We start from the raw sequence: 43,505 nt of genomic DNA, 5'->3' as shown, positions 1-43,505 counted from the left end.
GCTGCGGCGGCGCCGGAGCAGCGTCGCCCGCCAGGTACTTCCGCACCGTCTTGCGATCCAGACCGGTCTCCCGAGCGATCTGTGACAGGCTCAGCCCCGCCTCATGCAGCGCACGGAACCGGCGCAGCTCCAGCCACCGCTCCGACCGCAGAACCATCGCCGCCCTCCGCCCAGCTCATACCGGGCGAAGTCTTACTCATCGGACACCCCGCCGGCCCGTCGCCACGCCGCGACCTGGCCACGTTCATCCGTACCTACCTGGGGACACCAACCCGTACACCGACAGGTGCGGGCCGGTCGAGTCGCCGGTGGAGCCCTCGTAGCCGATGACCTGGCCCGCCTTGACCTTGTCGCCGACGCCGACGGCGGTGCGGCTCTGGTGGGCGTAGTGGGTCAGGTAGCCGTTGCCGTGGTCGACGAAGACGGAGATGCCGTAGCCGTCGCCGACGTCGCCGGCCTTCACGACCGTGCCTGCGGCGGCGGCGTGGATCGGGGTGCCGGCGGGCATGGCGAAGTCGATGCCGGCGTGCAGGGCACCCCCGCGCGGGCCGTAGCAGGAGGTGATCGTCGCCCCCGCCATCGGGATGACCCAGGCGGGTGCGGGCTTGCTGGTCTTCTTCGGCGCGGGCTTCGGGGTCGGCTTGGGCTTCGGCTTGGCGGTGGCCTTCGTCGCCGTCGGGCTGGGGCTGGCGCTCGACGGGCTCGGCGAGACGGTGCTGGGGCTGGCGGCGGGGCTGGCCGACTCACGGGCGGCGCGGTCGGCGCGGGCGGCTGCCTCGGCGCGGGCCGGGGCGTCGACCGCCACGGTGGCGGGGGCCGGGTCGTCGTCGCCGGCGGTGGTGGCGACGGCGGCACCGGCGAGACCGAGCCCGAGCAGGGCGACCGCGCCGACGACCAGGGCCCGGGTGCCGGGCCGGGGGCGCATCCGGTGGCGGGCGGGCGCGTCGGGGGTGCTGCTGTTGCGGATGTTCTCTTCGTGCACGGCGGACCTACACCTTCGAGGGGACGTGGACCTCGAAATACTGGTGTTCGTGCTGGTGAGGAGGCGGGTGGGGGGACTGGGGAACCGGCGTGGGCGCGGGAGGACGGTGTCCGTAGCGTCCCGTGGTCGACCCGCCCGTCCGGATAATTGATCATCAACGATGTGTTGCTGGTCACATCAGGGCCTGTGACGCAGCAGACATTCCGGCGCGGGCGCAACACGAAGAACCGCCCGGATCGGCTGATCCGGGCGGTCAACGGTCGATGCGTAGCGTCAGGAAGCGGCTACGTCGCTGTAGTACAGCTCGATTTGCATCTTGATGTCCACTCCGCGCTCCAGCAGCCACGGCACCGGGTCCAGCGGGTCCCCGTTGACATGGATCTCCAGGTGCAGGTGGGAGCCGTAGGAGTGGCCCGTGTTGCCGACCAGGCCGAGCTGGTCGCCGGCCTTGACCTGCTGCCCCTCCTTGACGCTCACCGCGGAGGAGTGGCCGTAGATGGCCTCGGTGCCGTCGGCGTGCTTGACGATCACCGCGTAGCCGTAGCCGCCGAACCAGCCGGCCTTGGTGACGGTGCCCTCGTGGATGGCCACGTACGGGGTGCCCTCGGGGGCTACCAGGTCGATCCCGGTGTGCAGCTTGCCCCAGCGCATGCCGTAGGGGGAGTTGAAGTCGTAGCCCTGCAGCGGCAGGAGCCAGGTCTCCTGCTCGCCGGCCGCCTTCGTCTCGACCCGGCTGTCGCGGGAGGCCCGGTCGGCGGAGTCCGCGCGGGCCGCCGCGTCCTGGCTGGTGATGGAGGCCTGCTTCAGCTCGTCGAGGACCGACGGGCTGACGCTCTTGGCGTCCGGCAGGGCTCCCGCGCCGATCGCGACGATGCCGGCACCGACGAACGCGGTGGTGACGACGGCGGCGTAGCGGCTCCGCGGCGGGGTGGGTACGCGGCGGCGGCCGCGATATCGATCGGGCTCAGACGACAGGCGCTGGCGCACGCACACCCTCCGTTGTCGGGGTTCCGATGCGGTCGGCCGGCGCTCGTGAAGCGGTGGTGAACGTCGGCTGGCCGCGTCGTCACCCGTCCGTGGACCTGATGACAACCGTGGACACGGTAGCCAACCACCACGCCCGTCACAAGCCAGACGGGGTAATTGGCGTGTCGATCTGTCCGTTTACGTCCTTTATTGTCACGCCTCGTCACTTGGTCATACGTGCCCTCACCTGCCCGTTCGTCGCCCACCGTGACCGCTGTCGCCCGAATGTCCGACCCCCCGCCCCGGACCCCTAGGCTCCTCCTTCGAAGGGCCGGTCGGATTCCCTGCCGACGACCCGCCGGGTTACCGTTCGTTCAGGTGACAGTCGTAGCGCCCTCGAAAGGTGTCCGCTGATGAGCTCTCGTATCCGGGTCGTCGTCGCGAAGCCGGGCCTCGACGGCCACGACCGGGGGGCCAAGGTCGTCGCCCGCGCCCTCCGCGACGCCGGCATGGAGGTCATCTACACCGGCCTGCACCAGACCCCGGAGCAGATCGTCGAGACGGCCATCCAGGAGGACGCCGACGCGGTCGGGCTCTCGGTGCTCTCCGGCGCGCACATGACCCTGTTCCGGCGGGTCGTCGAGCTGCTGGGCGAGCGGGACGCGCAGGACATCGTCGTCTTCGGCGGCGGCATCGTCCCCGACGCCGACATCCCCGAGCTGGAGCAGCTCGGCGTCAAGAAGATCTTCACCCCGGGCGCGACCACGCAGTCGATCGTCGAGTGGGTGCGGGCCAACGTGGCCCAGCCGGTCGCCTGACCCGCGCCCCGGCACCTTTCCCCGGGCAGGGGGGAGGGGCCGGACGCACCCCTCACACGTCCGGCCCCTCTATGCACGATGCCCCGCCGCCACCCCTCGACCGACAGGGCATCGGCCGTCTCCCGTCTTCGCGCTCAGCAGCGCTCCGACACCTGACTCAACGACGCCCTGACCGTGGGGTTACGCCGACCTGGGAACATCGTCTGCGGAATTCCCACGCGCGCTGTTGCGCACCCCGCCGACGGCCGCGATCCCGCTGGTTGTGGAGTAGGGCACACCGCGCACCCGCTCGGTTGCCGCCGGTGCCGACCTCGCTAGGCTGCGCCCAATGGCCTGTTTCAACTGATGACAGGCGTCAAACTGATTCCACAACGCTGGTGGCGGCGCGACGGCGCGCCGCGGAGACGGGACGGGACGCGCAATCGTGGACCTGTACGAGTACCAGGGGCGGGACCTGTTCGAGCGGCACGGCTTGCCCGTGCTGGCCGGCGGCGTCGCCAACACCCCGGAGGAGGCCCGCGCGATCGCCGAACGCCTCGGCGGCCGGGTGGTCGTCAAGGCACAGGTGAAGGTCGGTGGCCGTGGCAAGGCCGGCGGCGTCAAGCTGGCCGAGGGCACGGATGAGACGGTGGCCCGCGCCACCGACATCCTCGGCATGGACATCAAGGGTCACACGGTCCACAAGGTCATGATCACCGTGACGGCGGACGTGGCCGAGGAGTACTACTTCTCCTACCTGCTCGACCGGGCGAACCGCACCTTCCTCTGCATCGCCAGCGTCGCCGGCGGCATGGACATCGAGCAGGTCGCCGCCGACACCCCGGACAAGGTCGTCAAGGCCCCGATCGACGCCGTCAAGGGCGTCGACGAGGCGAAGGCCCGCGAGATCGTCACCGCCGCCGGCTTCCCGGCCGACGTCGCCGACCAGGTCGTCGAGGTCGCCGTGGGCCTGTGGCAGGCGTTCGTCGCCGAGGACGCCACGCTGGTCGAGGTGAACCCGCTGGCCAAGACCGGCGACGGCAAGCTGCTGCTGCTCGACGCGAAGGTCACCCTGGACGAGAACGCCGCGTTCCGGCACCCGGACCACGAGGCGCTCGTCGACCAGGCCGCCGTGGACCCGCTGGAGCAGGCCGCCAAGGAGAAGGACCTCAACTACGTCAAGCTCGACGGCGAGGTCGGCATCATCGGCAACGGCGCGGGCCTGGTCATGTCCACCCTCGACGTCGTGGCCTACGCGGGCGAGCGGCACGGCAACGTCAAGCCGGCCAACTTCCTCGACATCGGCGGCGGCGCGAGCGCCGCGGTGATGGCCAACGGGCTGGAGATCGTCCTGTCCGACCCGTCGGTGCGCAGCGTCTTCGTCAACGTCTTCGGCGGCATCACCGCCTGCGACGAGGTCGCCAACGGCATCGTGCAGGCGCTGGCCCTGCTGGAGCAGCGCGGCGAGAAGGTCACCAAGCCGCTCGTCGTCCGGCTGGACGGCAACAACGCCGAGGCCGGCCGGGCGATCCTCGACGGCGCGAACAACCCGCTGGTGCAGCGGGTCGACACCATGGACGGCGCGGCCGAGCGGGCCGCCGAGCTGGCGGCTGCGGGGGTCTGACAATGGCTATCTGGCTGACCAAGGACTCGAAGGTCATCGTGCAGGGGATGACCGGCTCCGAGGGTTCCAAGCACACCCGGCGGATGCTCGCCGCCGGCACGAACGTCGTCGGCGGCACCAACCCGCGCAAGGCGGGCCAGAGCGTCGACTTCGACGGCACCGCGCTGCCGGTCTTCGCGACCGTCGCCGACGCGATGGCCGAGACCGGCGCCGACGTGACGGTCATCTTCGTCCCGCCGCAGTTCACCAAGGCCGCCGTGATCGAGGCGATCGACGCCGGGATCCCGCTGGCCGTGGTCATCACCGAGGGCGTGCCGGTGCACGACACCGCCGCCTTCTGGGCGTACAACGTGGCCAAGGGCGAGCGCACCCGGATCATCGGGCCGAACTGCCCCGGCATCGCCTCGCCGGGCGCGTCCAACGCCGGCATCATCCCGGCCGACATCACCGGCTCCGGCCGCATCGGCCTGGTCAGCAAGAGCGGCACCCTGACCTACCAGATGATGTACGAGCTGCGCGACATCGGCTTCTCGACCTGCGTCGGCATCGGCGGTGACCCGATCATCGGGACCACCCACATCGACGCCCTGGCCGCGTTCGAGGCCGACCCGGACACCGACGCCATCGTGATGATCGGCGAGATCGGCGGCGACGCCGAGGAGCGGGCCGCCGAGTTCATCAAGTCCCACGTCACCAAGCCGGTGGTCGGCTACATCGCCGGCTTCACCGCGCCCCCCGGCAAGACCATGGGCCACGCCGGCGCGATCATCTCCGGCTCGGCGGGCACCGCCGAGGCGAAGAAGGAGGCGCTGGAGGCCGTCGGCGTGAAGGTCGGCAAGACCCCGACCGAGACCGCCAAGCTCATGCGGGAGATCATGTCCGCCGGCTGACCGCCGCGAGACGCGCCGAGGGGGTCGACCGAGCCGGTCGGCCCCCTCGCGTCGTCACGGTGCCCCATCGTGGCGCAGTGACGGGTCAGTTGTTGTTCCAGAACGGGTAGTTGCCGCTCGCCCGCAGGATCGCGCTGCCGATGATGTTGATCACGCCGAACGCGATGGCGAGGTAACCCAGCACCGGGGACTGGCCGTACCGCTTGGCGTCCCGGATCGACAGGTACCCGAAGATGATCCCCAGGATGCCGCAGCAGAGCAGGCCCAGGATGATGCCGAGCACGCCCCACAGCGTGGTGCGGTCCCGGCCCCCGGCCTGCGCAGGGGGCGGTGGATACGGAGCATTCACGGCTTCCTCCGAGCGGTCCGCGGCCGCGACAGGAATTCGCGTCCTGGGGCCGAGGCTAGACCGGATCGGGGGTGCCAGGTCGGTGGATCACCGAACTTCCGGCCGGTCGGGGGCGGTATCGGACTGCCCGCGACGGCGCGACGTGCCAGAGTAGAGCCGATGTCCTCCGTCACCCCTGACCAGCCCCGCCGCCCGGCCGCCAGGGTCGGCGCCGACGCCCGGCCCGCCGGCCGCGTCCCGGGCCCCCGGGGGCCCGCACCCCGGCCCGGGGAGTCCCCCCGCGGTCGGGCCCCGCTCGCGGTGGCCGCCGGGGTCGCCGCAGCCTGGGCCGCGCTCACCTCCTACCTGCCGGTCGCCCTCGTGCTCGGGCTCGCCCAGCTCACCGAGGACGCCGGCTCCGTCACCGGCGCGCTGCGCGCCGGGCTCGCCGGCTGGCTGCTCGGCCACGGCGTCCCGCTCACCACCGACGCCGGGCCGTTCGGCCTGACCCCGCTCGCGCTGACCGCGCTGGCCGTCTGGCGGCTCACCCGCGCCGGGGTGCACGCCAGCCGGGCCATCGGGGCGCGGGGCGGGGGCTCCCCGCGCCAGGCGCTCACCGCCGCCGGCGCGGTCGGCATCGGGTACGCGCTGCTCGGCGCGCTCGCCGCCGTGCCCGCCGGTGCCGCCCCGGCCCGCGCCGGGGCGACGTTCGCCCTCGTCGGCACGCTCGCGGCCCTGGCCGGGGCGCTGCGGACCACCGCCGTGGCCCGCCTGCTCGCCGCCCGGGCCCCCACGCAGCTCCGGGACGGGGTGCGCACCGGCCTCGTCGCCGGGCTGCTGCTGCTCGGCGCGGGGGCCGGAGCAGCGGGGCTCGCGGTGGCCACCGGGGGCGGCGACGCCGCCGACATGATCGGCGCCTACCGCACCGGGGTGGCCGGGCAGGCCGGGATCACCCTGGTCAGCCTCGCCTACGCGCCGAACGCGACGATCTGGTCGGCCAGCTACCTGCTCGGCCCCGGGTTCGCCGTCGGCGTCGACACCGCCGTCCGCACCAGCGAGGTCTCCGTCGGCGCGCTGCCGGCCGTGCCGCTGCTGGCGGGGCTGCCCAGCGGGCCCGTCGACGGCTACGGTGCGGGCCTGCTCGCCGTGCCCGTCCTGGCCGGCATGGCCGCCGGGTGGTTGCTCGCCCGCCGGCTGCTGCGGATCGCCGCCGAGGACCGCGCCGAGGTGGCCTGGCCGGCGCTGCTCGCCCCGGCGGCGCTGGCCGGCCCGGTCGCCGGGCTGCTGCTCGGCGCGCTCGCGGCGGTCTCCGGCGGCCCGCTCGGCGGCGGCCGGCTGGCCGAGATCGGCCCGGTCGGCTGGCAGGTGGCCGGGGTGGCCGCCGCCGTGATCGCGGCCGGTGCCCTGCTCGGCGCCGCCGCCACCCGCGCGCTGCGCGGGAAAGGAAGGGCCCCCTCTTAACGCATACGGCAGAGAGGGGCGCCCCGCTCACACCTGCGCGAGGCGGGCGGGATGCGTCGAGGGGCGCCCCGGAGAACTCCGGAACGCCCCTCGCATGCCGTGCGACCAGGTGGCCTGGTGCCCGCCTCAGGTGGTGGGCAGGCTCACGTTCCCCACGATGCCGAGGATGAACAGCAGGACGCCGAGCCCGGCGCCGATCGCACCACAGATCAGGCCGGTCTTGGCCTGGCTGCCGTTGCTGGCCAGCCCCTGCGCCGCCTTCTGCTGGCCCAGGTAGCCGGTGACCACGGCGGCGATGCCGACCGGGACGCCCAGGTAGAGGCAGCAGACCAGCGGGATCGACGCGATGCCGAGGATCATCGACACTAGGCCGAGGGTGTTGTTCTGCCCCTGCGGCTGCGGGTAGCCGGCGTTCGGGTAGCCCGGCGCGGCCCCGTAGGGCGGCTGCTGGGCATACGGGTCCTGCCCGTACGGCTGGCCCGAGGTGGGCTGCCCGTACGGCGGCGGGGGCGGCGAGGCGTACGGGTCCTGCCCGTACGGCTGACCCGATGTCGGCTGCTGCCCGTACGGCGCCGGGGGCGGCGGGGCGTACGGGTCGTGGTACTGCGGCTGGTTCGGGTCGTGGGGCTGCTGGCCGTACGGGTCCTGACCGGGCTGCATGCGTCGGTGCTCCTTGCTTCGGGCTGAATCAGTAGCTGCTGGTGCTGCTGGCTCCACCCATGATCCCGGCAAGACCACCCAGCGCGCAGCACACGAGGACGATCACGAGCCAGACGATGCCGACGATCAGGGCCCACTTGGACCACTTCTTCGACTCGGCCGCCGCCGCCTGCGCCCCCGCGTAGTCACCCTGCTGGATCAGCGGGTTGACCTTCGACGCGTTGATGATGGCGGGGATGGCCAGCGGCCAGAAGAGGAAGATGGCCACGATGGACATCGTCATGTTGTTATTGATCTGTTGCGGTTGGGGGGACTGGTAACCGGGCTGCATCCTGGGTGCTCCTCATTCCGTCGACACACCGCGCGTGTCGCGTCACTGACAGGTGCGGGACCCGGCCTGCGCCGGGCACCGAGCGACCGGCAGCGTACAGGGTCCGGGCGACAGGAAGTGTCACCGATTTCGGCCCGGACCTGGGCACCCCGCGGGTTGCTGTGCGGCCCCGGGCCGTCTGCCCCGCGCGGCCCCGACCTGGCCGCCCGCCCGGGGGTGGGCCCGACCTGCCCGATAGGGTGGCCGCGTGACCGAGCCCGCGTCCGTCGCCCGCATCGTCGTCCTCGTCTCCGGCTCCGGGAGCAACCTCCAGGCGCTGCTCGACGCCGCCGCCGACCCCGCGTACGGTGCCCGGGTCGTCGCCGTGGGCGCGGACCGCGACGGGATCGCGGGCCTGGACCGGGCTGCCGCCGCCGGGGTGCCGACCTTCGTCGAGCGGGTGAAGGACCACCCCACCCGGGCGGCCTGGGACGTCGCGCTGACCAGGCAGGTCGCCGCGCACCGCCCCGACCTGGTGGTCTCCGCCGGCTTCCTCAAGCTGGTCGGCCCGGAGTTCCTCGCCGCGTTCGGCGACCGCTACCTCAACACCCACAACACGCTGCTGCCGGCGTTCCCCGGCATCCACGGCCCCCGCGACGCCCTCGCCTACGGCGTGAAGATCACCGGGGCCACCCTCTTCTTCGTCGACGCCGGCATGGACACCGGGCCGATCGTGGCCCAGGTCGCCGTCCCCGTGTGCGACGACGACGACGAGGAGACGCTCACCGAGCGCATCAAGTCCGCCGAGCGGCGTCAGCTCGTCGAGCAGGTCGGTCGGCTGGTCCGCGAAGGTTGGACGATCACCGGAAGAAAGGTCACGGTCCCGTGAGTTCCAGTCAGGACGAGCGCCGCCCGATCCGGCGGGCGCTGGTCAGCGTCTACGACAAGAGCGGCCTGGTCGAGTTGGCCCAGGCCCTGCACGCGGCCGGCGTGGAAATCGTCTCGACCGGCAGCACCGCGTCGACCGTCGCCGCCGCCGGGGTGCCGGTGACCCCGGTGGAGTCGGTGACCGGCTTCCCCGAGATCCTCGACGGCCGGGTCAAGACCCTGCACCCGCTGATCCACGGCGGGCTCCTGGCCGACCTGCGCAAGCCCGCGCACGCCGCCCAGCTCGACGAGCACGGCATCGCCGGCATCGACCTGCTGGTGTCGAACCTCTACCCGTTCCAGGACACGGTCGCCTCCGGCGCCGACGTCGAGGAGTGCGTGGAGCAGATCGACATCGGCGGGCCGGCGATGGTGCGCGCCGCCGCCAAGAACCACGCGTCCGTCGCGGTGGTCACCGACCCGGCCGCGTACCCGGAGCTGGTGGCCGCCCTCGGCGCGGGCGGGTTCACCCTGGCCCAGCGCCGGGTGCTGGCGGCCCGCGCGTTCGCCGCCATCGCCGAGTACGACGTGGCCGTGGCGCAGTGGTGCGCGGCCACGCTCGCCCCCGACGCCGCCGGGTGGCCGGAGTTCGCCGGGCTGTCGCTGCGCCGCTCGGCGGTGCTGCGCTACGGCGAGAACCCGCACCAGGCCGCCGCCCTCTACGCCGACCCGGCCAGCCCCGCCGGCCTGGCGCAGGCGGAGCAGCTGCACGGCAAGGAGATGTCCTACAACAACTACGTCGACGCGGACGCCGCGTGGCGGGCGGCGAACGACTTCGCCGACCGGCCGGCCGTGGCGATCATCAAGCACGCCAACCCGTGCGGGATCGCCGTCGGGGCCGACGTCGCCGACGCGCACCGCAAGGCGCACGCGTGCGACCCGGTCTCGGCGTACGGCGGCGTGATCGCCGTCAACCGGCCGGTGACCGCCGAGCTGGCCCGGCAGGTCGCCGAGGTGTTCACCGAGGTGCTGGTGGCGCCGGGCTTCGACGAGGACGCGCTCGAGCTGCTGCGGGCGAAGAAGAACCTGCGGCTGCTGCGCGCCCCGGCGTACGCCCCGCTGCCAGCGGAGTGGCGGCAGGTCACCGGCGGGATGCTGGTGCAGACGCGCGACGCCGTCGACGCCGACGGCGACGACCCGGCCAACTGGCGGCTCGCCACCGGCGAGGCGGCCGACGAGGCGACCCTGCGCGACCTGGCGTTCGCCTGGCGGGCCGTGCGCGCGGTGAAGAGCAACGCGATCCTGCTGGCGAAGGACGGCGCGACCGTCGGCGTCGGCATGGGCCAGGTCAACCGGGTCGACTCGGCGCAGCTCGCCGTCACCCGGGCCGGTGCCGACCGGGCGGCCGGCTCGGTCTGCGCCTCGGACGCGTTCTTCCCGTTCGCCGACGGCGCGCAGGTCCTCATCGCGGCCGGGGTGAAGGCGATCGTCCAGCCGGGCGGCTCGATCCGCGACGAAGAGGTCGCCGCCGCCTGCAAGGAGGCCGGCGTCACGCTCTACCTCACCGGCACCCGCCACTTCTTCCACTGACCCCGCCAGCTCGACCCGCCGATCCTGGTGGGTCGAGCCGCTGATGCCGCCGCCGCGCCCCGCCCCGCTGCCTCGACCGGCCCGCCCCGGGTCCGCAGGCAGCGGGGCGGGCGGACGTGAGACGATCTGGGCGTGACGGCGACGATCCTGGACGGCAAGGCGACCGCGGCGGAGATCAAGGACGAGCTGCGGGCGCGGGTGAAGGCACTGGCGGAGCGGGGCGTCGTCCCCGGGCTGGGCACGGTCCTGGTCGGGGCCGATCCGGGCTCCCAGGCGTACGTCAACGGCAAGCACCGCGACTGCGCCGAGGTGGGGATCGCCTCGATCCGCCGCGAGCTGCCCGCCGACGCCACCCAGCAGCAGGTCGACGACGTCCTCGCCGAGCTGAACGCCGACCCGGCCTGCCACGGCTACATCGTGCAGCTGCCGCTGCCCGGTCACCTGGACACCCAGCGGGCGCTGGAGATGATCGACCCCGACAAGGACGCCGACGGCCTGCACCCGGTCAACCTCGGCCGGCTGGTCCTCGGCTACGACGGCCCGCTGCCCTGCACCCCGCGCGGCATCGTCGAGCTGCTCCGCCGGCACGACGTGCCGCTGCGCGGCGCGAACGTCGCCGTCGTGGGCCGGGGCAACACCGTCGGCCGTCCGCTGGGCTTGCTGCTGACCCGGCGCAGTGAGAACGCCACGGTCACCCTCTGCCACACCGGCACGCTCGACCTCGCCGGCCACACCCGCGCGGCCGAGATCGTGATCGTCGCGGCCGGGGTGCCGGGCCTGCTCACCGCCGACATGGTCACCCCCGGCGCGACGGTGGTCGACGTCGGCATCACCCGGGTGATCGGGGCGGACGGCAAGGGCCGCTACACCGGCGACGTCGACCCCGAGGTCGCCGAGGTGGCCGGCAAGGTGGTCCCGATGCCCGGCGGCGTCGGCCCGATGACGCGCGCCATGCTGCTGACCAACGTCGTCGAGCGGGCCGAGCGCGGCTGAGCCCCCGCCGGTCCGGCGCGGCCGGGTCGTCCCGCCCTGCCGGGCCGGGCGCGGCTGAGCCCGACCCGGCAGTCGCCGGGGCGAACCCGGCGACGGTGACGTTCGCCCCATCCCGCCGATGGCCGCCGCCCCTGGCCGGTGGGCTGCCAGGATGACTGATACGGTCCGGAAAACGACTGGTAACAGGGAGTGGGACGACCATGGGTAAGAAGGTCACTGTCGTCGGGGCCGGCTTCTACGGCTCCACCACCGCGCAGCGCCTGGCCGAGTACGACGTCTTCGACACCGTCGTGATCACCGACATCGTGGAGGGCAAGCCCGCCGGCCTGGCCCTGGACCTCAACCAGTCGCGGGCCGTCGAGGGCTTCGAGACCAAGGTCGTCGGCGTCACCACCGGCCCGAACGGCGAGGGCTACGAGGCCATCGAGGGCTCGGACGTCGTGGTGATCACCGCCGGCCTCCCGCGCAAGCCGGGCATGAGCCGGATGGACCTGCTGGAGACGAACGCCAAGATCGTCCGCCAGGTCTCCGAGAACGTCGCCAAGTACGCCCCGAACGCCGTCGTCATCGTCGTGTCGAACCCGCTCGACGAGATGACCGCGCTGGCCCAGCTCGCCACCCAGTTCCCCAAGAACCGGGTGCTCGGCCAGGCCGGCATGCTCGACACCGCCCGGTTCACCAACTTCGTCGCCGAGGCGCTCGGCGTGCCGGTGCGGTCGGTGAAGACGCTGACCCTGGGCTCGCACGGCGACACCATGGTCCCGGTGCCGTCGCAGAGCACCGTCGACGGCAAGCCGCTGCGCGAGGCCATGCCGGCCGAGCAGATCGAGGAGTTGGTCGTCAAGACCCGCAACGGCGGCGCCGAGGTGGTCGCGCTGCTGAAGACCGGCTCGGCCTACTACGCCCCGTCGGCCGCCGCCGCCCGGATGGCCAAGGCCGTCGCGGAGGACTCCGGCGAGGTCATGCCGGTCTGCGCCTGGGTCGACGGCGAGTACGGCATCTCCGGCGTCTACCTGGGCGTCGAGGCCCAGATCGGCGCCGAGGGCGTCAAGCGGGTCGTCGAGACCGACCTCGACGCCGACGAGCTGGCCAGCCTCAAGGAGGCCGCCGAGGCCGTCCGCGCGAAGCAGGCCGACGTCGCCAGCATGTGAGTGGTGCGGAAGGGGCGGGCCGGCGACGCCGGGCCCGCCCCTTCGCCGTTTCCGCCGCCCGTCCGAGCGGCCGGGATGTGGCAGGGCCGCCGCGCTCAGAGCGCCACGAACGGCTCGCCCAGGTGCGGCGTGGCCAGGGCCGCCGGGCCCCGCGCGGCCAGGTCGCGCAGCAGCGCCGCCCGCGAGGCGCGCGCCGTCTCCGGCTGCTCCTCGTGGGCGTACGCCAGGTCGGGGTCGACGAGCTGGACCGCGTGCACCAGCAGGTCGCCCGTGACCAGCAGCCGCTCGTCGCCGGAGTCCACCAGCACCGACTGGTGGCCGGGGGTGTGCCCGGGCGTGCTCAGCACGCGTACCCCCGGGGTGAGCGGGGTGTCGCCGTCGAGGACCCGGAGCTGGCCGGCGGCGCGTAACGGCGCGACCAGGCCGGCCTCCAGCCCGGGGTTGAGCGAGGCGAGGGCGGCCAGCTCGGCGCGCTGGACGAGGTAGTCGGCGTTGCGGAACCAGGGGGTGCCGACGACGGCCCAGCCGACGTGGTCGGTGTGCAGGTGGGTCAGCACCACCGTGCGGACGTCGGCCGGGTCGATGCCGGCGGCGGCCAGCTCGGCGGGCAGCCGGCCGGGCACCGGGGCCCAGCTCGCGGCGGGCGCGTCGGCCGGGCCGATGCCGGCGTCGACCAGGGTGACCGGGCCGTCCCCGGCACGCAGGGCGAAGCAGCGGAACGGCAGCCACCAGCGGCCGTCGTCGGTGACCGTGGCCGGGTCGCGCCGGTCGGCGGCGGCCCACTGCTCGGCCGTGGCGGCCGGGAACGCCTCCCCGCGCGGCTGGAAGAACGGCCCCTCCCCGTCGGTCAGGGCGGTGACCGTGATAGACCCGAGGGTGCGGCGCGGCGGCATCCGGTGATCGTGCCAGCCGTCGGTTGTGCCGTGCATCCCGTTTTCCCCGGCCAGCGCGGGCCGGCTGGGGACTGCGAGCCGGTTTCCAGTACGCTCGTACTGTTGAGCACGTGTCCCCCGAGAGGAGCGCCGGTCGATGGCGAAGATCAAGGTAAACAACCCGGTCGTTGAGCTCGACGGCGACGAGATGACCCGGATCATCTGGAAGCAGATCCGGGAGCAGCTGATCCTGCCCTACCTCGACGTCGACCTGCACTACTACGACCTCTCGATCCAGTACCGCGACTCCACCGACGACCAGGTCACCATCGACGCCGCCAACGCCATCAAGGAGCACGGCGTCGGCGTCAAGTGCGCCACCATCACCCCGGACGAGGCCCGGGTGGAGGAGTTCGGCCTCAAGAAGATGTGGCGGTCGCCGAACGGCACCATCCGCAACATCCTCGGCGGCGTCGTCTTCCGCGAGCCGATCATCATGTCGAACGTGCCGCGGCTCGTCCCGGGCTGGACCAAGCCGATCATCATCGGCCGGCACGCCCACGGCGACCAGTACAAGGCCACCGACTTCGTCGTCCCCGGCCCGGGCACGGTGACCATCACCTACACCCCGGCCGACGGCTCCGCCCCGGTCGAGATGGAGGTCGCCAACTTCCCCGGCGGCGGCGTCACCATGGGCATGTACAACTTCGACGACTCGATCCGCGACTTCGCCCGCGCCTCCATGCGCTACGGCCTGGACCGCGGCTACCCGGTCTACCTGTCGACGAAGAACACCATCCTCAAGGCGTACGACGGCCGGTTCAAGGACATCTTCGCCGAGGTGTTCGAGAACGAGTTCAAGGCCGAATTCGAGGCCGCCGGCATCACCTACGAGCACCGGCTCATCGACGACATGGTGGCCGCCGCGCTCAAGTGGGAGGGCGGCTTCGTCTGGGCCTGCAAGAACTACGACGGTGACGTGCAGTCCGACACCGTGGCGCAGGGCTTCGGCTCGCTGGGCCTGATGACCTCGGTCCTGATGACCCCGGACGGCCGCACCGTCGAGGCGGAGGCCGCGCACGGCACGGTGACCCGGCACTACCGGCAGTACCAGAAGGGCGAGAAGACCTCGACCAACCCGATCGCCTCGATCTACGCCTGGACCCGGGGCCTGGCCCACCGGGGCAAGCTGGACGGCACCCCGGCGGTCAGCGAGTTCGCCAACACGCTGGAGCAGGTCATCATCGACACCGTCGAGGGCGGCCAGATGACCAAGGACCTCGCGTTGCTGATCTCGCGCGACGCCCCGTGGCTGACCACCGACGAGTTCATGAACGCGCTGGACGAGAACCTGGCGCGTCGGCTCGCCGCCTGATCGCACCGCCGTACCGCCGAAGCCCGCCGGCCGCCCGCCGGCGGGCTTCGGCGCGTCCCCGGCCGTCGCGCCGTCACCCCGGGTGAGGTGGCTCGTTGTGCAGGATGGACGTGGTGCCAGTCGCGTCCAGGGAGGTTGACCGCGGTCGCCGCGCGGCACGAGTGCCGATGAGCCAGCCTCCCCGGCTGTCGCACACAGCCAGCCGTCCCTTCCCTGCGGGGGGCCCGTCCCGGGCCCCCCGCGCCCTGTTGCGCTGCGCCCGCCTGCCCCGCCTGCCCCGCCTGCCCCGCCTGTTACCGCCTGTGTTAGCAGGGGGCCCCTGCTATACAGGAAGCGTTAACAGGGGGCCCCTCCTTTCAGCAGGGCGGCGGCGCGCTCCGGGGCGATGTCGTTGATGAACACCCCCATGCCCGACTCCGAGCCGGCCAGATACTTCAGCTTGTCCGTCGCCCGCCGGATGCTGAACAGCTGCAGGTGCAGGTGCCCCAGCTCGCGGTCGATCCGCACCGGCGCCTGGTGCCAGGCCGCGATGTACGGCATCGGCATGTCGAACAGGGCGTCGAAGCGGCGCAGCAGGTCCAGGTAGAGCGGGCCGAACGCGTCCCGCTCGGCGTCGGTCAGGGCGGGGATGTCCGGCACCGGCCGGTGCGGCGCGACGTGCACCTCGAACGGCCAGCGGGCCGCCGCCGGCACGTACGCCGTCCAGTGCTCGTTGGCCGCCACCACCCGCGTGCCGGCGGCGCGCTCGGCGGCGAGCACGTCGGCGTAGAGGTTGCCGCCGCCGGTGCGCTCGGCGTGGCGGCGGGCCGCGCCGAGCATCGCCCGGGTGCGCGGCGTGACGAACGGGTACGCGTAGATCTGGCCGTGCGGGTGGTGCAGGGTCACCCCGATCTCCACGCCCCGGTTCTCGAAGCAGAAGATCTGCTCCACCCCGGGCAGCTCGGCCAGCGCCGCCGTGCGGTCGGCGAGGGCGTCGAGGACCGTGCGCACCCGGGCCGGCGGCAGGCCGGCGAACGAGGTGTGGTGGTCGTCGGTGAAGCAGACCACCTCGCACCGCCCCTGGCCCGGCCGGACCGGGGTGAACGGGGTGATCTCCGCCGGTTCGGAGGCGATGCGCTGGCTCAGCGACGGGAACCGGTTCTCGAAGACGGCCACGTCGTAGTCCGGGGCCGGGATCTCGCTGAGCCGGTCGCCCCGGGACGGGCAGAGCGGGCACTGGTCGGCCGGGGGGAGGAAGATCCGGCTCTGCCGGTGCACGGCGACCGCCACCCACTCGTCGGTGAGCGGGTCGTACCGCAGCTGGGACGCGGGCGGCGGCGGCGGAAGCTCGCGCCGGTCCGGCTGGTCGCGGACCGCGTCGTCCCGCTCGTCGAAGTAGATCAGCTCCCGGCCGTCGGCCAGCTCGATCGTCGTACGCTTCACTCCGCCGTTCCCTCCCTCGTCGGCGCGGCCACGCGGCCGGGGCCACGATCCGGGGCCGGCGTCCGACCCGGCGCCGATCTGCTCGTCGTCCCCGCCCCCGCGACCAGGACCAGCTCGCCGACCCGCTCGTCGAGCACCTGTCGGGCCTGCGGGTCGAGCCGGTCGTCGGTGACCAGCACGTCGGCGGCGGACAGCTCGACGATCGAGGAGATGCCGACGGTGCCCCACTTGGTGTGGTCCGCGAGCACGACCAGCCGGTCGGCGGCGGCCACCAGGGCCCGGTCGGTCTCGGCCTCCATCAGGTTGGGGGTGGTGAAGCCGGCCCGCTCGCTGATCCCGTGCACGCCGAGGAAGAGCAGGTCCAGGTGCAGCGACCGGATCGCCGCGACCGCGAGGGGCCCGACCAGCGCGTCGGACGGCGTCCGCACCCCGCCGGTGAGCACCACGGTCTGGTCGGTGCGGTCCCCGGCGTGCAGGATCTCGGCGACCGGCAGAGAATTGGTCACCACGGTCAGCCCCGGCACGTCGACCAGCCGGCGGGCCAGCTCGGCCGTGGTGGTGCCGGCGGAGAGGGCGACCGCCGCGCCGGGACGCACCAGCTCGGCGGCGCGGGCGGCGATGGCCGCCTTCTCCGGCAGTTGGCGCACCGACTTCGCGTGGAAGCCCGGCTCGTGGGTGGAGCCGGGGCCGGTCGTGGTGGCGCCGCCGTGCACCTTGGCCAGCACGCCCTGCTCGTGCAGCGTGTCCAGGTCACGCCGGATCGTCATGTCGGAGACGCCGAACTCGGCGGCCAGTTCGGTCACCCGGACGCCGCCGGTGGCCCGGACGCGCTCCAGGATGGCCGCCTGCCGTTGCCGCGCCAGCATTCCGCACCTCCGGTTCCCGCGCCCACTTCTCACGTGGTCGCACGCGTTCCAACAAAGGTGAACACTAGCGCGGCGGGTGGCCGTTGCGGAAGCGGAGCCGTAGGGGGGCGGTGGGCACCGACACGTGCCCGGCGCACACGCACCGCCGCCCGGCCCCTCGACGGAGAGGAGGACCGGGCGGCGGCAACGGGTCGGGAGGCGGCGGGTCAGGTGGACTGGAGGCGCGGCTCCACCCAGCCGGTCTCGGTCAGGTGGTGCATCACCGCCTGCACCGCCTCGTCGATCGACATCCCGGTGGTGTCGACCACGACGTCGGCGTCCGTGGGCACCTCGTACGGGTCGTCGATGCCCGTCATGCCCGTGAGCAGGCCGGCCCGGGCGCGGGCGTACAGGCCCTTGCGGTCACGCTGCTCGCACACCTCGATCGGGGTCGCCACGTGCACCAGCACGAAACCGGCCCCGGCCGCGTGCGCCATCTCCCGGGCCGTGGTCCGCGCCGCCGCGTACGGGGCGATCGGGCAGCAGATGCCGACCCCCCGGTGCCGGGCGATCTCGGCCGCCACCCAGCCGATCCGCCGGACGTTCAGGTCCCGGTCGGCCTTGCTGAAGGTCAGCCCGGCGGACAGTTCCCGGCGCACCACGTCGCCGTCGAGCAGGGTCACCGTGCGGTCGCCGCCCTCGCGCAGCACGTCCGCCAGGCCCCGGGCGATGGTCGACTTGCCGGAGCCGGAGAAGCCGGTGAGGAACACCACGAGCCCCCGGTGCCGCCGGGGCGGCCGGGCCCGCACCAGTTCCTTCGCCACGGCCGGCGGCGTGTGCCACTCGGGCAGCGGGAAGCCCCGGTCGAGCAGGTCGTCGATCTCCGCCTGGCTGAGCGCCAGCCGCCGGTTGCGCGGCGGGATGTCCTCCCGCCAGCGCCACTGCCCGTCCCGGTTGTCGTAGGCCAGCTCGCGGGGCACCAGCACCCGCAGCCCCGCGCCGGAGAGCATCTCGCCGGTGGAGAGCAGGTGGGTCACCCCGTACGCGGCGGCGACCCGGGCCTGGAGCAGGGCGTCGCTGATCTCGTCCCGGCGGCGGGCCAGCGGCACCGCGACCAGGGTCGCCGGGGGCATCCGGTCCCGGGCGGCGAAGACCGCCCGCACCAGCGACTCGGAGGGCAGCCCGTTGATCGGCCCCTCGCCGACCGGGATCATCACCAGCAGGTGCGCGCCCAGCGTGCGGGCCGCGTGGGCGATCTGCGCGAGCTGCGGGCGGTGCAGCGGGCGGTCGGCGAGCACCCCCAGCACCCGGCCCGGGGGCAGCAGCGCCCGGATCTCCTCCGGGCTGCGGCGCAGCCGCTGGAACGGGCCGTGGCCGCCGTCGCCGAGCCGGCGCACCGTGCCGCCCACCCCGGCGACGCCCTCGCGGGCCGACCACACGTCGGTCACCTCCAGCGAGGCCACCGGGGCGCCCTCGCCGTCGGACAGCACCAGCACCCGGCGGGCCGGATCGGCCGGATCCAGACCGTCGGCGACCGCCGCCGGCACCTGGAGGGCCACCGGCACCTGCCACGGTGCCCCGTCCGCGAGCCGGCCCCGCCGGCTCACCGAGGCCAGATCCGCCCGGGTCATGAAGCCGGTCAGGGGCGCGTACGCCCCCGAGACCAGCAACTCGAGATCGGCCAGCTCCCCGGGCCGCGGCGTGTACGCCGGCGCGTCCCGAAGCACCTCGTCGGGCAGCACCCACCCGTTGCTCATCGCACCCCCAACTTTCGGCCGGCTCACAGTTTCTCAGCCCGTCGCCGATCGGTCGAGAGTGCCATTCCCATCACTAGGGGTTGATCCCCGCCACGGATCAGGCGGCGGCCCGCAGCGGAGCCGCGCCGAACGAGACCGAAAACCGCTTGCACCAGATCGAGACGCTGGTCAGGGCGGTCAGGTCGGTGCCCGCCGGGATGTCGTACGCCTGGTCGCCCCGGTTTCCCTTCAGCCGGCCCAACTCCACCCGACGACCGTCGTCGAAGACCCGCCAGCCGGCGACCCCCTCGCGCACCGGCTGATCGGTGAGCCAGACCCGGAGGTCCGGCCCGTTGCTGGTGTCCAGCCCGACGAGTTCCAGGCGGTGCCGCCCGTCGGCGGTCCGGACGATCCGGGCGCTGCCCGACGTGTCGTGCTCGTGGGTGACGAAGTCGCCCCGGCTCACCAGCGTGGGCCCGGCGGGGGTGGGCGCGGCGGCCGGGCTGCCGGCGGAACCGGGGCCGGTCGTGGGCGTGCCGGCGGGACCCGGCGCGGCCGGGGCGGTGGTGGCCGCCACGGCCGACAGCGTCTCGTCGACCTCGGTGTCGGTGTCGGTGACCAGCTTCCAGGGCTGGAACCAGGCCAGGCCGGCGGCGGCCCCGGCGGCGACCACGGCGACCGCGATCCAGGTCAGCGGCTTGTGCAGCAGGCGGGCGATCACTTGTGCAGCAGGCGGGCGATCATGCGTCCAGTCTCGCCCGGCCCGCGCCCGGCGGCACCGGTCGCGCCGGTTACGGAAGCCTTACCGGTGCGTCGGCCGCCCGTCACCTGTCGTCCATAGCCCGTCCACAGGTCGTTCATACGCCGTTCGCATGCCCGACCGGTTGGCTGCCCTTCGACCGATCCGCGCAGACAGAGGCGATCCGCGCCGCCAGACCGGAGGAAGTGCGTCCATGCGTCTACGGTTTCCCCGCCGAGCCCGCCCCCCGGAGCCGGCCGCCGACCGCCGGTACGAACCGGCCCCGGCCGCCCGGCCCGACGGCGATCCGGCCCCCGACGTGGGCCCACCGACCGCGGACCCGTCGCCCGCCGGCCGGGACCGGGCGGGGCACGCGCTGCGCGCGCCGAGCAAGCTGCACGCCTTCAACCGGTACGAGATCAAGTACCTCGTGGACGCCGCGAAGGTGCCGGGGCTGCGGCGGGAACTGGCCGCGCGGATGGCCCCGGACAGCTTCGCCGGCACCGCCGGGTACGGCGTGTGGAGCGTCTACTACGACACCGCCGACCTGCGGTTCTACTGGGAGAAGATCGAGGGGCTCAGGTTCCGCCGCAAGCTGCGCGTGCGCCACTACGGCGACCGGTCCACCATCGACGACGACACCACCGTGTACGTCGAGATCAAGCAGCGGGTCAACCGGGTCACCCAGAAGCGTCGCATCGCCCTGCCGTACCGGGTGGCGAGGCGGCTGCTCGACGAGCGGGCGCTGATCGAGCACGACCCGTCCCAGCGGGGGTTCGTCGAGGAGGTCCTCGAACTCGTCTCCGGGCTCGACCTGCGGCCGGTGGCGATGACCGGGTACCACCGCGAGGCGTACGTCGGCCAGGATGCCGACCTCGGCCTGCGGGTCACCCTCGACCACCGGGTCCGGGGCCGGGACCGCGACTTCCACCTCGGCGCGGACGCCGAGAACCGGCTCATCGTGCCGGCCCGCCTCGCGGTCGTCGAGATCAAGGCCAACGAGCGGGTGCCGTACTGGCTCACCGACCTCGCCGCCCGCGCCGAACTGTCGGTGGTGCGGGTCTCCAAGTACTGCCAGAGCGTCGAGGCGTTCGGCCGCGCCCCGCGCTCGCTCTTCCATGTCCAGGACGACGACCCCGCCGCCGCGCTGGCGGCGGCCACCTTCGAGAAGTGAGGCCCGAACCCCGATGGACATCACGTTCCAGGACCTGTCCGGCACGTTCAGCGTGGGCGACATCGCCATCGCGCTGTCGCTGTCGTTCCTGCTCAGCGCCATGATCGGCTGGGTCTACCGGGCCACCCACCGCAACGTGTCCTACAGCCAGTCGTACGTGCAGACGCTGATCATCCTCGGCATGCTGATCTCGCTGATCATGCTGGTGGTGGGCTCCAACATCGCGCGGGCGTTCGCCCTGGTCGGGGCGCTGTCGGTCGTACGGTTCCGCAACGCCATCAAGGAGACCCGCGACGTCGGGTTCATCTTCCTGGTGATGGGCGTCGGGATGGCCTGCGGCACCCGCTTCTACACCCTGGCGGTCGTCGCCGCCGTCGCGATCAGCCTGATCATCGTGGTGATGTACCGGTTCAACTGGTTCGCGCTGAACGTGCAGCGGCAGGTGGTCAAGGTCCAGGTGCCGGCCGGCGGCAACCACACCGCCGACATCCAGGACGTGCTGGTCCGCTACACCACCGAGTTCGAGCTGGTCAGCCTGGAGTCGATCCGGGCCGGCGCGCTCACCGAGCTGATGTACACCGTCCGGCTCAAGAAGGGCACCGAGCCGGGCGACCTGATCTCGGCGCTCAGCGAGCGGACCTCCGGCCAGCGGGTGACCGTGCTCACCGGCTACGACCAGACGGACCTGTGATGGCCGAGCCGCCCCGGGCCCGGTCCCCGCTGCCCCGGGCGCTGCGCCGCCGGCTGCCCGTCCGGGTCCGCCAGAACTGGAAGCTGCTCACCACCTGCGCGGCGTTCCTCGCCGTCCTCACCCTGGTGCTCGGCACCGAGCGGATCCGCCCGTACGTGACCAGCGCCGGCGACACCTCGGCGGACACGGTGACGGTGGACATCGCCGGCACGACCGACCTGTTCGACGCCGGCGTCGCGCACTCGATCTCGCTGACCTTCGCCGACGCCGACTACCAGCGGATGCTGGAGACCTACTGGAAGGAGGGGGAGAAGGAGTACGTCGAGGCGGACCTGACCGTCGACGGCACCACCCTGCCCAGCGTCGGCATCCGGCTCAAGGGCAACTCGACCCTGCAGAGCCTCACCTGGAAGGGCGAGTCCAGGCCGCGCGGCACCGGCGCCGGCCCGGCCGGCGGGATGCCCAACGGCGGCGGGCGCCCCGCCGACGCCGGCCAGCGGCAGGGCGGCCAGACGGGCCAGACGGGTCAGCAGGGCGGCCAGCAGACGGGCCAGCAGACGGGCCAACAGGGCGGCCAGACCGGCCAGCAGACGGGCCAGCGGCAGGCCGGTGGCGGGTTCCCCGGCGGCGGGATGACCCGCACCAGCCTGAAGGCCGAGGAGCCCGAGACGCTGCCCTGGCTGATCAGCTTCGACGAGTTCGTCGACGGCCGCCGCTACCAGGGGCACCGCGAGGTGGCCGTCCGGGTGGCCGGCATGGGCGGTGGCTCCACGGTGCTCAACGAGGCGCTGTCGCTGTCCCTGCTCGACAGCACCGGCGAGGCCGCCCAGCGGTACGCGTACTCGTCGTTCACGGTCAACGACCGGCCCACCTCGGCCCGGCTCCTGGTCGAGCACCCGGACGAGAACTTCGCCGACCAGATGGGCGGCACCGGCGTGCTCTACAAGTCCCTGGCCAGCAGCAGCTTCACCGACCAGGGCGACGACCAGACCGACTACACCGACGACTTCAAGCAGATCACGATGAAGGGCAGCCAGGACCTCCAGCCCGTGATCAACCTGATCAGGTGGGTGAACTCGGCCAGCGACGAGGAGTTCGACGCGCAGCTCGCCGACCGGGTCGACGTGGACTCGTTCGCCCGCTACGTCGCGCTGCAGAACCTGCTGCTCAACTTCGACGACATGTCCGGGCCGGGGAAGAACTACTACCTCTGGTACGACCTGGAGACGAAGAAGTTCAGCGTGATCAGTTGGGACCACAACCTGACCTTCAGCGGCAACGCCTCCCAGGGCCCGCACGACAGCGGCGGCTTCGGCATGCGGGGCGGCGGACAGGCCCCGGGCGGGACGCAGCCCCAGGACGGCGCACAGCTCCCCGAGGGCATGCAGCTCCCCGAGGGCGCGCAACTGCCGGAGGGCAGACAGCCGCCGGGCGGCGGGGCCACGGAACAGGAGGGCGGCGAGGCCGGTCCGGTGCGCATGGGCGGCATGATGACCGGCCACAAGCTCAAGGAGCGGTTCCTGGCCAGCGACGCGTTCAAGGAGGTCTACGAGGACGCGTACCGCGAGCTGTACCAGCAGGTCTACGCCAGCGGCCGGGCGACCGGGGCGCTCGACGCGATCACCGGCGTGCTGAAGACCGTCGACGGGGTCGACGCGGCGGCGGTGGACTCCGACGCCGAGCGGCTGCGCACCCTCGTCCAGCAGCGCACCGAGAGCCTCAAGAACAACGAGGTGATCACCCGGAGCTGAGCCCGGGGGAGCAGGGAGAGCGGGGAGCCGGAGGATCGGGGGAGCCGGCACGGCGGGCCCGTCGCGCCGGCTCCCCATCCGGCCGCCGGAACGGAGAAGGTAGGGCCTGCCGGATGGCTCCCGCCCGCGCCGCCCGGCAGGCTGGGAGCATGGTGGCCGACACGGGCCGGGCAGCGCCCCGGCGGACGTACCCGAAGCACACCCGGCACTGGGTGACCAGCCTGGCGGCCGCCGGTGCGGCCGTGGCGGCGACCACCTCGGTCGCCCAGACGGCCGGCCGGTTCCACTGGTGGGCGGGCTTCGTGCTGATCCCCGGCGCGGTGATCGGCGCGGCCGGCGGGACGCTGCTGGCGCGCGGCGGCGGCCGGGCCTTCGCCGGGTACGTCGTCGGCTGCGTCGGCCTGCTGGTCTTCACGGTCGGGGCGCTGCTGATGACCGGCACGATGGGCGGGGGCTGGCCCGCCCTGGTCATGCTGCCCTGCCTCGTGGTCGCCGGCACCTACCTGTGGCGGCCCGCCGACCCGCTGGCGCGCGGGCTGCACCGCACGGTGGCCCTGCTCGCCCTGGCCGGCGCGGGGGTCGGCGTGGCCCTGATGCTGATCCGGCACCGCCTGGTCGACCCGGGGGAGGCCCACTGGTGGGGCGGCTTCGTGCTGGCCGCCGGCCTGCTCGTCGGCGGGAACGCCGTCGAGGTGGCCCGGCACCGGATGCCGTACCGGCTCCAGGCGGTCACCCTGCTGCTCGGGCCGGCCGTGGTCGCCGCCCTGCTCGGCGTGCGCATGCTGCGCGGCTGGTGACCCGCCCGTCGCCCCGCCGCCGGTGTTAAGAGGGGGCCCCTGCTATGCAAAATGCGTTAACAAGGGGCCCCTCCTTACCCGCCCCCCTTACACGGCGCAGGCGATCACCAGTTCCGGGGTGCGGCCGGGCAGCAGGTCGAGCCGGCCGATCCGCCCCGCCGCCCGCACGTCGTCGGCGACCAGCGTCAGCCGGTCGAGCAGGTCGGCCGGGCCGAGCGCCTCGGCCAGCGGCACCTCCGCCTTCATCGACAGCTTCCGCTCCGACTTGGCGCGACGCACCTGCCCCAGCGCGTCGGACGCCAGCCGCAGCAGCCCCGCGTCGGCCGTGCCCCCGATCGCCCGGTCCACCTCGTACGTGGTGGGCCACGGCGCGCGGTGCACCGAACCGTAGCGCCACCACGACCACACCTCCTCGGTGACGAACGGCAGCACCGGGGCGAACAGCCGCAGCTGCACCGACAGGGCGGTGGCCAGCGCCGCCCGCGCCGAGTCGGCCCCCGGCCCGGTGCCGTAGGCGCGTTCCTTCACCAGCTCGATGTAGTCGTCGCAGAACCGCCAGAAGAACGACTCGGTCGCCTGCAACGCGGCCGTGTGGTCGTACGCGTCGAAGGCCGCCGTGGCGGCGGCGACCACGCCGGACAGCTCGGCGAGCATCGCGGTGTCCAGCGGCTGCGTCGCCGACAGCTCCAGGTCGCGGCGCGGAGTCGGACGCGCCGAGCTGGAGCTGTCGTACGGGGCGCGCAGGGCGTCCGCCGCGCCCAGCCCGAGGACGAACCGCGACGCGTTGAGCAGCTTGGTGGCCAGCCGCCGGCCCACCCGGATCTGCGCCGGGTCGAACGCCAGGTCCATCCCCGGCCGGCCGCTGGCCGCCCAGTACCGGACCGCGTCGGAGCCGTACTGCTCCAGCAGCGCCATCGGGGTGACCACGTTCCCCTTGGACTTGGCCATCTTCTTGCGGGCCGGGTCGAGGATCCAGCCGGACAGCACCGCGTCCCGCCAGGGCAGCACCCCGTGCTCGGCGTGGGCGCGGGCCACCGTGGCGAACAGCCAGGTGCGGATGATCTCCTGCCCCTGCGGGCGCAGGTCCATCGGGAAGACCCGCCCGAACAGGTCCGGGTCGGTCTCCCAGCCGCCCACGATCTGCGGGGTCAGCGACGACGTCGCCCAGGTGTCCAGCACGTCCGGGTCGCCGACGAAGCCGCCCGGCAGTCCGCGCAGCGACTCGTCGTAGCCGGGCGGCGGCTCGCCGGACGGGTCGACCGGGAGCGCCGCCTCGTCCGGTGTGAGAGGGTGGGCGAAGTCCGGCTCGCCAGTGTCGTCGAGCCGGTACCACACCGGCACCGGCACCCCGAAGAAGCGCTGCCGGCTGACCAGCCAGTCACCGGTCAGCCCGCCCACCCAGTGCTCGTAGCGGCTGCGCATGTGCCCCGGCACCCAGCGCAGCTCCCCGCCCCGGGCCAGCAGCTCCGCGCGCAGGCCGGCGTCGCGGCCCCCGTTGCGCAGATACCACTGCCGGGTCGAGACGATCTCCAGCGGCCGGTCGCCCTTCTCGTAGAACTTCACCGGGTGCACCACCGGGCGCGGCTCGCCCACCAGGTCCCCCGCGTCGGCGAGCAGCCCCACCACGGCCCGCCGGGCCCCGGCCACGGTCTGCCCGGCCAGCGCCGCGTACGGCCCCGCCGGCACCCCGGCCGGCGGCTCCGGCAGCAGCCGGCCGTCGCGGCCGATCACCACCCGCGTGTCGAGCTGAAGCTCCCGCCACCAGGTCACGTCGGTCAGGTCGCCGAACGTGCACACCATCGCGACGCCCGTGCCCTTGACCGGGTCCGCCAGCGGGTGCGCGCGCACCGGCACCGCCACCCCGAACACGGGGGTACGCACGACCGCGCCCACCAGGTCGGCGTAGCGCTCGTCGTCGGGGTGGCAGACCAGCGCCACGCACGCCGGCAGCAGCTCCGGCCGGGTGGTGTCGATCAGCACCTCCCGCCCGCCGGGCCCGGCGAACCGCAGCCGGTGGTACGCCCCCGGCCGCTCCCGGTCCTCCAGCTCCGCCTGCGCCACGGCGGTGGCGAACCCGACGTCCCACAGCGTCGGGGCCTCCGCCTGGTACGCCTCGCCCCGGGCCAGGTTGCGCAGGAACGCCCGCTGCGACGCGACCCGGGCCGCCCGTCCGATCGTCGTGTACGTCAGCGACCAGTCCACGCTCAGCCCGAGCCGCCGCCACAGCGCCTCGAACGCCTGCTCGTCGACGACGGTCAGCGTCCCGCACAGCTCCACGAAGTTGCGCCGGGAGATCGGGGTCGGGTTCTTCCGGGCGGCGTCGTCCACGGGCGTGGCGGGCGGCTGCCACTGCGGGTCGTACGGCAGCGCCGGGTCGCAGCGCACCCCGTAGACGTTCTGCACCCGGCGCTCGGTGGGCAGGCCGTTGTCGTCCCAGCCCATCGGGTAGAAGACTGTCCGGCCGCGCATCCGCTGGAACCGGGCCACCGTGTCGGTGTGCGTGTAGGAGAAGACGTGCCCCATGTGCAGCTCGCCCGATACGGTCGGCGGCGGGGTGTCGATGGAGTACACGTCGGCCCGCGTCTTCGTGCGGTCGAACGCGTACGTGCCGTCGTCCTGCCAGCGGCGCGCCCAGGTGTCCTCGATCCCGTCGAGCGTGGGACGCTCGGGGACACCGGCGCGGGCCGACCTGCCCGGTTCAGTCATCGGTCGATGGTAGGCACCGTGGACCGCACCGACCACGGCTTATCGCCGGCCCTGGGGTCAGACCAGGGAGTCGCGCCACTGGCGGCGCAGCGCCGCGTACCGGCCGCCGGTGGCGGTGAGCCGCTCGGGCGGGCCGTCCTCCACGACCCGGCCCCCGTCGAGGACGAGCACCCGGTCTGCCGTCTCGACGGTGGAGAGCCGGTGCGCGATCACCAGCGCCGTGCGGTCCCGCAGCACGGTGGCGAGCGCCCGCTGCACCAGCCGTTCCGTGGGCACGTCGAGCGACGACGTCGCCTCGTCGAGGATCAGCACGCGGGGGTCGGCGAGGAACGCGCGGGCGAACGCCACGAGCTGCCGCTGCCCGGCGGAGAGCCGGCCGCCCCGGCGGCGCACCTCGGTGGCGTACCCGTCGGGGAGGGCGGCGATGAAGTCGTGCGCGCCGATGGCGCGGGCCGCCGCCTGCACCGCCGCGTCGTCCGCGCCCGGCCGGCCGAACCGGATGTTCTCCGCCACCGAGCCGCTGAACAGGTGGTTCTCCTGGGCCACCAGCACCACCGCCCGGCGCAGCTCGGCGTCGGCCAGGTCCCGCAGGTCGACCCCGTCCAGGGCGACCGTGCCGGCGTCCGGGTCGTGGAACCGGGCCAGCAGCTTCGCGATGGTGGACTTGCCCGCCCCGGTGGCCCCGACCAGCGCGACGGTCTGCCCGGCCGGCACGCTCAGGTCCAGGCCCGACAGGATGGGGGCGCCGGCCCGGTAGCCGAAGGAGACCGACCGGAACTCCACCGCGCCGCGCGCGTCGCCGCCGGGCAGCGGTGCCGGGCGCGCCGGCTCGGCGACCCCCGGCCGTTCGTCGAGCACCCCGGCGAGCTTCTCCAGCGCCGCCGTCGCCGACTGGAGCGAGTTGTAGAACTGGCTCAGCTCCTGCATCGGCTCGAAGAAGCGGCGCAGGTAGAGCAGGAAGGCGGCGAGCACCCCCACCTCCATCGCGCCGCCGAGCACCCGGGCCCCGCCGTAGCCGAGCACCACCGCCACGGTCACGTTCCCGATCACCTTGATCCCCGGGGAGTACGTGGCGATCAGCCGGAACGCGCGCAGGCTGGCCTGCCGGTAGTCGTCGTTGACGGCCGCGAAGATCCGCTGGTTGCGCGGCTCCCGCCGGTACGCCTGCACCGCCCGGATGCCGCGCAGCGACTCGACGAAGTGGACGATGACCAGCGACACGGCCTCCCTGGTCCGCCGGTACGCGCCGGCCGAGGCGCGGGCGAACCAACGGGACAGCAGGAACAGGAACGGGAACGCCAGCAGCGTCACCGCCGCCAGCGGCAGGTCCAGCCAGAGCAGGATGCCGGCCACCGACAGGATCGACAGCCCGGCGAGGACCAGGCTGTCGACGCCCCCGTCGAGCAGCTCGGCGATGGAGTCCAGGTCGCTGGTGAGCCGGGAGATCATCCGGCCGGACGTGTAGCGCTCGTGGAAGCCGACGGACAACCGCAGGAAGTGGCCGTACACCCGCTGGCGCAGCTCCAGCAGCACGGCCTGGCCGATCCGGGCGGAGAGGGTGAGGAAGCCGCGCCGGGCCGCGTACTCGACGACCGTGGCGGCGGCGAACGCGCCGGCGATCGCGACCAGGGGCCCGCTGTCCCCGGCCCGCAGCGGCCCGATGGCCCGGTCGATGCCGAGCATCACCAGGTACGGCCCGGACATGGCGGCGGCGTTCTGGGCCAGCAGCAGCCCCACGGCCAGCCCCAGCCGTCCCCGGTGCGGGCGCAGCAGGTCGCGCAGCAGCGCCCGGCTGCGCACCCGCAGCCGCGCGATGGCCTCGGGGGTGGCCTCCTCGGCCCGGCTCCGGTCGGCCTCCGGGTCGGTGGCCCGCCCCCGCCACCGCTGGAGGTCCAGGTGCGCCGCCGCCTCGTGCCGCTCGGCGTCGTCGGCCGTGCCCCCGGCGGCATTGGCGTCGGCGTCGGCGGTCGTGGTCACGAGCGCACCAGCCCACGGCCGTCCGGCCCGGCCAGCGCCGCTCCCGCCCGCGGCCCCGCGTCTGCCGGTGGGGCCGGGTCGGCGGAGAGGACCGCCCGGTACGCCGGCACCGTGGCCAGCAGCCGCGAGTGGGTGCCGACCGCGGTGATCCGCCCCCGTTCCAGCAGCGCCACCCGGTCGGCCAGCGCGACCGTCGACGGCCGGTGCACCACGAGCAGGGCGGTGGTGTCCCGCAGCACCCGCCGCAGCGCCGCCTCGACCAGCGCCTCGGTGTGCACGTCGAGGGCGGACAGCGGGTCGTCCAGCACCAGCAGCGCCGGCCGGCCGAGGACGGCCCGGGCCAGCGCCAGCCGCTGCCGCTGCCCGCCGGAGAGGGTGAGCCCCTGCTCGCCGACCCGGGTGGCCAGCCCCCACGGCAGCTCGTACGCGAAGTCCGCCTGGGCCAGCGCCAGCGCCGCGCGGACCTCGTCGGCGTCGGCGTCGGGGCGGCCCAGGGTGAGGTTCTCCCAGACCGACATGGAGAACAGCGTCGGCTCCTCGAAGGCCACCCCGACCAGCCGGCGCAGCGAGGCCAGCCGCAGGTCCCGCACGTCGTGGCCGTCGAGGGTGATCCGGCCGGCGGACACGTCGTGCAGCCGGGGCACCAGCGAGAGCAGGGTGCTCTTGCCGACCCCGGTGGCACCCACCAGGGCCAGTGTCTCGCCCGGCTCCACGGTCAGGTCGATGCCGCGCAGCACCGGCGCGGGCGTGCCGGGGTAGCGGAACGACACGCCCTCGAACGCCAGCCGGCCCCGGACGCCCGCCCGGGCCAGGCCGACGGCGTGCGGGGCGTCCACGATCGCCGGCTCGGTGTCCAGCACCTCCTGGATGCGGTCGGCGGCCGTCGCGGCCTCCTGACCGTTGGCGATGATCCAGCCCAGCGACTGCACCGGCCAGATCAGCATCAGCTGCAGGCTGACGAACGCGACCAGCTCGCCGATGGTCAGCGCGCCCCGGGCGGCGGCGACCGCCCCGGCGACCAGCACCACGCCGAGGGTCAGGTTGGGCACCAGGTCGAACAGCGCGGAGGTGCGGGCCAGCAGCCGGCTCTTGGCCACGCCGGTGTCGTGCAGCGCCCGCGCGCCGTCGGCGAACCGGGCGGCCAGCTCCGGCCCCCGGCCGTACGCCTTCATCGTGCGCAGACCCTGTGCGGTCTCCTCGACGAGGGTGGCCACGTCGCCCTGCTGGTCCTGCATCCGCCGCGACGCCGCGTGGTAATACCGGCCGAACCGGCGGCTGATCAGGAACAGCGGCACGGCGCTGGCCGCCACCAGCAGCCCCAGCGTCGGGTGCAGCCGGACCAGCAGCACCACCACGGCGACGTACGTGACCAGGTTGAGCACCAGGAACAGCAGCCCGAAGGAGAGGAACCGGCGGATCACCGACAGGTCGCTGGTGACCCGCGACAGCAGTTGCCCGGTCTGCCACCGGTCGTGGAAGCCGGCCGGCAGCCGCTGCAGGTGGGCGTAGATGTCGGCCCGGATCGTCGCCTCCATGCCCACCGAGGACGAGGTCTGGGCCCACCGCCGGATGAAGATCAGCAGGGCCTCGGCCAGGCCGAGGAGCAGGGCCAGCCCGCCGAGCCGGACCAGGCCGCCCGGGTCGTGCCGGGCGACCGGACCGTCGACCACCCGCTGCACCACCAGCGGCACGGCCAGGCTCGCCCCGGTGGCCGCCAGCGCCGCCACGAGCAGCCAGCAGAACGCGACGGCATGCGGGCGGAGGTAGTGGCGCAGCCGCCACAGGTTGCGCAGCGGGCGAGCGGCGTCGCCACGGTGGGTCGGTACGCCGTCGCTCTCCGCAGGCACTAACCGACGGTAACGCCTCAGTGGATGATTGATGCTGTCAACTTTCGGCAGTTCTCTTTGTCCGCAACGGTTTCCGCCGCCGTCCGGGCCTCGTGGGCGAGCAGCCAGCGCTTCACGTCCAGCCCCCAGCGGTAGCCGCCGAGGCGCCCGTCGGTGCGCAGCACCCGGTGGCACGGGACGAACAGGGCGGCGGCGTTGCGGGCGCAGGCCGCCGCCGCGGCGCGCACCGCCGCCGGCCGCCCGGCCAGCCCGGCGTACGCCCTGTAGGTGACGGGGCGGCCGGGCCCGACCTCGCGCAGCACCCGCCACGCGTGCGCCTGGAACGCCCCGCCGGTGTGCTGCCGCACGGGCACCGCGTCGATGGCGGTCAGCTCGCCGTCGAGGTACGCGGCGACGGCGGCGGTCACCGGCCCGAGGTCGGCGCGCCGCCGCACCGGGCCGCGCAACCCGGGGTGCACGAGCGGCAGCAGCGACTCCGGCTCGGCGGTGAAGCCGGCCGCCCGGACCGCCCCGTCGGGGCCGGTCACGATGCTCAGCGGGCCGGCGGGGGTGCCGACGAACGCGCCGTCGAGGGTGGTGGTCATGCTGCTCTCCAGAGTCGGATCACCGCGTACGAGCGCCAGGGGCGCCAGCGCCCGGCGTACGCGTCGAGGGTCGATGGGTCGTGGGGCAGGCCGAGCGCGGCGGCACCGCGCCGGACGGCCAGGTCGGTGGTGAGGCCGACGTCCGGGTCGCCGAGGGCGCGCATGGCCACGTAGCCGGCCGTCCAGGCGCCGATCCCGGGGAGCGCCAGGAGCCGCCGCGCGGCCTCCTCCCGGTCCCCGCCCGGGTCGAGGTCGAGCGAGCCGTCGGCGGCGGCCCGCGCGGCGGCCCGGATCGTCTCCCGCCGCGCCGCCGGCATCCGGAACGCCTGGTCCGGCAGCGCCAGCAGCTCCTCCGCGCCGGGAAAGCCCCGCAGCCCGCCGTCGGTGGGGGCGGCGGGCAGCAGCCGGGTGAGGGTGGTGCGGGCCGAGGCCAGGGAGACCTGCTGGGTGGCGACGGCGCGGACGAGCATCTCCAGGCCGTCGACGGCGCGGGGCAGGCGTACGCCCGGTTCCGCCGCCACCGCCGGGGCCAGCGCGGGATCGGCGGCGAGGGTGTCGTCGACGGCCGCCGGGTCGGCGTCGAGGTCGAACAGCCGGCGGCAGCGGGCCACCGCCGGGGCCAGGTCGCGCAGGTCGGCCAGCCGCAGCGTCGCCGAGACGTGCCCGTCCGCCGGGGTCAACGCCACCTCCGCCGCGCCGTGCGGCAGCCGCAACCCCCGGTGGTACGTCCCGTCGCGCACCTCCTCCACGCCGGGCAGCGCCCGCAGCGCCAGGAAGTCCAGCAGCGCCGCCGCGTGCAGCGGCGGCCGGTACGCCAGCCGCAGCGTGATCGTGCCCGCCCCGCCCGGCGTCGGCCGGCCGCCCCGGGCGACCCGCAGCTGCGACGGCGCGGCGGCGTAGACCTCCCGCACCGTGTCGTTGAACTGCCGGACGCTGCCGAACCCGGCCGCGAACGCGATCTCGGCCATGCCCAGGCCCGTGGTCTCGATGAGGATGCGGGCGGTCTGGGCGCGCTGCGCCCGGGCGAGCGCCAGGGGCCCGGCCCCCAGCTCGGCGCGGAGCATCCGGTGCAGGTGCCGCTCGGTGTAGCCGAGCCGGGTGGCCAGCCCGGGCACCCCGTCCCGGTCGACCACCCCGTCGGCGATGAGCCGCATGGCCCGGCCCACCACGTCCGCCCGGACGTCCCACTCGGGGGAGCCCGGGGCGGCGTCGGGGCGGCACCGGCGGCAGGCCCGCAGCCCGGCCGACTGGGCGGCGGCGGCCGACGGGAAGAACCGGACGTTGCGCCGCTTCGGCGTCGTCGCCGGGCAGGACGGCCGGCAGTAGATCCCGGTCGACGTCACGCCCGTGTAGAACCAGCCGTCGAACCGCTGGTCGCGGCTGTCGACGGCCCGGTAGCAGCGCTCGAACTCCAACTCCACGCCACCGATACTGCCCCGCCCTCCCCGCGCCCGGCTCGCGGAAATCGGACCTGGTTGCAAGGAGGGGCCCCTTGTTAACGCCTTCTGTAGAGGAAGGGCCCCCTGTTAACAACGGCGCTCCAGGTCAGCCCGCCCGCGTGTGCCCGGGGCGGGCGGAACCGGGCGGGAAAGTGTCGGTCGTGGCCGGTACCGTCCCGCCACCAACTCAAGAAGGGGTGCGGCGATGGCGAGCGTGGCCGGGCGAGGGGTGCGCTGATGCGGTCGGGGCGGGCGCGGCTCGACCGCACGGTGGTCCAGGGCTTCTACGACCGGATGCGGGCGGTCGCCCCGGCGGCGTACGGGGCGATCGAGCGGGACCGGGCGGGTGACCCGGGGCGGGCGTTCCCGGACACGGCCTGCGGCCGGCTCGTCGCCTCGCTCGACGCCGCCGGCCTGCGTGCGCTCGGCATGTGGGCGCACCACTGGTGCATGCGCTTCTACGACGACGACACCCGGGTGGGGCTGCGCCTGGTGCGCGAGATCGCCGGTCGCACCGGGCTGGGCTGGACGGTCGACGAGGTGCGCTGGATGCTCGGGGAGTCGGAGGCGGCCGGCCCGTCCGCCGCGCACCGGTTCACGCTACCGGGCGCGGCGGCCGGGGAGCTGCCGCCGACGGTCCGCCGGGAGTTCGCCACCGACGTGTTCTCCGGTGCCGGCAGCCGCGAGTTCCGATAGCCGGCGGGCGGCGACGCGCCTGCGCACGGCGCCGTCCCGGGCCCCCGGTTGCCGGCGGCCGGCGGCGCGCCTGCGGGCGGCGTCGTACCGGGCCCCCGGTGGCCGGCGGGCGGCGACGTGTCTGCGGAGAGCGTCGTCGGGGGACGCCGGCGGCCGGCGGCGCGTCGTCCGGGCCGGGCGCCCGGCAGCGCCGGGAGCTGACCGACGACGGTCGCGGCGATCGCCACGGCGAAGCCCGCGAGCTGCGTCGCGCTCAACGCCTGGCCCAGCACCAGCCAGCCGAGCGCGGCGGCGGTCAGCGGGCTCAGCGCGCCGAGCACGGAGACCTGGGTCAGGGGCAGCCGCGCCGCGCCGCGGAACCACAGGGCGTACGCGGCGGCGGTGCCGACCAGCCCGAGCCAGGCGTACCCGAGCAGGGCCGGGCCGTCGACGGGCGGCGGCGGTCCCTCGACCGCGACCGCGAGCGGCGCGATCAGCAGGCCCCCGGCGGTGAGCTGCCAGCTCGTCGCCGCGAGGGTGCCGACGCCGGGCGGGCGGCCCCAGCGGCGGGTCAGCACCAGCCCGGCCGCCATCGCGGCGGTGCCGATGAGCCCCGCGGCCACGCCCAGCGGGTCGGTGCCGGCGTCGGGGCGGAGCACGACCAGCGTCACGCCCAGCGGCGCGGCGATCGCGGCGAGCAGGGCCGGCGGCCGGGGGCGCTCGCCGAGGGCGCCCACGGCCAGCGCGGCGACCAGCAGCGGCTGCGCCGCGCCGAGCACGGCGGCGGTGCCGCCGGGCAGCCGGTACGCGGCGTAGAAGAGCAGCGGGAAGAACGCGCCGATGTTGAGCGCGCCGAGCGCGGCGGCCCGCCACCACCACGCGCCGTGGGGGCGGCGTCGGGTCACGGCGAGCAGCAGCAGGCCGGCCGGGAGGGCCCGCACCACCGCCGACCAGAGCGGCCGGTCGGGCGGCAGCAGCTCGGAGGTGACCAGGTAGGTGGTGCCCCAGGCGGCGGGCGCGGCGGCGGTGGCCAGCAGGTCGGCGGTGCGGCGGGGCATGGGAGACCAATCATTAGTAGCTAAGTAGCTTGAATGTAAGCTAATCACCTCCGAGTCAACAGCGCCAGTGCGAGGTGGGGCACAATGCCGGGGTGACCGAGCGGGACGACGTCGACGCCATCGTCGAGCAGTGGCGGCGCGAGCGCGCCGGGATGCGGCCCGAGCCGATGGCCGTCTTCGGCCGGATCTTCCGCCTGGCCCGGCTGGTCGGCGACGAGCAGGAGCGGGCGTACGCGGCCTGGGGCATCAGCCGGGGCGAGTTCGACGTGCTGGCCGCCCTGCGCCGGGCCGGCGCCCCGTACACGCTCGCCCCCAAGGCCCTGGCCGCCGGGCTGATGCTCACCTCGGGCGGGATGACCGGTCGCCTCGACCGCCTGGAGCGCGCCGGCCTCGTCCGCCGCGTCCCCGACCCGGCCGACCGGCGGGGTCTCCAGGTGACCCTCACCGACACCGGCCGGCAGGTGGCCGAGGAGGCCGCCGACGCCGGGCTGGCCACCCAGCGGCGGCTGCTCGACGCCCTGCCGCAGCGGGACCAGGAGCGGCTCGCGGAGCTGCTGCGCGACCTGCTCGCCGCTGCCGCCCCCACAGCCGCCCCGGACGTCACCAACCGTCGCCCCCGCACCCGCCCCTGACCCCACCCGCCCTGACCCCACCCGCCCTGACCCCACCCGCCCTGACCCCACCCGCCCTGACCCCACCCGCCCTGAGGCCGCGCCGCGCGCCCGACGCGCGTCGCGACGGCCCGCCGAGGAGAGGACCGACCGCCGTGCCCGCCAGCGAACCCACCATCGTCGCCACCAGCATGGGCTTCCTCAGCCGCCAACGCGGGCCCTACGACCTGCGCCCCGGCCCGGTCTTCGAGCTGGCCGCCGAGCTGGCCGAGGCCGGTCCCGCACCCCGGCTGTGCTACCTCGGCCAGGCCGTCGGCGACCGGGACTCCTCGATCGCCGCCGTCCACGCGGCGTTCGCCGGCACCCGGTTCCGCGCGTCGCACCTGGCGCTGTTCCCGATGCCGAACGTCGACGACGTCCGGGCGCACCTGCTCGCCCAGGACGTGCTCTGGGTCGGCGGCGGCAGCGTCGCCAACCTGTGCGCGGTGTGGCGCGTGCACGGCCTCGACGAGATCCTGCACGAGTGCTGGCAGGCCGGGGTGGTGCTGGCCGGGGTCTCCGCCGGCTCGATCTGCTGGCACCTCGGCGGTGCCACTGACAGCTTCGGCCCCCGGCTGCGCGGCTTCACCGACGGCCTGGGCTGGCTGCCGTACGGCAACGGGGTGCACTACGACAGCGAGGAGCAGCGGCGACCCCTGATGCACGCGCTGGTCGCCGACGGCACGCTGCCGACGAGCCACTGCACCGACGACGGCGTCGGGCTCGTCTACCGGGGCACCCGCCTGGTCGAGGCGGTCGCCGACCGGCCGGGCGTCGCCGCGTACGAGGTCGCGCGCGCCGCCGACGGGGAGGTCCGGGAGACCCGGATCGAGCCGCGGCTGCTGGCCGACCGAGGTGAGCCGACCGGAGGCGGCCGGTGACCCGGTGAGGCGAGCTGACGGGAGGCGGCGGGGGTCGGCCGCGTAGACTGGCCGGCCGTGAGCCTCACCATCGGGATCGTCGGCCTGCCCAACGTCGGCAAGAGCACCCTGTTCAACGCGCTGACCAAGAACGACGTGCTCGCGGCGAACTACCCGTTCGCCACGATCGAGCCCAACGTCGGCGTCGTCGGGCTGCCGGACGAGCGGCTGACCAAGCTGGCCGAGATCTTCTCCTCGCAGAAGGTCCTGCCCGCGCCGGTGTCGTTCGTCGACATCGCCGGCCTGGTCCGGGGCGCGTCGAAGGGGCAGGGCCGGGGCAACGCGTTCCTGGCGAACATCCGGGACGCGTCGGCGATCTGCCAGGTGGTGCGGGCCTTCTCCGACCCCAACGTGGTGCACGTCGACGGCAAGGTCTCCCCGGCCGACGACATCGAGACGATCAACACCGAGCTGATCCTGGCCGACCTCCAGACCCTGGAGAAGGCGCTGCCCCGGCTGGAGAAGGAGGCCAAGCTCCGCAAGGACCGGGCCGCCGCCGTGACCGCCGCGAAGCAGGCCGTCGAGGTCCTCGACGGCGGCACCACCCTGTACGCTGGCGCCGCCGCCGCGAAGATCGACCTGGAGCACCTGCGCGAGCTGCACCTGCTCACCACCAAGCCGTTCCTCTACGTCTTCAACGTCGACGAGGCCGAGCTGGCCAACGCCGAGTTCCTCGACGAGCTGCGCGCCCTGGTCGCGCCGGCCGAGGCGGTCTTCATGGACGCCAAGATCGAGTCCGAGCTGGTGGACCTGCCCGAGGAGGAGGCCCGCGAGCTGCTGGAGTCCATCGGGCAGTCCGAGCCGGGGCTCGACCAGCTCGTCCGGGTCGGCTTCCGCACGCTCGGGCTCCAGACGTACCTCACGGCCGGGCCCAAGGAGGCGCGGGCCTGGACGGTCCCGGTCGGCGCGACCGCCCCAGAGGCCGCGGGGGTCATCCACTCCGACTTCCAGCGCGGCTTCATCAAGGCCGAGGTGGTCTCCTACGACGACCTGGTCGCGGCCGGCTCGATGGCGGCGGCGAAGGCGGCGGGCAAGGTCCGCATCGAGGGCAAGGAGTACGTCATGCAGGACGGCGACGTCGTGGAGTTCCGCTTCAACGTCTGAGGCCGGTCAGGTCATGCGAGCGGCTCGGATCGGTTCCGCTCAGCCGTGGTAACACCGTGGTATGGTCGGTGAATGGCGAGGACGAAGAAGGTCACCATCACGCTGCCGGCAGAGCTGCTGGAGAGCATGAAGACCCACACCGACAACGTCTCCGGCTACCTCACCGAGCTGGCCGAGCGGGCCGAGCGGCGCCGACTTCTCCGGGAGGAGTTGGACCGTTACCAAGGCGAGCTCGGGGCGTTCACTGACGAGGAGATGGCCGAGGCTCGGGCGCTGTTGCACGGGACCGAGGAGATCGGGCGTGCGGCGTGAGCCTTGAGTCGCTGGTGCTCGACTCGCAGGGCTTCTCAAGGTGGATCGACCAGGATCGAAAGGTAATGCGTCTGTTCGAGCAGGCGGAGCGTGATGGGGTCGACCTCGCCATGTCGGCGGCCACGATCATCGAGGTCTCCCACTCCGGTCTGGACATCGCGCGGCTGAACTGGTTGCTGTCCCGAATCCGAGTGGAGGCGGTGACGAAGGAGAGTGCCCGTCGCAGTGCCGGGCTGCTGAAGGCGGCAGGGCTACATGGGCACAAGTACGCCATCGACGCCATGGTCGCCGAGGTGGCGCTACGGCTACCCGCACCGGTGGCGGTCCTGACCTCCGATGTCGACGACATGGTCAAGCTGTGCGGGCGGCGGGTGCGGACCATAGCGCTGTAGGTGGGGTTCTCCGACGGTCGCGACGGTGCGTCAAGCTGTTGATCGGCGACGCAACCCGGTGAAGTGCCGCTTCAACGTCTGAGGCCGCCCGCCGACGGGTTCGCCGGCCGGCGACGGTCCACCCGGCCGACCACCGACGAACGGAGCACCATGGCCAAGCTGCTGTACTCGGCGACGGCGTCGCTCGACGGCTACATCGCCGGCCCCGGCGGCGACATGTCCTGGCTGACCGAGCACCTGACCGGCGAGAACCCGACGGCGGAGCGCCTGCTGGCCCAGGTCGGCGCGATCCTCGCGGGAAACGGCACCTTCGGCGGCGGCGACCCCAACCGGGGCACCGACAAGGAGGGCGCGTTCGGCGGGCAGTACCACGGTCCGGTGTTCGTCCTCACCCACCGGCCGCCGGCCGAGCCGCACCCGGGGATCACGTTCGTCGGCGACCTGCCCGGCGCCGTCGCGCAGGCCAGGGAGGCCGCCGGCGACAGGTACGTCAACGTCCTCGGCGCGGACGTCGCCCGGCAGTGCGTCCGGGCCGGACTGCTCGACGAGGTCCTGATCTTCTTCGCTCCGGTGCTGCTCGGCGCCGGGGTGCGCATCTTCGACGACCCGGGCGGGCCTGCCGTTCGACTGACGCCGATCCCCGGCGAGACGGCCCACTGGTACCGCGTCACGTACTGAACGTTGCCGCTGCTTGATCGACAGGGTGCCCCGACGCAGGACATGATGTCCTGATGCGAACTCGGCTCCTCTTCGTCCGGCACGGCGAGTCGGTGCACAAGGTCGAGGATGTCGTGGGCGGCCCCGGTGGCTGCCGGGGACTGACCGACTCTGGACACCAGCAGGCGCGCCGGCTGGCCGACCGACTGCGCGACGAACTCGCCGTCGCCGGTCCGGTGGCGGTCTACTCGTCGGTGCTGCGCCGGACGGTGGAGACCGCGTGGCCCATCGCCGAGGCGCTGGGCGTCAGCCCGGTGCCCGACTGCGGGCTCTGCGCCTGGCACACCCCGCCGTACGCCGACGGGCTGCCCACCGCCCAGTTCCAGACCGAACACGCCGTGGAGGGCGGCGGGGTGTTCCGGCCGTTCGAGGAGGGCAACGAGAGCTGGGCCGAGCTGGTCGTCCGCGTCAGCCGCGCGATCATGGACATCGCGCACCGGCACTGGGGTGGCACGGCCGTGCTGGTCGGGCACACCGAGACGGTCGAGGCGTCCTTCCACGCGCTCGCCGCGCAGCCGCTGTTCCGGGCGTTCGACATGGAGGTGGCGCCGGCCTCGATCACCGAGTGGACCACCGACGGCGATCCCACCGGCTGGCCGCCGCCCCGCTGGACCCTGCGGCGCTTCAGCGACGTCTCCTGAGCCCCCGTCGGCTGTCGGTCTCTGCGTGCACACTGTGCGGATGACGGAACGACTGGCACCCGTGCTGCGGGTCGCGGACGCGGAGGCCACCGCCGGCTGGTATGCCCGGCTCGGCTTCCGCAGGCAGTGGGAGCACCGGTTCGCGCCGGAGCTGCCGAGATACGTGAGCATCGCGCGGGGCGGCATCGAGGTGCACCTGTCGGAGCACGCGGGGGACGCCCGGCCGGGCACCTCGCTCTACCTGTACGTCGACGACGTCGACGCGGTCGCGGCGGCCTGCGGCGGCCTGCGGCGGCGTCGAGGTCGCGGAGCGGGACTGGGGCCGCGAGTTCCAGCTAACCGACCCCGACGGCAACCGCATCCGGGTCGGCACCGTCCCCGCCTGATCCGGCCCGCATTCCTGGACGGTTGTCGTCACCAGCCGACTGTCACCAGCCGACGCCAACCGTCCAAGGTCGGGAAACGCCGGGGTGCCGGGGCGGGGCAGCGCGGGCCGGGCCGGCGTGATGGGGTGTCGCGTGTGGAGTTGAGCGTCGACGTCGCCGGCACGCGGTTGCCGGCCACGCTGAGCCTGCCGACCGGCCCGGTGCGGGGCGGGCTGGTCGTGCTGCACGCGGCCGAGGCGGGGCACCGGTCGCACTTCTGCTACGAACACCTGGCCCAGCTGCTGCCCGGCGCCGGGGTCGCGGTGCTGCGCTTCGACCGCCGGCCCCGCGTCGACGGCCACGACGTGCCCCTGGCCGACCAGGCCGCCGACGCGATCGCGGCGGTCGACGTGCTGCGCCGCCACGTCGGCGACGTGCCGGTCGGGCTGTGGGGGCTGAGCCAGGGCGCCTGGGCCGCCCCGCTGGCCGCCGGGCTCCGGCCCGACCGGGTCGCCTTCCTCGTGCTCGTCTCCGGCAGCGGGGTCAGCCCCGCCGTCCAAATGCGCTACGGCACCGCCGAGCAGCTGCGCCGCAACGGGTACGGCGACGACGACCTGGCCGAGCTGGGACGGGTGCGGGCCGCGACGGAGGCGTACCTGCGGGGCGACCTCGATCGCGCGAGGGCGCAGGCGGCCGTGGACGCTGTCGCCGCCCGCCCCTGGTTTCCGCTGGTCTACCTGCCGCGCGCGCTGCCCGACCAGCCGGGCACCTGGCGCGACATGGACTTCGACCCGGTCCCGGTGTTCGCCCGGGTGGGCTGCCCCGTGCTGCTGTTCTACGGCGTGACCGACGCGTGGATCCCCATCGACGACAGCGTCGCCGCCTGGCGGCGCGCCACCGCCGGGGCGGCCGATCCGCCCACCGTCTGCCGGCTGGACGGCTGCGACCACTACCCGACCCTCGGCGAGGGCACGAGCCTCGACAGCATCAGCCCGCAGTACACGGCCGCCCTGCTGAGCTGGCTGGACGCCCGGCTGCCCGCCGGCTAGCGAGTCCGGCTCAGGCGCTGCGCAGGGCGTCGTCGACGCCGGTCTCGCGGCGGCCGAGGTGCGCGGGGTCGCGGCCGGAGAGCAGGTCGACGGCGGCCTTCACGCAGGCCCCGTACTCCCGGGTGGAGCTGATCTGCCACGTCCTGGCGTACGCGCGGGCGGTCTCGTCGCCCACCCCGCTGGCGTCGACGCCGAGCCGCCGGCACACCGCCACGGCGCGGGGCAGGTGGAAGGACTGCGTCACCACCGTGGCCCGCTCCACCCCGAAGATCCGCTTCGCGCGGGCGCACGAGTCGTACGTGTCGAAGCCCGCGTAGTCCAGCACGATCTTCTCGGCCGGCACCCCGTTGTCGAGCAGCCAGCGCCGCATCGCGGTCGGCTCGTCGTAGTCGGCGTTCATGTTGTCGCCGGAGACCAGGACGGCGCGGACCTTCCCGGCGACGAACAGCCGCCGGGCGATCTCCAGCCGGGCGGTGAGGAACGGCGACGGCGTCCCGTCCGGGTGCACCTTCGTGCCGAGCACCAGCGCGACGGGGGCCTCCGGGACGTCCGCCTCGGCGAAGACGTGCCCCTGCGCGCCGTCGCGGATCCACGTCACGCTGGCCACGGTGCCGCCCGTCAGCAGTGCCGCCCCGACGACGCCCGCGACGGCGGCGCGGCGCAGCCAGCGCCGACGCGTGCCGCCGGCCGTTCGCAGCCTGCCGATCATGGTGGACAGTCGACGCCGCATACCGCCGAGTATTCCTGATCAACTCAGCTTTGATCGACTCCATGTCGCCGACATGGCGGTATCAACCGGCCCCCGACCGGACCATGTCCCCGACATGGTGTGGATCAAGCGCCTTCGGGACCCTCAGGCCGGCGGGTAGAACAGCTCCACTTCGTCGCTGGGCAGGACCTGTACGCCGCCCTCAAGGCCGTGCAGCTCGAAGACCGGCACACCCTCGTCGAGATGCATGGCCCGGCGCTCGTTCGCGGTCGGCATGCGCGCCCGGATGGTGGTGCCCTCCGGCAACTCCACCACCCGCTTCTGCAGAGGCTCCCTAACGATGGTGCCCCGGCCGCGGTTGGTGGTGACCAACCCCTCCGAGCGCAGGATCGAGATCGCCATCCGGACGGCGTCCCGCCCGATGCCGTGCTCCTGCATCAGCTGCGTCTCGCTGCCGACGGCTGCGCCCGCTGGGAGATCGCCAGCCTCGATCCGCTCGCGCAGCAGGTCGGCGAGCTGCACGTAGACGGGCGTGTGGGAGCGCGGATCGATGGTCATGTCATCAGCGTGGTGGCCTCGTGGGCGGGACTCCTCTTGGCTATATGCCAACAAGCCCTTGTGGCCATAAGGCCGCATGGCTATGGTTTCAGTTGCTCTCCCAGTTGGGACGGAAACCCCGGAGTGGTCAGGCGAAGGAGTGGGGCGATGGTGGGTGGGTTCTTCAGGTGGGGCGGTGGTGCCGGGTGGGCGTCGCGGAGGTTCGGGGCCGCGCCCGGCCCGCGCCTCTCGGCGTACGTGTCGATGCAGCCCTGGCCGGTGCGCACGCAGCGGTTCCGGGCGGCCCGGTTCGGGCGACGCGGCCTGGACCCGGGGGAGGTGCGGGCCTTCCTGGACCGGCTGGCCACCGAGCTGACCGCCCAGCACGAGGCGCTGCGGGCGGCCCGGCTGGAGGCGGCGCGGCTCGGCGGCGAGGTGCGCCGCCTGCGGGCCGAGCGCGCCCGCCGACCCAACGCGGGCCGACGCTGATGGCGGCCCGGGGGCGGTACGTGATCCACCTGCCTGTGCTCGCCGTCGACCTGGCCGGAGCGGTGCGTCTCGCCCGGGTGGTGGCCCGCTGGGCGGGCGTGCTTTCCTGCGCCGACCCGGGGGAGACCACGGTGTCGGCGGAGGACGAGCAGGGCGTACGGCATCGGGTCTTCTGCGACCTGCGGCTGCCCGGCGGCCGGCGCTGCCTGCTCCGCGCCGACCACGACGGCCCCTGCGCCCGCCGCCCCACCCGCTGATGTCGCCACCCCCGCAGATCATGGAAGATTTCGGCCCCTCCAGGGGCCCTTTCCTTCCAAGATCCGCGCCTGGCGGCCCGCGGGCGCCGGAGGCGGGCGGGGGACGGTGCGGGGGCGGAGGGGCAGGCGGGGTGCGGGGGTCAGGGGGAGCCCTGCGACTGGCCGTTGCGCCACACGTCGCCCTGGCGGCCGTGCCGCTCGGCGGCGTAGCGCTGCTGGGTGCCGGCCGCCTCGCGGGCCGCCGCCGAGTCCTCCGGCGACGACTGCCGCCGCCGGTCGCGCCAGGCGACCACCAGGAACGCGCCCACGATCAGCGCCAGGGTCGACCCGAGGACAATCACCAGCGTCGTCATGTCCTCACGGTAGGCCACCGGGTCGAGCCCGGGGCAGGGGTCGGGCAGATCCTGGTGAGTTCCGGCCCCTCGGGGGCCGTTTCGTACCAAGATCGCCGCGCCCCGCTCCGCGCCTCGGGCCCGGTCAGGAGATGTAGTGCAGGATCACGTTGTGCACGTGGTGGCTCTTCTGCGCGCCCCGGAACTCGACCTCGTACGTGTGCGTGCCGACGTGGATGGCGATCGAGCCGGTGGAGAAGAACTCCCCGCCCCAGGACTTGTTGCTCACCACGCTCACGCTGGTGATCTTCGAGTAGGGGATGCTGGTGATCGCGTACCGCTTGCCGACGAAGGAGCGGTCCTGGATGATCACCCGCCGGTCGGTGAGGCCGATGAACCCGGTGCCGGTGCCGACGGCGTCGTAGACGGCGATGATCTGCTCACCCGTGAGCAGGCCGCTCTGGATCTGCTGGAACTGCTCCTTGCGGTCGTATGTCGCATTCGCCATGACCCCACGGTAGGTGGGCCCGCCAAAAAGGCGACCGCTCAGGAGCCGGTGACGGTGCGGTACGCGTCCTCGATGCGGGCGGCCAGCAGGACCTCGCCCTCGCTCAGCGGCGCGCCGTCGCCGTGCCCGACCCGGATCTGCGTCCGGTCGTCGCGGCGGCTGATCTCGGGGCGCAGGTGCAGGGCGTCGGCGACCACCTTGACCCGTTCGGTCAGC

At 74.0% G+C, this 43,505-nt stretch carries 45 protein-coding genes and 1 pseudogene (1 of these 46 only partly in view); 24 read left to right on the top strand and 22 right to left on the bottom strand.

Features of this window, described 5'->3' with window-relative positions; all coding sequences use genetic code 11:
- The 3 genes from GA0070558_RS07535 to GA0070558_RS07525 all read right to left on the bottom strand — a co-directional run.
- Positions 1–157 (bottom strand): helix-turn-helix domain-containing protein (locus GA0070558_RS07535; RefSeq protein WP_141722173.1); only part of this gene is annotated, 157 nt, incomplete at its 3' end.
- Positions 158–244: 87 nt separating this feature from the next.
- Positions 245–925 carry a M23 family metallopeptidase gene (locus GA0070558_RS07530; protein WP_091277215.1) on the bottom strand — a complete coding sequence of 227 codons (681 nt, stop codon included), beginning with the start codon at positions 923–925 and terminating at the stop codon, positions 245–247.
- 330 nt (positions 926–1,255) lie between these two features.
- Positions 1,256–1,969 (bottom strand): M23 family metallopeptidase, encoded by a 714-nt coding sequence (locus tag GA0070558_RS07525; protein WP_077938368.1) that lies wholly within the window; start codon positions 1,967–1,969, stop codon positions 1,256–1,258.
- A gap of 392 nt (positions 1,970–2,361) precedes the next feature.
- Between GA0070558_RS07525 and icmB the strand changes: the two genes are divergently transcribed.
- The 3 genes from icmB to sucD all read left to right on the top strand — a co-directional run bounded on the left by icmB (position 2,362) and on the right by sucD (position 5,259).
- The gene (gene icmB, locus GA0070558_RS07520; RefSeq protein ID WP_043965699.1) at positions 2,362–2,766 is read left to right on the top strand and encodes a coenzyme B12-dependent isobutyryl CoA mutase small subunit; all 405 of its coding nucleotides are present in this window, start codon (positions 2,362–2,364) and stop codon (positions 2,764–2,766) included.
- A gap of 424 nt (positions 2,767–3,190) precedes the next feature.
- Complete coding sequence (gene sucC / locus GA0070558_RS07515; protein ID WP_043965701.1) at positions 3,191–4,369, top strand: ADP-forming succinate--CoA ligase subunit beta; 1,179 nt, start codon at positions 3,191–3,193, stop codon at positions 4,367–4,369.
- A gap of 2 nt (positions 4,370–4,371) precedes the next feature.
- Positions 4,372–5,259, top strand: a complete 888-nt coding sequence (gene sucD / locus GA0070558_RS07510; protein WP_077938369.1) for a succinate--CoA ligase subunit alpha — start codon at positions 4,372–4,374, stop codon at positions 5,257–5,259.
- An 85-nt stretch (positions 5,260–5,344) separates the two neighbouring features.
- Here sucD and GA0070558_RS07505 read toward each other — a convergent pair whose 3' ends face one another.
- Positions 5,345–5,608, bottom strand: coding sequence for a hypothetical protein (locus GA0070558_RS07505; protein ID WP_043965704.1), 264 nt, complete (start codon positions 5,606–5,608; stop codon positions 5,345–5,347).
- A 159-nt stretch (positions 5,609–5,767) separates the two neighbouring features.
- Between GA0070558_RS07505 and GA0070558_RS07500 the strand changes: the two genes are divergently transcribed.
- Positions 5,768–7,048 carry a cell division protein PerM gene (locus tag GA0070558_RS07500; RefSeq protein ID WP_091277163.1) on the top strand — a complete coding sequence of 427 codons (1,281 nt, stop codon included), beginning with the start codon at positions 5,768–5,770 and terminating at the stop codon, positions 7,046–7,048.
- A gap of 126 nt (positions 7,049–7,174) precedes the next feature.
- Here the strand turns inward: GA0070558_RS07500 and GA0070558_RS07495 are convergent, their stop codons facing one another.
- Together GA0070558_RS07495 and GA0070558_RS07490 are read right to left on the bottom strand one after the other, a co-directional pair.
- Positions 7,175–7,708 carry a DUF4190 domain-containing protein gene (locus GA0070558_RS07495; RefSeq protein ID WP_077938371.1) on the bottom strand — a complete coding sequence of 178 codons (534 nt, stop codon included), beginning with the start codon at positions 7,706–7,708 and terminating at the stop codon, positions 7,175–7,177.
- Positions 7,709–7,736: 28 nt separating this feature from the next.
- On the bottom strand, positions 7,737–7,991 hold the full coding sequence (locus GA0070558_RS07490) for a CD225/dispanin family protein (RefSeq protein ID WP_228986539.1): 255 nt from the start codon (positions 7,989–7,991) through the stop codon (positions 7,737–7,739).
- 295 nt (positions 7,992–8,286) lie between these two features.
- Here GA0070558_RS07490 and purN point away from each other — a divergent pair, with 295 nt between their 5' ends.
- The 4 genes from purN (at position 8,287) to mdh (ending at position 12,619) form a co-directional block, all read left to right on the top strand.
- Positions 8,287–8,907 carry a phosphoribosylglycinamide formyltransferase gene (gene purN / locus GA0070558_RS07485; protein ID WP_091277159.1) on the top strand — a complete coding sequence of 207 codons (621 nt, stop codon included), beginning with the start codon at positions 8,287–8,289 and terminating at the stop codon, positions 8,905–8,907.
- Positions 8,904–10,475 carry a bifunctional phosphoribosylaminoimidazolecarboxamide formyltransferase/IMP cyclohydrolase gene (purH, locus tag GA0070558_RS07480; RefSeq protein ID WP_091277157.1) on the top strand — a complete coding sequence of 524 codons (1,572 nt, stop codon included), beginning with the start codon at positions 8,904–8,906 and terminating at the stop codon, positions 10,473–10,475. Before purN ends, purH begins: the two co-directional genes overlap by 4 nt.
- A 132-nt stretch (positions 10,476–10,607) precedes the next feature.
- Positions 10,608–11,468, top strand: coding sequence for a bifunctional methylenetetrahydrofolate dehydrogenase/methenyltetrahydrofolate cyclohydrolase (locus GA0070558_RS07475; protein ID WP_043965711.1), 861 nt, complete (start codon positions 10,608–10,610; stop codon positions 11,466–11,468).
- A gap of 200 nt (positions 11,469–11,668) precedes the next feature.
- Complete coding sequence (gene mdh / locus GA0070558_RS07470) at positions 11,669–12,619, top strand: malate dehydrogenase (protein ID WP_043965712.1); 951 nt, start codon at positions 11,669–11,671, stop codon at positions 12,617–12,619.
- 95 nt (positions 12,620–12,714) lie between these two features.
- On the opposite strand, the gene GA0070558_RS07465 is transcribed toward mdh, so the two are convergent.
- Complete coding sequence (locus tag GA0070558_RS07465) at positions 12,715–13,512, bottom strand: MBL fold metallo-hydrolase (RefSeq protein ID WP_077938377.1); 798 nt, start codon at positions 13,510–13,512, stop codon at positions 12,715–12,717.
- Positions 13,513–13,648: 136 nt separating this feature from the next.
- On the opposite strand from GA0070558_RS07465, the gene GA0070558_RS07460 reads away from it, so the two are divergent.
- The gene (locus tag GA0070558_RS07460) at positions 13,649–14,866 is read left to right on the top strand and encodes an NADP-dependent isocitrate dehydrogenase (protein WP_077938374.1); all 1,218 of its coding nucleotides are present in this window, start codon (positions 13,649–13,651) and stop codon (positions 14,864–14,866) included.
- A gap of 336 nt (positions 14,867–15,202) precedes the next feature.
- On the opposite strand, the gene galT is transcribed toward GA0070558_RS07460, so the two are convergent.
- The 4 genes from galT to GA0070558_RS07440 form a co-directional block, all read right to left on the bottom strand.
- A complete protein-coding gene (gene galT / locus GA0070558_RS07455; RefSeq protein WP_077938375.1) occupies positions 15,203–16,288 on the bottom strand; it encodes a galactose-1-phosphate uridylyltransferase in 1,086 nt (361 codons plus the stop codon).
- Complete coding sequence (locus GA0070558_RS07450; protein ID WP_043965718.1) at positions 16,285–17,154, bottom strand: DeoR/GlpR family DNA-binding transcription regulator; 870 nt, start codon at positions 17,152–17,154, stop codon at positions 16,285–16,287. The genes galT and GA0070558_RS07450 overlap by 4 nt, the downstream gene beginning before the upstream one ends.
- 206 nt (positions 17,155–17,360) lie before the next feature.
- The gene (gene cysC / locus GA0070558_RS07445; protein ID WP_043965720.1) at positions 17,361–18,890 is read right to left on the bottom strand and encodes an adenylyl-sulfate kinase; all 1,530 of its coding nucleotides are present in this window, start codon (positions 18,888–18,890) and stop codon (positions 17,361–17,363) included.
- A gap of 97 nt (positions 18,891–18,987) precedes the next feature.
- Entirely contained in the window at positions 18,988–19,590 is a 603-nt protein-coding gene (locus GA0070558_RS07440; RefSeq protein ID WP_091277153.1) for a DM13 domain-containing protein, read from the bottom strand.
- Positions 19,591–19,822: 232 nt separating this feature from the next.
- Between GA0070558_RS07440 and GA0070558_RS07435 the strand changes: the two genes are divergently transcribed.
- The 4 genes from GA0070558_RS07435 (at position 19,823) to GA0070558_RS07420 (ending at position 24,021) form a co-directional block, all read left to right on the top strand.
- On the top strand, positions 19,823–20,782 hold the full coding sequence (locus GA0070558_RS07435; protein ID WP_091277149.1) for a polyphosphate polymerase domain-containing protein: 960 nt from the start codon (positions 19,823–19,825) through the stop codon (positions 20,780–20,782).
- A gap of 13 nt (positions 20,783–20,795) precedes the next feature.
- Positions 20,796–21,473 carry a DUF4956 domain-containing protein gene (locus GA0070558_RS07430; RefSeq protein WP_091277146.1) on the top strand — a complete coding sequence of 226 codons (678 nt, stop codon included), beginning with the start codon at positions 20,796–20,798 and terminating at the stop codon, positions 21,471–21,473.
- Positions 21,473–23,224, top strand: coding sequence for a CotH kinase family protein (locus GA0070558_RS07425; RefSeq protein WP_091277143.1), 1,752 nt, complete (start codon positions 21,473–21,475; stop codon positions 23,222–23,224). The genes GA0070558_RS07430 and GA0070558_RS07425 overlap by 1 nt, the downstream gene beginning before the upstream one ends.
- A 149-nt stretch (positions 23,225–23,373) precedes the next feature.
- Positions 23,374–24,021, top strand: coding sequence for a hypothetical protein (locus GA0070558_RS07420; protein WP_256091804.1), 648 nt, complete (start codon positions 23,374–23,376; stop codon positions 24,019–24,021).
- Between the two features lie 87 nt (positions 24,022–24,108).
- On the opposite strand, the gene valS is transcribed toward GA0070558_RS07420, so the two are convergent.
- The 5 genes from valS to GA0070558_RS07395 form a co-directional block, all read right to left on the bottom strand.
- Entirely contained in the window at positions 24,109–26,727 is a 2,619-nt protein-coding gene (gene valS / locus GA0070558_RS07415) for a valine--tRNA ligase (RefSeq protein ID WP_091277137.1), read from the bottom strand.
- A gap of 57 nt (positions 26,728–26,784) precedes the next feature.
- Positions 26,785–28,623 (bottom strand): ABC transporter ATP-binding protein, encoded by a 1,839-nt coding sequence (locus GA0070558_RS07410; RefSeq protein ID WP_091277213.1) that lies wholly within the window; start codon positions 28,621–28,623, stop codon positions 26,785–26,787.
- A gap of 77 nt (positions 28,624–28,700) precedes the next feature.
- On the bottom strand, positions 28,701–30,551 hold the full coding sequence (locus GA0070558_RS07405; RefSeq protein ID WP_091277134.1) for an ABC transporter ATP-binding protein: 1,851 nt from the start codon (positions 30,549–30,551) through the stop codon (positions 28,701–28,703).
- A gap of 17 nt (positions 30,552–30,568) precedes the next feature.
- Positions 30,569–31,135, bottom strand: coding sequence for a methylated-DNA--[protein]-cysteine S-methyltransferase (locus GA0070558_RS07400; protein WP_091277131.1), 567 nt, complete (start codon positions 31,133–31,135; stop codon positions 30,569–30,571).
- On the bottom strand, positions 31,132–32,556 hold the full coding sequence (locus GA0070558_RS07395; RefSeq protein ID WP_091277128.1) for an AlkA N-terminal domain-containing protein: 1,425 nt from the start codon (positions 32,554–32,556) through the stop codon (positions 31,132–31,134). The genes GA0070558_RS07400 and GA0070558_RS07395 overlap by 4 nt, the downstream gene beginning before the upstream one ends.
- A 255-nt stretch (positions 32,557–32,811) precedes the next feature.
- Between GA0070558_RS07395 and GA0070558_RS34150 the strand changes: the two genes are divergently transcribed.
- Positions 32,812–33,270 (top strand): hypothetical protein, encoded by a 459-nt coding sequence (locus GA0070558_RS34150; RefSeq protein ID WP_256091803.1) that lies wholly within the window; start codon positions 32,812–32,814, stop codon positions 33,268–33,270.
- A gap of 218 nt (positions 33,271–33,488) precedes the next feature.
- On the opposite strand, the pseudogene GA0070558_RS34145 reads toward GA0070558_RS34150, so the two are convergent.
- Positions 33,489–34,307: pseudogene (locus tag GA0070558_RS34145) on the bottom strand (EamA family transporter); the annotation flags it as partial.
- Positions 34,308–34,399: 92 nt separating this feature from the next.
- Between GA0070558_RS34145 and GA0070558_RS07385 the strand changes: the two are divergent.
- The 8 genes from GA0070558_RS07385 (at position 34,400) to GA0070558_RS07345 (ending at position 40,457) form a co-directional block, all read left to right on the top strand.
- On the top strand, positions 34,400–34,939 hold the full coding sequence (locus GA0070558_RS07385) for a MarR family winged helix-turn-helix transcriptional regulator (RefSeq protein ID WP_256091801.1): 540 nt from the start codon (positions 34,400–34,402) through the stop codon (positions 34,937–34,939).
- Between the two features lie 134 nt (positions 34,940–35,073).
- Positions 35,074–35,838, top strand: coding sequence for a Type 1 glutamine amidotransferase-like domain-containing protein (locus tag GA0070558_RS07380; protein ID WP_091277120.1), 765 nt, complete (start codon positions 35,074–35,076; stop codon positions 35,836–35,838).
- 57 nt (positions 35,839–35,895) lie between these two features.
- Entirely contained in the window at positions 35,896–36,981 is a 1,086-nt protein-coding gene (ychF, locus tag GA0070558_RS07375; RefSeq protein WP_043965744.1) for a redox-regulated ATPase YchF, read from the top strand.
- A 72-nt stretch (positions 36,982–37,053) separates the two neighbouring features.
- Complete coding sequence (locus GA0070558_RS07370; RefSeq protein ID WP_077938390.1) at positions 37,054–37,293, top strand: hypothetical protein; 240 nt, start codon at positions 37,054–37,056, stop codon at positions 37,291–37,293.
- Positions 37,290–37,685, top strand: coding sequence for a PIN domain-containing protein (locus tag GA0070558_RS07365; protein ID WP_077938391.1), 396 nt, complete (start codon positions 37,290–37,292; stop codon positions 37,683–37,685). Before GA0070558_RS07370 ends, GA0070558_RS07365 begins: the two co-directional genes overlap by 4 nt.
- Before the next feature lie 150 nt (positions 37,686–37,835).
- Positions 37,836–38,363: a dihydrofolate reductase family protein gene (locus tag GA0070558_RS07360; protein ID WP_091277208.1), complete on the top strand. Its 528-nt coding sequence runs from the start codon at positions 37,836–37,838 to the stop codon at positions 38,361–38,363.
- Positions 38,364–38,416: 53 nt separating this feature from the next.
- Entirely contained in the window at positions 38,417–39,043 is a 627-nt protein-coding gene (locus GA0070558_RS07355) for a histidine phosphatase family protein (RefSeq protein ID WP_043965748.1), read from the top strand.
- A 40-nt stretch (positions 39,044–39,083) separates the two neighbouring features.
- Positions 39,084–40,457 carry a glyoxalase superfamily protein gene (locus GA0070558_RS07345; RefSeq protein WP_256091799.1) on the top strand — a complete coding sequence of 458 codons (1,374 nt, stop codon included), beginning with the start codon at positions 39,084–39,086 and terminating at the stop codon, positions 40,455–40,457.
- Between the two features lie 10 nt (positions 40,458–40,467).
- On the opposite strand, the gene GA0070558_RS07340 is transcribed toward GA0070558_RS07345, so the two are convergent.
- On the bottom strand, positions 40,468–41,187 hold the full coding sequence (locus GA0070558_RS07340; RefSeq protein ID WP_091277114.1) for a SanA/YdcF family protein: 720 nt from the start codon (positions 41,185–41,187) through the stop codon (positions 40,468–40,470).
- 123 nt (positions 41,188–41,310) lie between these two features.
- Complete coding sequence (locus tag GA0070558_RS07335) at positions 41,311–41,724, bottom strand: GntR family transcriptional regulator (protein WP_091277110.1); 414 nt, start codon at positions 41,722–41,724, stop codon at positions 41,311–41,313.
- 147 nt (positions 41,725–41,871) lie between these two features.
- Here GA0070558_RS07335 and GA0070558_RS07330 point away from each other — a divergent pair, with 147 nt between their 5' ends.
- Positions 41,872–42,192, top strand: a complete 321-nt coding sequence (locus tag GA0070558_RS07330) for a DivIVA domain-containing protein (protein ID WP_091277107.1) — start codon at positions 41,872–41,874, stop codon at positions 42,190–42,192.
- Entirely contained in the window at positions 42,192–42,449 is a 258-nt protein-coding gene (locus tag GA0070558_RS07325) for a hypothetical protein (protein WP_091277103.1), read from the top strand. Before GA0070558_RS07330 ends, GA0070558_RS07325 begins: the two co-directional genes overlap by 1 nt.
- Before the next feature lie 140 nt (positions 42,450–42,589).
- Here the strand turns inward: GA0070558_RS07325 and GA0070558_RS07320 are convergent, their stop codons facing one another.
- The 3 genes from GA0070558_RS07320 to GA0070558_RS07310 all read right to left on the bottom strand — a co-directional run.
- The gene (locus tag GA0070558_RS07320) at positions 42,590–42,802 is read right to left on the bottom strand and encodes a hypothetical protein (RefSeq protein WP_141722172.1); all 213 of its coding nucleotides are present in this window, start codon (positions 42,800–42,802) and stop codon (positions 42,590–42,592) included.
- A 124-nt stretch (positions 42,803–42,926) separates the two neighbouring features.
- Positions 42,927–43,289 (bottom strand): PH domain-containing protein, encoded by a 363-nt coding sequence (locus tag GA0070558_RS07315; protein WP_043965760.1) that lies wholly within the window; start codon positions 43,287–43,289, stop codon positions 42,927–42,929.
- A 38-nt stretch (positions 43,290–43,327) separates the two neighbouring features.
- On the bottom strand, positions 43,328–43,505 hold the 3' portion of the coding sequence (locus GA0070558_RS07310; RefSeq protein ID WP_043965764.1) for a 4a-hydroxytetrahydrobiopterin dehydratase. Its footprint extends 131 nt past the window's final position; the window shows 178 of its 309 coding nt (coding positions 132–309); the start codon falls outside the window, past its right edge; it ends in the stop codon at positions 43,328–43,330.

The sequence above is a fragment of the Micromonospora haikouensis genome (genome assembly GCF_900091595.1).
Taxonomy (GTDB): domain Bacteria; phylum Actinomycetota; class Actinomycetes; order Mycobacteriales; family Micromonosporaceae; genus Micromonospora; species Micromonospora haikouensis.
Note: the sequence above shows the minus strand (reverse complement) of the source record. Positions and strands in the feature narration are given on the sequence as shown.

What these genes read in the sequence shown, in the direction of transcription:
- GA0070558_RS07360 (WP_091277208.1), top strand. Translation starts at nt 37,836, where the DNA reads ATGGCCAAGCTGCTGTACTCGGCGACGGCGTCGCTCGACGGCTACATC.
- GA0070558_RS07355 (WP_043965748.1), top strand. Translation starts at nt 38,417, where the DNA reads ATGCGAACTCGGCTCCTCTTCGTCCGGCACGGCGAGTCGGTGCACAAG.
- GA0070558_RS07335 (WP_091277110.1), bottom strand. Translation starts at nt 41,724, where the DNA reads ATGACCATCGATCCGCGCTCCCACACGCCCGTCTACGTGCAGCTCGCC.
- GA0070558_RS07430 (WP_091277146.1), top strand. Translation starts at nt 20,796, where the DNA reads ATGGACATCACGTTCCAGGACCTGTCCGGCACGTTCAGCGTGGGCGAC.
- mdh (WP_043965712.1), top strand. Translation starts at nt 11,669, where the DNA reads ATGGGTAAGAAGGTCACTGTCGTCGGGGCCGGCTTCTACGGCTCCACC.
- GA0070558_RS07425 (WP_091277143.1), top strand. Translation starts at nt 21,473, where the DNA reads ATGGCCGAGCCGCCCCGGGCCCGGTCCCCGCTGCCCCGGGCGCTGCGC.
- GA0070558_RS07340 (WP_091277114.1), bottom strand. Translation starts at nt 41,187, where the DNA reads ATGCGGCGTCGACTGTCCACCATGATCGGCAGGCTGCGAACGGCCGGC.
- icmB (WP_043965699.1), top strand. Translation starts at nt 2,362, where the DNA reads ATGAGCTCTCGTATCCGGGTCGTCGTCGCGAAGCCGGGCCTCGACGGC.
- GA0070558_RS07420 (WP_256091804.1), top strand. Translation starts at nt 23,374, where the DNA reads ATGGTGGCCGACACGGGCCGGGCAGCGCCCCGGCGGACGTACCCGAAG.
- GA0070558_RS07320 (WP_141722172.1), bottom strand. Translation starts at nt 42,802, where the DNA reads ATGACGACGCTGGTGATTGTCCTCGGGTCGACCCTGGCGCTGATCGTG.
- GA0070558_RS07435 (WP_091277149.1), top strand. Translation starts at nt 19,823, where the DNA reads ATGCGTCTACGGTTTCCCCGCCGAGCCCGCCCCCCGGAGCCGGCCGCC.
- GA0070558_RS07490 (WP_228986539.1), bottom strand. Translation starts at nt 7,991, where the DNA reads ATGACGATGTCCATCGTGGCCATCTTCCTCTTCTGGCCGCTGGCCATC.
- GA0070558_RS07400 (WP_091277131.1), bottom strand. Translation starts at nt 31,135, where the DNA reads ATGACCACCACCCTCGACGGCGCGTTCGTCGGCACCCCCGCCGGCCCG.
- GA0070558_RS07530 (WP_091277215.1), bottom strand. Translation starts at nt 925, where the DNA reads ATGCGCCCCCGGCCCGGCACCCGGGCCCTGGTCGTCGGCGCGGTCGCC.
- GA0070558_RS07500 (WP_091277163.1), top strand. Translation starts at nt 5,768, where the DNA reads ATGTCCTCCGTCACCCCTGACCAGCCCCGCCGCCCGGCCGCCAGGGTC.
- GA0070558_RS07345 (WP_256091799.1), top strand. Translation starts at nt 39,084, where the DNA reads ATGACGGAACGACTGGCACCCGTGCTGCGGGTCGCGGACGCGGAGGCC.
- cysC (WP_043965720.1), bottom strand. Translation starts at nt 18,890, where the DNA reads ATGAGCAACGGGTGGGTGCTGCCCGACGAGGTGCTTCGGGACGCGCCG.
- valS (WP_091277137.1), bottom strand. Translation starts at nt 26,727, where the DNA reads ATGACTGAACCGGGCAGGTCGGCCCGCGCCGGTGTCCCCGAGCGTCCC.
- GA0070558_RS07325 (WP_091277103.1), top strand. Translation starts at nt 42,192, where the DNA reads ATGGCGGCCCGGGGGCGGTACGTGATCCACCTGCCTGTGCTCGCCGTC.
- GA0070558_RS07460 (WP_077938374.1), top strand. Translation starts at nt 13,649, where the DNA reads ATGGCGAAGATCAAGGTAAACAACCCGGTCGTTGAGCTCGACGGCGAC.
- GA0070558_RS07370 (WP_077938390.1), top strand. Translation starts at nt 37,054, where the DNA reads ATGGCGAGGACGAAGAAGGTCACCATCACGCTGCCGGCAGAGCTGCTG.
- GA0070558_RS07495 (WP_077938371.1), bottom strand. Translation starts at nt 7,708, where the DNA reads ATGCAGCCCGGTCAGGACCCGTACGGCCAGCAGCCCCACGACCCGAAC.
- GA0070558_RS34150 (WP_256091803.1), top strand. Translation starts at nt 32,812, where the DNA reads ATGCGGTCGGGGCGGGCGCGGCTCGACCGCACGGTGGTCCAGGGCTTC.
- GA0070558_RS07465 (WP_077938377.1), bottom strand. Translation starts at nt 13,512, where the DNA reads ATGCCGCCGCGCCGCACCCTCGGGTCTATCACGGTCACCGCCCTGACC.
- GA0070558_RS07330 (WP_091277107.1), top strand. Translation starts at nt 41,872, where the DNA reads ATGGTGGGTGGGTTCTTCAGGTGGGGCGGTGGTGCCGGGTGGGCGTCG.
- sucD (WP_077938369.1), top strand. Translation starts at nt 4,372, where the DNA reads ATGGCTATCTGGCTGACCAAGGACTCGAAGGTCATCGTGCAGGGGATG.
- GA0070558_RS07450 (WP_043965718.1), bottom strand. Translation starts at nt 17,154, where the DNA reads ATGCTGGCGCGGCAACGGCAGGCGGCCATCCTGGAGCGCGTCCGGGCC.
- GA0070558_RS07315 (WP_043965760.1), bottom strand. Translation starts at nt 43,289, where the DNA reads ATGGCGAATGCGACATACGACCGCAAGGAGCAGTTCCAGCAGATCCAG.